Origin of the sequence: Marinobacter salinus, from assembly GCF_001854125.1 — a bacterium.
GTDB lineage: Bacteria > Pseudomonadota > Gammaproteobacteria > Pseudomonadales > Oleiphilaceae > Marinobacter > Marinobacter salinus.
In genome coordinates this window covers 170,184-226,267 of record NZ_CP017715.1, presented here as the reverse complement: position 1 = coordinate 226,267, position 56,084 = coordinate 170,184, and the positions used below count along the sequence as shown (strand labels likewise).

The following is a 56,084-nucleotide window of genomic DNA, read 5'->3' as shown; positions in this document are numbered from 1 at the left end:
GCAGGGTTACATCACAGGCTATACGGCCCTGGTCAATCAAACCAAACTGGGACTGAGCCATATTGCCTTTGCTCAGGTAACCCTGAATGACACCAGCAGCAATGCCCTCGAAGCCTTTAATAAAGCGGTGAAACAGATATCGGCAGTGGAGCAGTGCCACATGATTGCCGGCAACTTTGATTACCTGCTAAAAGTCAGAACGCGGAATATGGCCGAATACAGGCAGGTGTTGGGTGAGCAGATTTCCGCACTACCCCACGTACTTCAAACCAGCACATTCGTGGTCATGGAAAACGTCAAGGATGCGGGAATTTGACCATGGAGGACTGCAGGCCCAGCTCTTTGCGGTACAGGGCATTGCCTATTCCCAGTACAATTTTGTCCACTGAAAAATCGGCCGGAATCTCGGCCCTGGCACTGTTATCACCTTCAATCGCCAGCACCAGCTTCAGCAGGTCCAGCAACCGGATAACCAGATCCATCACGCTGAAGTCTTCTGGCGGATCAGCGTTTTCCCGAACAACCCAGGCCTTGGCCGCTTCAACGATATGAGCCGAATGGTTGCCCAGCGATGAAGTCGACAAAGTCCTGACTGACTCCAGACGCTGCTCCCGCTCCAGCCGTATGGCTTCCATACATAAATCCCGGGAATGCTCAGGTGAGGCTTCATCGCGCAGCATGCCTGCCAGCCTGAGGTCGACCGTGCCTTCGCGGCACTGGTCACGGTATTCAGCCTCGATGGCCCTTCGGGCATGAGGCAGGAACTTCTGTACTGCCTGCTCACGGGCCTGGACCAGATCATCGAGAGACGCCGCACTCACCATGGCGCTCATCACCTGAACGCAGTAGAGCAGGTGTTCCCAGATTTCCGGAGCGATTCTATCCGGGTTGCTCGGGAGCACCCGTTTGATGGAGACGAACTCAAAATAGAGGGTTGTGACCTCCCGTTCGGAAAAACCGGAAGTCCGGATAATATGAGGCAATCCCAGCTCTTCAATTTCACGAAGGAGCCTGGGCATCAACATGAGGATATAGTGCTGGGCTCCGCCAGACGGAACATCCATACGCCCTCCCTAACCCTTAACCAAAGCAACCCGGTGAGACGCCCATCAAACCGTCTTCACTATCAACATAGCAGTTTTCGGCGGAGAAGGTCCTGCTCAGGAACTCCCGGAAGCCGAGCGGGCCAACTGGGTCCGGGTCTTGAGGCGCCCTTCCCTCCGGATCTGGGCATTGTCATAACGGCGCTTCTGCTCGTCGGTTTCAGGCGTGATCGCCGGCACATCCACCGGTTTATCATTCTCGTCCAGAGCCACGAACGTGAAGAAGGCCGAAAGAATGTGCCGGGTATCACCGGTATAGCTGTTCTCCGCCTCCACTTTGGCGCCGATTTCCATGGACGAGCCCCAACTGCGGTTAAGGGAGAGGCTGAACAGAAGGGTATCGTTTCCCTTGGCAGGCGCCCGAAAGTGTATGGAATCCACTGCGGCGGTGACACAAACATGGGCCGAATGGCGTTCGGCAACCACGAGGGCCAGGCGATCGCACTTCGCCATGATCATGCCCCCGAAGACCGTATTGTGGGCATTCATGTCATTGGGAAAGACTTTGTATACGTGTTTCTCAATGGCGGACGAGGACACGGGTTTGGACAGCATTTCAGACATCGATCCTTTATCTCTCTGGCTTTACGCAAAGGTTACTACAGCAAGGGAACCTTGAAACGATCAATCCGGTTCCGCGGATGTGACAACGTTTCGGACCACGTCAGCACTGTGAAGAAACGCCGCCTGCTCTCTCTCATTCAGCCGCGGATGCAAAACCCGCTCGATACCATTGCTACCCACCACCGCCGGCAGGCTCAAACAGACGTCGCTCACACCTAAAAAGCCATCAACGCGAAGGCTGACCGGCAGCGTATGTTTGGCGTCAGTTGCAATACATTCGATGATCTCCGCCGCTGCCAGGGCTACCGCGTAATTGGTACAGCCTTTGTGCTTGAGCACCTCAAAACCGGCGCGCGAAGCCTGCTCAAATAACGCGTATCGACCGGGGGTAGGATCCAGGGGCTCTCCGCCCACATCGGCGCAACTCATCGCCGGAAACTGGCTGTCACCATGTTCACCAAGGATATAGGCACGGATGTCCTCGGTATGGATACGAAGCTCTTCCGCAAGCAACTGGCGAAACCTGGACGAATCCACCAGAGTGCCGGTGCCAATCACCTGGTTGGGACGAAAACCGCCAAATTCCAGTGCATAGTGCACCAGAACATCCACCGGATTGGACACCATCACAATCTTGCAGTCTGGTGAAAAGCGAGCAAGCTCGGGCATCAGCGCCTGCATTAATTCAACATTGCCCTGCGCCAGCTCCAGGCGACTGCTCATGTTCTTCGGCGTCGGAACCGAGGCACAAACAGCAATCACATCCGAGCCGGCCGTATCCGCCACCGTCCCTGCCGTCACTTGTGCGGGAGTGTTGACAAACAACTGGCCATGGCGCAAGTCAAGGACATCACCCATAACCGACTCTTTGCTGCGGCCGACCAGAACCAGCTCCTTCACGATGTTCTTCAATGTCAGAACGAAGGCAAGCGTTGAGCCTACATTGCCCATACCGATTACCGAAACTTTCATGCTGCCTCCCTGGTTCCTGAAAAAAGACGGCGCTGATCGGGTATGACTCTTTGAGCATCGGCAGCCGCCACAACACTTTACAACAAAGCAGTATTCGTACCAGCAACGGCGCATAAAACTTCAACTCGCGCCTCCTCGAAGTGGCAACAGGCAGCTCCAGGCAAAAGTCGCCGGTCGAACCACAGAATAGGTGTCGCCCAGGTTAACGCTCCATTAGGAACCTGTAAGCGACAGGTTCTTTGCCAACGAGTAGCCTGAATGAAGGTGACCAAATTCCTCTCACTAAAAACGGCTTATTGATGATTAACATGTTGGCGACAATTCCTCTCAGGGCCCTGTTCGCACGTCTGTTTTCCCTCGTATTCTTCGTGCTGGCTTTTACGCTGGTGGGAGCAACTGTCATGGATGTCGTCGGCCAGTTTCAGGCCGGTCAGCCACTCATGCAGGCACTGATCAAGGGAGTTAACGGCAGCATCATTGCCCTCGCGGTTTACGAGCTGGCCATGGTGATCCGCTCGGAATACAGCGGGCGGTCAGAATCCCACGATGTCATTACCATGATGAGGCGAACCCTGCCTCGATTCATCGGAACCGTTTGCGTTGCCATGTCCCTGGAAGGACTGATAATGATCATCAAATACAGCCAGCTCGAGCTCGCTGGAAACCTCTATTATCCGGTGGCGATTATCGTGAGCACAGCATTGCTGTTGGCAGCGCTGGGTGCGTTCCTCAAGATGGCACCAAAGGACCAGACCGGGTCTTATTAACCGGTCTGGCTCAGGGCAGCCGTTTCTCTGTCTTTGGCCTGGCGTGCCAGGTGAAGCATCACGACCCCAAGGGCCATCACCAACAGGGTCAGCCAGAGGCCATGGGAATAATTCCCCTCGACATCAGCCAGGTAACCGACGACAGCGGGCGCCAGCATCTGTGCGATACCATAACTGAAAGTAAGCCGGCTCATGGGCCGGGAGGGATTTTCGGGGAACACGCGCCCGACCATCGCCAGCATCATGCTGACAATACCAATGAAGCTGGCACCGTATATCACAGCGCTGAGCATGACGCTGGCCATGCTGGTGTTCAGGATCAACATCAGGATACTCACGGCGTTAAGCGTGTAGGCGAGATAAAGCGCTGTCCACTGCCCCCAACGGCGCGAGAACACATCCCAGAGCCAGCAGGCGGGTGTGGCGGAAAGGCCGGCAATAAGCCAGATCAGCCAGCCGTGACCGCTGAGCTCGGGCATGGACTCGGCAATCGCCACCAGGAAAGTAGCCGTAACCACATAACCAACGCCGGCACAGAAATAGGCCAGCTGCAGAATGATAATAAACCGGCTCCGTTCCTCACGGGCCGCTGCGTTTCCGGTTCGTGGGAGAGCACAGGCCCGATAATCCGGCATCCATAGCCAGGCTGGAACCAGAAGCACCAGCGCCACCAATCCATAGATCACCCACTGCTGATCCCAGGCGAAAGGATCCTTGATCAGCTCTGCAAGAACTGCAGTGAGAACAATCCCGAGACCGATACCCGAAAAGAACACGCCCAGTTCCGATTTCTGGTTATTCTTGATCAGCCAGCTCATCAAGAGCCCCGCACCCAGCAACATGCCGGCGGACGTGCTCAATCCGGAGACAAAGCGCAACACAAACCACAACCAGATGTCGGTGGTGTACCCCATGAGAACCGTAGAAACCACGGCAACCACCAGCCCCAACTGGTACAACTTCACTTTGAGGCCGAGATCACTGATCCGTGTGATGAGCAACGCACCGGTCAGATACCCGGCATAATTCACCGTCGCCAGCATGCCCACAACGGACTTGCTCAAACCAAGCGCATCGACCATCTCGGGTATCATCGGTGTATAGGAAAACCGGGCAATTCCCACCATGACCACAACGGCAATCACGCTGGCTGCCAACACTTTTATTGTTTCTATTGGTTTCAAGGGGTTTCCTTACTTCAGCTCATGCACGACCCAGGAACTTGCGCTCCTCAACATTAATTTTTATGCGATCACCAGTGGAAATATGCTCAGGCACCTGTACTACCAGTCCGGTGCTCAATTTGGCCGGTTTGGTTCTGGCGGTTGCTGAACCACCCTTGACGGACGGATCGGTTTCCTCAATCACAAGTTCAACAGTGGGCGGCAGATCCAGCGCTACGGGAGAATCCTTCAGCAGAATCACCATCACGCCCTGGGTGTCTTCACTGATAAACAATAACTCATCGGCAATGGATTCCCGGTTCAGGCTGTACTGGGTGTAGTCCTCAGTGTCCATGAACACATATTCATCGCCGTCGGCATAGGAGAAGGAGGCAGGACGGCGGGTAAGGTCCGCCAGATTCAACATATCCGAGTCTTTAAAGGTCTCATCAATCTTGTTACCGGTCACCACATCGTACATCCGCATTCGGTAGAGGCTACCTCCGGCACGGCCCTGCGGCACCGAGCGCTCAATGTCTTTCACGAAATAGACTCGGTCCTGATACTCAACGGCAGAATTCTTTTTGATTTCACTAGCTCTTGGCATGTCTTCAGATTCCAGACTGAAAGTGGACGACAAGGATGCTGATATACCACGATGACGTGCGACAAGCGATACCGAAATTCGGGACTGCAAAACATCACCGCCTTCCCGAACTCTACACCAGAACGTAACTATCCTGTAGGGGACTACTGAACTCACATCACCGTAACCGACATCAGAAACGCGCCCAGAGCGATGGCGAGAGAGCCGATTCCCCTTGCAACCCACTCTCCGCCGGGCATCAATTTTTCCAGCAACACCACCCCCGCTATCGCCGCGATTACACTGAGATCCATAATCCCGCCCACGAACAGCAAGGCCATCAACGCGGCACAACAGCCCACACAGTAGGCTCCGTGGCGAATACCCATCTCAAAAGCTCCCCGCAGCCCTGAGCGCCAATACCGGGTAATGAAGATCAGCGGGCCTTGACAGCGACGCAGGCAGGCCTGTTTCAGGGAGGAAAACTGATAGATGCCGGCGGCAATCAGGATAACGCCACTGAACAACTGGTTCTGGCTACGCATATAGGGGCTGAGCAGCGCCCACTGCTCCAAAAGCCACTGCAGTGCCGTCGCCACCAGGCTGAAGAGCATCCAGACCAGGAGGTATCCGCCAGCGAACAGTGCCGTACCCAGCATGGCACCGGTCAGATGATTCTTCCGAGCCACCTGCCGATACAGCATAATCATCGGGGCGGCGCTTGGCGTCATCATTGCCACCATCATGATGCCCCACATCACCAGCATCAGAACGAAATACCCAGGTGTCCAGTCCTTGAAGGTCATCATGCCCGGAGACATCGAGGCCATATCGGACGCCAAGCCGAAAAGATACAACCAGCTAAGGCCCACGATCGCCAGTAACCCGACCAGAGTTACCAGCGAATCGCGCACCCTCAAGCCAGAGAAAGAACCGTTTCTGCCCGCCACTTTCTCACCCGTCACCTACCGGTGAACACCGGCGGGTCCGATATCCAGGTGTGAGAGGTGACTATGGCTGGCATTGAGCTCCATCGGAATGTCTGCATGAGCGCTGGTGCGGCCAGTCGCCACCTCGGCTACCGCGTACTCGAAACCGTTCGGCAGATCGATGCGGGCCCGATGTTCAGAGCCATCCACCGGGCTAAGAATAGGTGCACCACTGGCCTCAATCAGATCCGCCACCCGAACTGACGCCTTCCGTGCCTCAACGTCACAGTCAATCTGGATCGGGCAGAACACCGGATCGTGCATCTTCGTCATCGTACTGGCAAACACATTGAAGAACGTGGCGCCCGGCTCGGATGTTTCGCCCGACAGGATGGCCATCAGGGCTTCCCGCTGTTGCGGACTGGCCCGCTCATCGACAAAGGCCTGTGCCGTGCCATTGCCTTCGTGAATGGCCCCCGGCCACTTCAGAGTCATGGCAAAGGACAGGTCATCCAGACGCGTATCCCCGAAGAACCCGTCTTCAATTTTTACTGCAGCAAATGCTTCACAGTCGCCGTGGGAAGGTCGTCCCATGAACTGGCATGGACATCCCAAGTCACAATTACAGTTTACAAATTCCAATCCTTTTATGCGCCAATCTATTTTTTCCATCTCAGCTACCCTCCTCTGGAAACGCAGCCTCTTCTGGAATAATAAACCACCCAGGCGCAGCCGATTAGATCGATAACGACCCAAAATCCGGCGATTATTCGTGTGGCGCTTAACGCGAGAGTCCCTGCTTGCCGGAGGTCGGCTTGATGTGCGCGGAAAAGCGCGCGGCTATCGCAGGAGAATGTTCCATGGGCACATACTCCAGGCAAAGGGACCGATTAAAGTCTAGCCAACCCGGCATCAAAAGAAAGGCGGGGCAGCCAGAAATCCATCAGAACTCTCAGCCCATCGAATTAGCCAAAGCTCGACCTTCTTGCGCTAGGCAACCAATTCCCGCACGTCAGCCAGAAACTGATCAACCCGCTCTGTCGTCGTCGCCCAGGAACACATCAGCCGGGCCGAACCACCGATGAAATTGTAGAACCGCCAGCCTTTGGACCGCAGCGCCGCCTGTATCGGCTCCGGCATTTCCACAAAGACACCGTTTACCTCTCTGGGGTAGCGAAGCGCTATGCCCGGCAGGCCAGCCAGGCCGCTGGCCAGTCGCTCGGCGCAGGCATTCGCGTGTCGCGCATTCTTGAGCCAGACGTCATCTTCCAGCAGCCCGCACCAAGGCGCCGAGATAAATCGCATCTTGGACGCCAGCTGACCCGCCTGCTTGCAGCGCCACTCAAAGTCTTCAGCCAGCCGCTTGTTGAAAAACACCACGGCTTCTCCCAAAGCCAGGCCATTCTTGGTGCCCGAAAAACACAGTACGTCGACCCCGGCTTTCCAGGTGATCTCGGACGGGTGAACATCCAGAGCCGCCACCGCGTTGGCAAACCGGGCTCCGTCCATGTGGATATTCAGGTTGTACTGATCGGCTGTGGCCCGGATCGCACGCAGCTCATCAGGCGTGTAGATGGTGCCCACCTCTGTTGCCTGAGTCAGGCTCAGCGCCTTGGGCTTCGGGTAGTGTATATCGGTGCGCTTGGTGACCAGATGCTCGATGCTTTCTGGCGTCAGCTTGCCGTCCGGCCCCTGCCCCAGCAAGAGCTTTGCTCCATTGGACGCATACTCCGGCCCACCACACTCATCCGTCTCAATGTGAGCCAGCTCGTGGCAAATCACGCTGTGAAACGACTGGCCGATGGACGCCAGAGCCAGCGAATTGGCCGCTGTGCCGTTAAAGACGAAATAGACATCGCAGTCGGTGTCAAACAGTGCCCGGATACCATCTGCCGCCCGCTGAGTCCAGCTGTCTTCGCCATAGGCGGCCTCGTCCACCCGGTTCGCCTCATCCATGGCTTTCCAGGCTTGCGGACAAACACCGCTGTAGTTATCGCTGGCAAACTGTTCTGACACGGACACGACAGTACTCCTTTATCGATTGCTATGGGGCGCAGTAAGCCCTCCAAGTTACATGATCCGGGCTGAATCACCAGAGGCTCCGGGGTGTGAAGACAAACATGAGAGACCTGTTTCCCTGTTATATACTCTCGCCCTCCTGAAATCACCGACAGAGAGAATGTAACACCCATGAGGCGCTTTAACATTGCAGGCAGACCAGGCCGTATCATTATGGCAGTGCTTGCGCTGGCCTGTCTGGCCGGTTCTTACCACCTCATGCAAACCGGGCTCGAGCAGCTTGCCCAGGCCCGCCAGATAGAGCGGATGCCAGAAACGCCCATCGCCGCGCTGACGAAGGGGCCATATATTGTTGCCGGCAAGGCAGGCGAGGATCTGGGCACACTCTCTACGCCTTACTCAAACACCAAAGCGGTGTATTATCGATACAAACTTGAGGAAGAATACCGGGACTCCGACGGCGACCGACACATCCGTACGCTCGACTCGGGCGAACGGGGCGGAAGCTTCCCACTCCGGGATAGCAGTGGCACTGTGACCATTGCACCAGGTCACGACCACTCAGCCATAGAGTGGAGTCTGGAGCGCACTTATTACTCTCAAACCGGCCAGAAAATCTATTCAGAGTGGGCTCTGAAGCCCGGAGATACCGTCAGGGTGATTGGGCGCTTCAATCGCGAAGACGGGGAGATGGTGTTTTCAGGCCTAGACGTTTTCAGCCTGCCGTCGTTGATTTCGGGCTTCACCCTTGATGTCGATGGCGGGGACCGCCTGTTTAGTGCGGCCATCCGGATTTCAATCGCCACCGGTCTGTTGGCACTGGGCCTGGCCCTGGCGCTGACCGCCACAAAAATACACCGTTTCTGGGTGTATGTACTGGTGATGAGCGTCGCCATCTCGGGAACCCTCTCCGTTCTGGGAGTGACTAAGCTCAATCAGGAATGGTCCGCCATCGCCACCCTTTACGAATCCCGCTATCAGCAACTGAACGATGGTAAGGATAACCCGCTCGCCCTCGCCGACCTTGCTGCCCTGAAACAGCTTATTCGCCAAAGCACCAGCGGCTGGCTTGACCGATGGATGTTCCGGCGCACGGTAGAAAACCGCTTGCCACTACCTGAGCTGGACGACAGCACCATAGCCCGGGTGGAGCAAATCGTTGAACGTCAGCCACAAGGCAAATTCCAGCATGCCTGGACCAGTTGGGGTCTATCAGCCGGAAGCTCGGCACTTGCCGTGATACTCGTTTTCTTCGCGATCCGCACCGTCAAATTCAAACGCCTGATCGAAGCCGTACCCACCAGCAGCACAACAGGCCTCAGTTTTGGCTTGTCTGAGCTGAAAGGCATGGTGGATTCAGATGACCTTCGGCCGCCCATCCATGACCCGCTCCTGAACGAGAAATGCGTGGCCTTTGATTACAAGGTGGAAGAGCGGCGGGGGTCCGGAAAAAACGAAAAGTGGCACACCATCGAGCATCGGAGCGAGCGAGTGCCCTTCTGGCTCGACGACAACCAGGGCCGGATACTGGTTCAGCCGGAGGGGGCCAGCATTGAATACCCGAAACACCACTCGGAAACCCGAGGCGACAGACGGTACAGCGTCAGACTCCTGGACACGCTGGTCAACGTGTATTGTATCGGATTTGCTGGCCTGGACCGCCAGCAGCCTGACCGCCTCACCATCCAAAAGGATGAAGAGGCACCCTTTCTCATCAGCACTCACGAGGAAGATGACATCGTGCTCGCGCGCGGTGCAGGCGGCTTTGTGGGCACTGCCGTCAGCCTCGGCCTCTTCCTGTTCGCGGCTACCGCAATGTTCGCGGCAGACGGCAACTTCAGCCCTGACAATCTGTTGCTTTCAGCACTGATAGTGCCGCTTGTACTCTGTATTTACATCGGCATCCTGCACTACAACGACATCGTATTCCTGAAGAACCGTGTCGACCGTGCCCGGGCCAACATTGACACCATCCTCCAGCAGCGCCACGACTTGTGGCCTAACCTGGAGAAAGTAGTCAAAGCCTCCCTGGCCCACGAGAACCAACTGCTCAAGGCTATTGCCCAGCTACGCAATGCCAATCCGGCCGGGATCCGTAACGCAGGGGAGCTCGACAAACTGATTGGATTTGAACAGAAGGTGACCAGAGCGATGCAGGCCCGGATCGAGAACTATCCGGACCTGAAAAACAGCAAAGTGATCGGTCAGTTCATGGCCATGATGGCTGAGACCGAGAATTACCTGTCGCTGCTTCGGAACAGCTACGCCGAGAGCGCGTTGATCTACAACACACGGATACAGTCGTTTCCGGACCTGATCCTTGCGAAGCTGTTCCGGTTCAGACCCGCACAGCAGTTTGCAGTCGGGGAGTGATCAGGCCATCAGCCCCAAGTTGGCCGCATCCTGTTCAATGCAGCGGTCCAGCAATGCCAGGTACTCGGCTTTGGCCTTGAGTTTGGTCTCCTTGTGCGCACGCATGTTCAGTTTCCGGAACTGTTGCGCCAGCTCGTTCGCCCGGGTCATCAGCTGTTCGGGAGCCACGACCTCGTCCAGGAAGCCCGCTTGCACGGCGCCTTCGGGGCTGTATATTTCAGCATTAATGACTGAGCGATAAAAATGAGCAGGCGCGAGACGGTGACGCGCTATTTCAATACCGGCATGGTGCATGGTCATGCCAATGGCGACCTCATTAAGACCAAGCTTGAAGCTGCCCTCAATGCCGATCCTGTGATCCACGGAAAGCATGATGAACGCACCCTTGGCTATCGCATGACCACTGCAGGCACCGATGACCGGGAACGGAAACGCAGACAGGCGGCGCGTCAGTTTTGAACCCACACTGACCAGAGCAGATGCCTCGCCCGGGCCTTTCTGCATCTCCTTGAGGTCATAACCTCCGGAAAAAATGCCCGGCTGTCCGGTCAGGATGACCACAGCTTCATCCTGCTCAGCTCGGTCCAGCGCAGAATTCAGCGCTTCAAATACCTCATGACTCAAGGCGTTCGCTTTTCCGTTGGCAATGGCAATCGTCGCGACGCCATCATTGAGTTGGTAATCTACAAGGTCTGTCACCCGCCTATCCTCTTGGTATGGTTAACTGTTGATCCGGTGAACTGTGCCAGCTTCTGGTCTCTGAGGCTACTCTCTACGACACATCCAGCGCGTGTCAGATTGCCTGCATACCTGATTTCCTCAAGACCTTGTTGAATGGTTCTGTAATCCGGACGAATCCAACTATCCTTAAACCAGAGATCGTTCAAAATCCTTTAGGGGACCTGCCCATGAAACCTGAGCTTCCGAAAATGCCAGCACTGAAGCTGGAGGTAGACCACCGCATACCAGCCTCGTGGGACTTTGATACAGGCGTAAGTCTCATACTCCTGGTACCGAAAGCCGACCAAAACGTACTATCCAGGTCCCCCTGGGCGGACTTCCTGAAGTTGCGTCTTGCCGATTTCCCGGAAGGCAAAAGTCCGGTGCTGCTTTCAGGCCCCAGAGGGACACGCGCCGCCATTGCCTTCGTGACAGACGACGTCAGCGGGTTCAAAGCTCTCAGCCAGGCACGTGAGTTGATCGCGCCACTGCTGGCAGAGCGCTCCAAAAAGATCAATGTGATTTCCATGCTTGATCAGTCACATGCTGCCTGCGTTATGGCCGAAGCGCTCGTGGCTGCGGCCTTCGCGGCCCTATTCCAGCCCCCCAAGATCTCTGACGAAACCCCGGACACCCACCCCCTCGCAGCCATGAACTTTATTGGCAATTTTGAAGCGGCTGACTTTCGCTTCGCCAAGGCGACTGCCGAGGGCAACAACCTGGCGCGCTGGCTCACACAGTTGCCGGGCAACTACCTGACACCCCGGATCTACCGTGATTACGCCGAAGCGCTGGCAAAGACCGAAGGCTGGCAAGCTGAATTCTATGACCGGGATCAACTGCAACAACTGGGCGCCGGCGCTTTTCTATCCGTGGTTGAGGCCAGCCCCACCCGGGATGCCGGAATACTCCGCCTTCGATACCGGCTGAAGGGCGCAGAAGAGCAGCCCTTTGCACTGGTCGGTAAAGGCATCTGTTTCGACACCGGCGGCAGTAATCTCAAGGTAGGCGGTGGCATGCTGGGCATGCATGGCGATATGCAGGGCAGCGCCGTCGCGCTAGGAACCCTGCTTGCCCTGACCCGCCTCAATTTTTCAAAGCCGGTAGACTGTTGGCTGGCGCTGGCCGAAAACCACATCGGTTCAAGGGCAGCGAAGTGTAACGACGTTGTGACCGCGCTGAACGGCACCACCATTGAACTGATCAACACGGACGCCGAGGGTCGAATGGTACTTGCCGACACCCTGGCTCTGGCATGCCGGCAAAAGCCACGGGCGATACTGGATTACGCCACCCTGACCGGTGCCGTCGTCTCGGCCCTGGGCCAACGTATGGCCGGCGCAATCACCAACCGCCGGTACTGGGTTGCCCCTCTCATCCACGCCGGGGAACAGTGTGGTGAGCGTGTGTGGCCGTTCCCTTACGAAGATGATTATGACGAAGACCTGAAATCGGAGGTCGCCGATACTCTCCAATGCCGGACAGCGGGGGCGGGCGACCATATATACGCAGCCCGCTTGCTCGGGAAATTCGTGGACAAGAACGTTGGCTGGGTTCATGTGGACATGGCGTCCTCCGGCACTCACAAGGGCGGGCTGGCGCACATACCCACAGACCTTCAGGGATTCGGAGTACGCTTCGGGGTCGAATGGTTCAATCGCATTGCTCAGGAGACACGGTAATCCCGGATTCCCGGGAATAGTGTAACCTTGCGGTCAATTAACGGTCATATTCCTGGAGCGCCTGTGTTCAGCGGCTCCAGGCTACATGTCCTTACGTTGCCAACAAAGTTATCCACAGTTTTTGTGGGCAACTTTTTGTCCACACCTCAGCGCCCCTGAGCACCCCGGCGCAGCCAGTCATGCACAAACGCCAGTTTTCGCTGAGCAGTTTGAGACAGAACAAAGGGATAAAGATCCGAGAGCCCCATGGAGCGATTGACGTGATTGACCCGTATTGCCAGGGAAGCCGCCACGTTAATCAACCGCGCCGTATCCGGTTCGGAATATGCGTCCCAGCGTGCACCGGGCAACTCCGGCGACGAAAGACCAGAGGCAATGGCGCTGTCCGTTATGTCTGTCAGATGAAGCAGGTGGGCTGCTGTCTCCGCCCAGTCTTCATGGGGGTGTGCCGAGGCGTAAGAAGTCAGATAATACTCTTTCCAGTATGCCGGTGGCCCGTTGTGGTAGTGGTTCTGGAGCGCGGCCGGATAATCTGCACGCTCGTCGCCAAATACTTCCCGGAATGACTCAAGGAAATCGTTACGCAAACTGAGCCGCCACCAGAGCATATGAGAAATCTCATGGCGCATATGGCCGACCATCGTCCGATAGGGCTCCTGCAGTGCCTGGCGCCGTGTTGCCCGCACCACCGGATCTGCTTCTGCAACGCTGATCGTAACCACACCGTTGGCATGCCCCATGGCCACCGGTGTCAGCCCTTCGGCAAGCATGTGGAATACTGGGCGAGTGCCCGGGTCTTCCGGCCGGAACCAGTGCCAGCGTCCCAGATTGTCGAGCACCCAGCGCTTTGCCGCCTCGGTTTCGGCCCAGTTGGGCATGGCATTGAAAATGTTCGGATCCGGAGCAAGCGCTGTCATCGCGCAGGAACGGCAGAAAGCGCCTTCCTTGGGCGCGATCCAGTTGCATCCGATGATCTCACGGTTTGCGCAGAACGGCCGCATGGGCAGGAAAGCCCGTGCCTGCGGATCGTAGGCGACGGGCATACCCTCTGCAGTGGTAAGGTTATCGAACCAGAGTGAACCGGAACCAACGGGGTTAGGAAAAACCAACATGGTGCTATTGCTCCAGGTGACCGGCACAGAACGTAAGATCGGGAAACATTCCCGGTGCCGTAGTTACCCACGGTACAGGCGTTGGGCAAGCTCATTCAATGGATTAAACAACTCAAGCCGGGAAAGGAGATAAATTTTGTCCCACCTTCAACTTGCGGTACTCCTGGGAATGACCGTGGCTCTCGGCCCCCTGGCGCTTGACGCCTATCTGCCCGCGTTTCCGAGCATCGCCGAAGGCCTGAACATCTCTCATAGTAATGTCGGATTAACCCTGAGCGCTTATGTCACAACTCTCGGTTTGGCCCAGTTGGTTGGTGGCCCCTTGTCTGACCGCTACGGGCGCAAACCGATTCTCTTCGCCGGCCTTCTGTTTTTTGCCAGTGGAGCGGTGATGGTGTCACTGGCGGATACATTGTCCGACATGGTTGTCTGGCGCATTGCCCAGGGCATTGGCGGAGCATTCTGCGCAGTGTCTGTGCCCGCGATTGTCCGGGATGAGGTAAGTGGACAGGATGCCGCCCGGCTGTTCGGATTAATTGGCCTGATCATGTTCATTGCACCAGCTGCCGCCCCGTCGCTGGGCGCCCTGATGCTTATGCTGGGGGAGTGGCAATGGATCTTCCTGATGCTGGCCGGATACGCAGTGCTTCTGATCCTGGCGCTCAATGTAATGCTTTTCCCCCGGCTGCAACCGCGGCCACCACAGACAACACCGGTCAAAACGCTGGTAACAAACTACCTGCTGGTACTCAGACATAAAACCACCATGCGCTTTGTGGGCATTCAGGTGCTCTGCTTCAGTACTATGCTCCTGTTCATTACCCACTCCTCGTTCATCTATCAGGAATGGTTTGGCCTCTCCAACAACGCTTTTGCCATCCTGTTCGCAGCCAACATTGCGTTCATGGCGGCCCTGAACCTGATCAACCGCCCACTGCTGAGCAGATTCTCCTCCGAGAGCCTCGTGCGCGCCCAGGTCATCGCCCAGTGCCTGGCCCTGGTAGCCCTGGTCACGACCGTTCAGTTACAGGGTCCTCTGTGGGTGGTTGCAGGCTGTATCATTATTGCCATCGGCTGCCAGGGCGGCATCGTGCCCAACAATATGGCCAACGCCATGGAGTTTTTCCCTCACCTCGGCGGCACAGCTGCGGCTCTGCTTGGCGCCTCGCAATTTACCATTGCCGGAGCCATAAGCGCCCTGTCCTCCCTCTCTGGCGACCAAACATTGCTTTCCATTACAACCGCCATGCTGGCTTGTTCGATCGGTGCCGTTCTTCTCGCACTGGGCGCACCTCGGGCGGTGGCCCTGGCAAAAAAATCCGGCATGTAACATTTCGGGCACAAGGATCGTCAAAACAGTTTTCGGGGACAGCTGAACCATCCCTCATACACAAAGCGTATGACTGTTAGCAAACACAACATAGGACGTGTTCAATCATGACATCGCCAACACCGGAGATTGCATCTCCCTCCCACCCGATCAAGAACCGGACCGGTCTTCTGAGAACACCCGACTTGAGCCAGGGCCTGGCACCGGAAAAGCGCGAAGAAATTGCCCTGTACTTTACCAACACCTTTGACACCTACACGCGCCTCTTCGACTGCCTCGCAGATGATGCAGGCTATTTCCAGAAGTCGATTCCACTGAGACATCCCCTCATTTTCTACCTCGGCCATACCGCAACTTTTTTCGTTAACAAACTATTGCTGGCCAAACTCCTGCACGAGCGGATCGATCCCCATATGGAGTCGGTTTTTGCTGTGGGAGTGGATGAAATGAGCTGGGACGACCTGAACGAGGACCATTACGACTGGCCCAACGTTTACGAGGTGAAGGCATATCGCGCGAAAGTGCGAGCCGGTACCTGGTGAGCAACCAGGAATACCTGGCATTTGTTGAGGCCGGCGGTTACCAACAGGACAGATTCTGGGGCGATGAGGGGCGCTCATGGCGCCAGTTTGCAAAGGCGAGACACCCAACGTTCTGGCGCTGGCACAATGGTTGGCATCTGCGCCTGATGACTGAAGAAATTGAAATGCCCTGGGACTGGCCCGTTGAAGTGAATTATCACGAGGCGAGAGCCTTCTGTGAATGGAAAAGTGAGCAAACCGGGGAACCGATTCGACTGCCGACAGAAGACGAGTGGTACCGGCTATGCTCGGCGGCGGGCGTAGAGGAGGTTAGTCATCATACCGCCAGTGCCAACCTCCATCTGGATCACGGCGCGTCATCGTGTCCTGTGACTCACTTCCGTCATGGCGAATGGTTTGACGTCGTAGGGAACGGCTGGCAGCTCGCTATGCATTCAGACGGCACTTTTTCCAGCATGCCGGGTTCCGATATATCTCGTCGGAGGCCGAGGTCAGCCAGCCCAATGCCTATTATGAGAGTGATCGGTTACTGGCCGAATACGCGGAATTTCACTTCGGTGACGCCTGGTACGGCGTTGAAAACTTTCGAGGAACTGGGATTGGATGAAATTGCCGACAAAGTGTCATTTCATCAGGGAGACGCCTGTAACCTCAAACCCCAATTCAGCGGTTACGATCTCGTGTTGGCAGCCAACCTGATTGATCGGCTATACCGGCCAAGACGTTTCCTGGACAGCATTCATGAACGGATCAACGACGGTGGGCTACTGATCATCGCGTCGCCTTACACATGGCTTGAGGAGCATACACCCAAGGAGGAATGGATCGGTGGATTCAAAAAAGACGGAGAAAACCACACCACGTTAGATGGTTTGAAAGACCACCTGTCCAGCCACTTCAGGTTAGTGGGACAGCCACGGAAAGTGCCATTCGTCATCCGCGAAACACAGCACAAATTCCAGCACACACTGTCAGAGGTGACGATCTGGGAGCGATTGCCTGGCTAATCAGCGCGGCAATCGCTCCCCGTTCAGCCGGCCTAGAAGCTCGACAGCTCATCCTGAAGATCGCGCTTCAATTCTTCCGGCGCGGTTATCCAGAGGGTACTGTCGGCACCTGGGAAAACACCGATTTCAAGCCCGTCATTGGTCAGTCCCGGCACCCACTTCTTGAAAAAGTCTGGCAGGGATATGCTTTTCGGGGACAGGTCATCCGCCCCCTGAGCGTACCCGGCGGCAAACTCCGCACTGGGCCATACTGGCAAGTGCGCCACGCCGTCCTCTTCCGAGACAATTTTCAGAAAACGGTTCTCGGCATTGACCAGTATCCAGATTTCGCGCTCCTCCAGCACCTCACTCAGAAAGTAGTCGTATCGCTCTTCTCCATTCATCTCGAGTATTTGCTTTAGCGGGTCACTGCTCATGATTGCTCCATCGGGCTGGTCGGTCTATTACCCGGCAGCCTAACACGTATTGCAGTCGACGCTAGCGCGCCTAAACAATAACCTGCTCCACCGGCCGCCGCAGTGATCGTGGCGTTTCCAGCCCACGTCCAATTCTTACGATAAGGTCCGGCCGTCCGTTTCCGACCCCCAGAAAACGGGCAAACTCAGCGCGCAGGGGCGCCACCTCTACCGGCTGATTAAGGAAGGCCGTCTTCAAGTCCAGAGCGGCTGCCTGCAACGCAAGCCGCTCATAGCAGCGGCCGGCTTCAATCCAATGGCGCTCGTCGTCAGTTTCAGAAACCAGCACGGCAATGGCAGACGAGCTTCGGATGTGCCGGAAGTCTTTCTGGTTCTGCTTCCTCGCGGAGAAACCGAACTTCATCGCCAGCAACCCAAGCCATCGGGGCACATCGGGATTACCCATGATCGGTCCATACAGCCCATCTCCTGCGCTGACGGCCTCTCTTGTGTTAAATCGAATCCAGGATTTAAGCTCCCTGGCCCATGCAGCATCGCCGAACTGTATGGTGTTCCCTTCGGCCACATAGCGGGCTATCCGCTCTTTATGGTCAGTGTCAGTGAACAGCCTGACGGAGACTCCATCGCCGTGCCCGGCCGTCTCCAGCTGCTGCATCTGCTCTGCAGTGAGTGGCGACCGATCGTATTCGACCCGGCTACACTGCCGTTTGGGAATGGCCTCGAACAAAGGTGACCGGAAGGGAATCGTTTCCTCGAAATCAATTTGCACACCCGAGGTCGACGGGTCATAGGTACAGTGGCCCTGCAGTCCGGCCGCTTGTGCCGCCAGCAGAAGGTTCTCGGTGGCGCAGCCCAGGCTGGCATACAAATGGTGGTCGTCGGGGTCGACCGCAGGGCAGCGCCGTGACAAGTCCGGCAAAATCCGGATCCGGTTTTTTTCCAGTTTAAACAGCCAGGGCTGAGTATTGTGGCTCGACGCCGCCAACGTCGCATAATGCACAAGCACTGAATAGTCATGTGCTGCGTTATCCAGTGGCAAATGACGCCAAGTTTCCATTGCATAGCTTGAGTAGTTCATCTCGCCCTCACGGACCACCTCAGATCAGCATTGTATTAAGCAGTATCCTAGCAATCAGCGAGCATTGGCAAACCTACTGACGCTACCGTCAGTAGGTTTGCACTACACATTTTAACCAGGAGCTTCTTGGCCGCTTACTAAACAGTGATCAACCCGTGACTCTTTCGTGATGAATACGCCGTCAGCGTTCAGCGATACTAAAATGGAAATAACAATCCTGAAAGGAGTCAGAGCAATGAAACGAATCCTTATTCCACTGGCACTGGTTGCCGCGCCAATTCTGACGCAGGCAGCCGAATTTGATGTTGAAATCCACAATCCGACGCGGGGGCTGTACTTCACCCCTCTGCTGGTTACGGCCCATCCGGCAGGAGTCACTCTGTTCGAAACCGGCAGCGCAGCCTCCAGCGAGCTGCAGGCGATGGCAGAGGGCGGCGATATCTCCGGGCTGGTTACACTGCTGAATACGGCTGGTGCAACCACGGTCCAGGATCCTGCCGCTGGCCTGCTGGCACCGGGAGCCAGCACGACCGCTTCACTCAACACCGACAACGCCACCGCCAACACTCAGCTGTCGATTGTAGCGATGCTACTGCCTACCAACGATGGCTTCCTGGCGATCAATAGCCTTGACGTGCCGACAGATCCCGGAACCTATACCTACAACCTCAACGCCTATGATGCCGGCACCGAAGCCAATGATGAGATTCGCGGCAGTGGTACTCCGGGCCAACCCGGTATGCCGGTACCTCCGCCACTGGACCCTGTTCTGGGTGACAACGGAACCGGTGCCGCCAGCACGGCCGAAGGTTACGTTCACATCCATCGGGGCAACCTGGGCGATACGGACCTCACCGGTGGCGACAGTGACATCGTGAGCACGCTTCACCGGTGGCTGAACCCGGTGGCCCGCATCACCGTTACGGTTAAATAGCCAGGAGGTGCGCCATGTTCTTTCGCAAAAAAATGCTCTTACTCCTGCCTCTGGCAGCCCTGTTGGCCGGTTGTGATTCTGACAACGGCACACTCCTGAGCAGCGCCCGGGAATATCGCTATCAGGTAACCATCACCAACCTCACGGCAGGGCAACCGCTCTCCCCAGCAGCGGTTGTTCTTCATAGCCCGAGCTGGCAGGCGTTTACGCTGGGTGACTCTGCGTCAGTCGCTCTGGAGAAACTGGCGGAGGGCGGCGACAACAGCGATTTCATCACGGCGGCAGATGCCGACAGTAACGTCCTCTCTGCGGCCTCCGGGCTGGGGGTCATAGTTCCCGGCGCCTCAGAGCAGATTACGGCTTCAGCCTCGGTTAGCTCCGGAGATGAGGTGCTGATGACGTGGGCGTCAATGCCGGTGAACACCAACGATGGCCTGGCTGCCATTGGCGGTGTTGATCTCAGCGATTTGGCGGTGGGCGAAAGCACGATGTTCCTGGCCATCAGTTACGATGCCGGCACCGAAGCCAACACCGAATCTGCCGACACGGTACCTGGCCCCGCTGCCAGCGGACTGGCAGAAGGTTTTAACGCTGTCAGGGATGATGTCCGGGATGCGGTTTACATCCATACCGGCGTCGTGACTCAGGACGATGGCCTCAGCACCTCCACGCTAGGCGGCCGTCAACGTTGGGACAACCCAATTGCCAGTGTTCGGGTTGAACGGCTGCAATAGGTTTTTAATAAAGTCAGCAACAGTAAGCGCCGCTCTCCGGAGCGGCGCGTCTGGCTCTCCTGCTTGTCTTTGGTATTAGCCTGGCTGATACCCCAGGTGGCGTGAGATTGCTTCACCCGCTTTTTTCAGTTCGCCGATCCACTCGTCTTTCCTCCGCTCGATAGGAGCAGAAATAGACAGCCCCGCGCTGACGTTCCCGGATTTTTCGAACAGCAGAACACCAATACACCCCACGCCAATCTCCGCTTCTTCGTTATCCAGCGCATAGCCCTGACGAACGCCGATAAAACAGGCCTCTTCAAGCTTCTCCAGCGAAGACAGCGTATTGCGGGTGTAGGCAGGCAGATTGGTTCGCCGGGCGTAACTTTCAATCTCTTCTTCCCCCGCAAGGCCCAGCATAAGCTTACCCACAGCGGTGACATGCAGTGGGGCGCGACTGCCTACAATCTGGTTGACATGCATCATGCGATTTGGCGTGACCTTTTCAAAATAAATCACCACATCACCTTCCCGAATCGTGAGGTTGATGGTTTCACCCAAACGGTCACATAGCTCCTGCATGTATGGGAGCGAAACAGCTCGCAGGTCGATATCCGAATGCAGACGGTTGCTCAGTTGCAACAACCTCTGACCTAAACGGTAATCGCCACTGGAGTCCCTTTCAACAAAACGATTACTGATCAGTGACTGGAGAATCCGGTAGGCCGTTGATGGCGCCAGCCCAGTCTCAGCACTCAATGCTTTCAGTTTGACTGGTTTGGAATAACGGCCGATTGCATCCATCAGCAACGCTGCCCGGTCAATGACCTGAATGCGGGGTTCAATCTTGGTATCAGTCATCAAGCTCTCCGGGTTAAAAGACCAGACCATGCTCAAGGTCGGGTTAATAATTCTACAAACTGGATCTATTATTTCACAATGTGGAAATTTTATTAATAACTAACAAACTTTTTTACTCCTTTAAAACCAATCGGTTAAAAAACGGCTAATTTTTTGTTTTGATATTCCACATTATGGAATTCTTTCATATTGAGTAATTAGAACTAAGGGGCCTATGGTTAAGACATGAAGCACGAGAGGCGGCCACGGCGACGGGGCTTCCCATAATGACAAAAACGAAGGGAGTGAAAACTCATGTTTGAGCAGAACCCTATCTTTATTCCCGGGCCCACCAATATCCCCGACCGACTGCGCCACGCAATGAATGTGCAAAGCAGCGACCACCGGTCACCGGACTTTGTTGAGACTCTCGCCCCGCTACTGCAGGACTGCAAGAAAGTTTTCGGGACCCAGTCGGGCGAAGTCGTTCTGTTTCCCTCCAGTGGCACCGGGGGCTGGGAAGCTGCCATCTGCAACACTCTGTCCCCCGGCGATAAGGTTTTGATCGCCCGCTACGGTATGTTTTCCCATCGCTGGATTGATATGTGCCAGCGGCATGGGCTGGACGTTCAGATCATTGAATGCTCATGGGGCAGCGGCGCGCCCGCGGATGAATTTCAGCGGGCCTTGAGCGCCGATACCCAGCACGAGATCAAAGCGGTATTGGTAACCCATAACGAAACCGCGACCGGCGTAAAAAGTGACATCGGCGCCGTTCGCGAAGCGATGGACAGCAGCGCTCATCCTGCCCTGTTGCTGGTTGACTGCGTTAGCTCACTGGCCTCCATGCCTTTCGAAATGGACGACTGGGGCGTAGATATCGCTGTTTCGGGTTCCCAGAAGGGTTTCATGCTGGTCACCGGCATGGCTATCCTCGGGGTCAGCCAGAAAGCACTGGCCGCGATGGAGAACGCCGAACTGTCGCGCACTTTCTTCGACTTCCGCGGGATGATGGCGGCCAACGCGCAGGGCGGATTCCCGTACACACCGCCGTTGCAATTGATTTACGGCCTGCGGGAAAGCCTGAAGATGCTGTTTGAAGAAGGGTTGGACAATGTTTACGCCCGTCACTTCCGGCTGGCAGAGGGTGTCCGCCAGGCGGTCAAGGCCTGGGGACTGGACCTGTGCGCCCAGTCTCCCGAACTCCATTCCCATACCGTTAGCGCCATATACGTGCCCAAAGGTTTTGACAGCAACAAACTGACCGACCACGCGTTCTCGAAGTACGGCGTCTCCTTCGGCATTGGCCTGGGCGAAATGTATGGCAAGGCATTCCGCATTGGCCACCTGGGCTCCCTGACCGACACCATGGTTCTGTCCGGACTGGCAACCATCGAGATGGCCATGGCGGATCTTGACTACCCCATCGAGCTGGGCGAAGGCGTTCGCGCCGCCCAGTCCTATTTCCGCAAAACGGCAGCATAACCGGTCGACGCTGACTGACGAGGTGAACCATGAGCGATGAAAAGAACCAAATACCCACGTTTGACGATGTTCTGGAGGCCCATGAGCGGATCAAACCTTACATACACAGGACGCCGGTACTGACATCCCGGTTCCTGAACGAGTTGACTGGAGCAGAACTGTTCTTCAAGTGTGAGAACTTTCAAAAGGCCGGGGCCTTCAAAGTGCGTGGCGCCTGCAATGCGGTGTTTGGCTTAGATGCCGAGAAAGCCGCAATCGGCGTCGCTACCCATTCCTCCGGCAACCATGCTCTGTCGCTTTCCTACGCGGCGGGCCAGCGCGGCATCCCGGTAACAGTGGTCATGCCTCACACTGCACCTCAGGCCAAGAAGGACGCAGTAGAAGGCTATGGCGGCAGAATCGTCGAGTGTGAACCCTCCACCACTTCCCGCGAAGCCGTCTTTGCCGAGGTCGTGGCCGAATCCGGCGCAGACTTTGTACACCCCTATAACGACCCGAGGGTTATCGCCGGCCAGGCCACCTGCTCCCTCGAACTTCTGGACCAGGTGCCAGGCCTGGATGCAGTTATCGCTCCCATCGGTGGCGGTGGCATGATCTCCGGAACCTGTCTAACCCTGTCAAACAAGGCTCCGGGCGTGAAGATATACGCAGCGGAACCACTGAATGCTGATGACGCAGCCCGCTCCCTCAAGGCAGGTCACATCATTGCCGATGATGCGCCGAACACTGTGGCGGACGGTTTAAAAGTACCCCTGAAAGAACTGACCTGGCATTTCGTGAGCAACTACGTCTCGGACATCTTCACCGCGACCGAGGAGGAAATCATCGAAGCCATGAAGCTGACGTGGAAGCGAATGAAGATTGTGATTGAGCCCAGCAGTGCGGTACCGCTGGCCGCCATCCTTAAGAATCCTGAGGTCTTCCGAGGAAAACGAGTCGGCGTGATCATCACCGGCGGCAATGTGGACCTGGACGCACTTCCCTGGAACTGAAACAACATTTGATTAGGAGACATATCATGACAGCCTTTATACGCCCCGAAGAACTGGAAGTTGGTTACGACATCCCCGCCGCTATCGGCATGGATGAAAGCGAAATTCAGACCCCTTGCCTGATCCTCGACCTGGACGCACTGGAACGCAACATCAAGAAAATGGGCGACTATGCCAAGGCGCATGGAATGCGACACCGGGTGCACGGCAAGATGCACAAGTCCGTTGATGTCGCCAGATTGCAGGAAAAACTGGGGGGCGCTATCGGCGTATGCTGCCAGAAGCCCTCTGAAGCTGAAGTTTTCGCCCGGGCCGGCATCAAGGACATACTGGTCTCGAACCAGGTACGCGGTTCGCTGAAAATCGACCGCCTCGCCCAGCTTCCCAAACATGGCGGACGGATCATCGTTTGCGTTGACGACATCGAAAACGTCGCAGACTTATCGGCGGCCGCCCAGAAGCATGGCACCGAACTGCACTGCTTTGTGGAAATTGACTGCGGTGCAGGGCGTTGCGGCGTCAACTCCACTTCTGAGGTTGTTACCATCGCGCAAGCCATTGATGCTGCCCCCAACCTCAGATTCACCGGAATCCAGGCCTATCAGGGCGCCATGCAGCACATGACATCCTACGACGAACGCAAGGCAAAACTCGATGCCGCCATTGCCATGGTGCAGGACGCGGTGGATGCCTTGAAAGCAGTAGGCCTGGAGCCGGAACTCGTCTCAGGGGGAGGTACCGGTTCGTACTATTTCGAGAGTAACTCTGGCGTTTACAACGAGCTGCAATGTGGTTCCTACGCCTTCATGGATGCCGATTATGGGCGCATCCTTGGCAAGGACGGCAAACGTATCGACCAGGGCGAATGGGAAAACGCCCTTTTTATCCTGACCAATGTCATGAGCCACACCAAAGCCGACAAGGCCATTTGCGATGCCGGCCTCAAGGCTCAGTCTGTCGACAGCGGTCTACCGTTTATCTACGGACGCGATGACGTGGAGTACATCAAGTGCTCAGACGAGCACGGCGTGATCAGTGATCCGCAGGGCGTTCTCAAGGTGAACGATAAGCTCAAGCTGGTGCCCGGGCACTGCGATCCGACCTGCAATGTCCACGACTGGTACGTTGGCGTTCGCAACGGCAAGGTCGAGGCGCTATGGCCCGTCAGCGCCCGCGGCAAAGTGTTCTGATCCATGCTTCTGAGCCCCCTGGCCCCTGGCCGGGTGGGCTGACTGATACTCCGAAGGAGAATAATGATGGAAACGTCATCCAAAGAACCATCCCAGCCACATCAGATTCTGATCGTGAACGAAGACGCCTGCCGGGAAGTCATTGGGCGCCATGAAGCCTTTCAGGCAGTCGAAGCCGTGTTCGCATCCATGGCCCGAGGAGGCGCCTATAATTTCCCCGTTGTGCGTGAAGCGATCGGCCATGCCGACGCGCTCTACGGCTTTAAATCCGGATTTGACCGCGAAGCACTGGTTCTGGGCGTAAAGTCGGGGGGGTACTGGCCAGGCAACGCCGCCAGAGGACTCACCAACCACCAGTCCACTGTCGTTCTTTTCGATCCTGACACCGGAAGACTCAAGGCGCTGGTGGGGGGCAACTACCTGACCGCCGTCCGCACCGCAGCATCCTCCGCCGTATCCATTGCCCACCTTGCCCGCAAGGATGCAAAAGTGCTGGGAATGGTCGGTGCCGGCTATCAGTCAACGTTCCAGCTGAAAGCAGCACTTGAACAACGAGCCTTTGAAAAAGTGGTGGCATGGAACGCCCATCCCGAGCACCTGACCCGGCTGGCCGCCATATGCGAAGAGAAAGGCATCCCCTTTGAAGGAGTGTCGCGACAGGAATTGGGAGCACAGTCGGACGTAATCATTACCATTACCTCCGCATTTGAACCGCTATTGGACGCTGACTGGATCAAGCCCGGCACTCACCTGGCGTGCATGGGTACCGATACCAAGGGCAAGCAGGAAGTTGATCACAAGCTTCTGGCACAGGCGACGGTTTTCACCGATGAGATTGCCCAGTCGATCAGTATCGGTGAGGCCCAGCACGCAGTGGCTGCACAAATCCTGTCTGAAGATCAGATCACGCCGATCGGAGAAGTGATCAACGGCACGAACCCTGGCCGCCAATCAGAGGCCGACATCACCCTGTTCGATGGCACCGGCGTCGGCCTGCAAGACCTGGCCGTGGCATCAGAGGCTGCGAGGCTGGCCGAAACAGGTGGGCTTGCCCAAAGGGTCACACTATAAATCAGGCCGTACCATTAGCTAGCAGATGCGGGGCAGCTGTTCACCAGAAAGCATGTCGACAACACGGGAGCCGCCAATGACGCTTTGCGCGGTGACCAACCCCGCGCTTCCCTCCAGAAACAGGCCGATATCGACGGCCGCTTCGCTCACACTGTGACGCCTGAGGATGTCGATTGCCCGATCAACATCCTCAGGCGCGACGACCGCCATAAAGCGGCCTTCATTAGCCACATGCAAAGGGTCCAGGCCCAACAGCTCGCAGACCGCAGAAATGTCTTCCCTCACCGGGATATCCGCTTCCTGTATCCGGGCCGCCAGGCCAGCGGTTTCAGCCACTTCCACCAGCGCACTGGCGAGGCCGCCACGGGTAAGATCCCGAAGGCAGCGTATGGCTATACCCTCATTGAGTAGCGCCATAACCGGCGGCGCAATTGACGCACAATCACTCTCAATCGCCGATTGCAGATCAAGTTTCTCCCGTGCAGCCATCACCGCAATACCATGCCGGCCGATATCGCCACTGAGCAATAGCCGGTCCCCTGGCCTAACCTGGCCGGGTTCAATCGGGTGATTTGCCACGACCCTCCCGACTCCGGCGGTATTGATATAAAGGCCGTCTGCCTTGCCACGCTCCACTACCTTAAGGTCGCCGGTGACTATCCGCACACCCGTCTCTCTGGCAGCGGCGGCCATGGAATCGACAACCCTCCGCAGGGTGGCCAATGGCAAGCCTTCCTCCAGGATAAAACCCGCGCTCAGATACTGCGGCTCTGCCCCGCACATCGCAATATCGTTCACCGTGCCGTGGACTGCCATTGCTCCGATATCAGAGCCCGGAAAAAATAGTGGCCTTACCACGAAGGAATCGGTCGTGAATGCCATGGCTCCGGGCATGTCCAGCACCGCGCCGTCATGCTGGCGCTCCAGCCATGGATTATCAAATGCTGGGCGAAAGAGGCTGTCGAGCAACCGTGCCGTCGCCCGTCCACCGCCACCGTGGGCCATTTTTACAAGCTCCCGGCCCTCGCTACTCAGTGGGCAGTGCTGCTCACTGTCCTCATTCATTCGACTGGCCTCCGGACTTGTCTGCGATAACGGTAATAGGCGGCACAGGCCCCCTCCTCGGAGACCATGGTAACCCCCAGGGGATGCTCGGGCGTGCAGCGGGTGCCGAACGCGGGACACTGGTCGGGTCTGGTTTCCCCTCGCAAAACAGCACCACTGGTGCATTCCCCCTGGCTTTCATCCTGGCTGATCACCGCACCGAAACGGGCTTCGGCGTCAAAGGTTTGGTACGCCGGCGATACCCCAAGGCCGCTGGCAGTGATCTCTCCCATCCCCCTCCAATGCCTGGGGACTATCTGGAAAACCGACTCCATTACCTGCTGGGCCAGTTGGTTACCCGGGCGGCGAACTGCCCGGCTATACTGGTTCTCTACAATGCTCTCGCCCCGCTCCAACTGGTGTATGCATCGATAGACCCCTTCCAGGATGTCCAGCGGCTCAAATCCGGTCACCACGATTGGCACGCGGTGCTGGCGTGCAATGGGCTCATACTCCGCATAACCGGTTATTGTGCAAACGTGGCCTGCTGCCAGAAACCCATGGATACGGTTACCGGGGCGGTCTAACAGGGCGCAAATCGCCGGTGGCACCAACACTTGCGAGACCAGTACCGAAAAATTCACAAGTCCTTCCCGATCTGCCTGGTAGACGGTCATGGCATTGGCTGGTGCCGTGGTTTCGAACCCCACTGCAAAGAAAACCACCTCGTTACCAGGGTGATCGCGAGCCACGGCGAGCGCCTCCAGGGGTGAGTAGACCACCCGGACGTCGGCACCCCCGGCACGAGCGGCCGCCAGGTCCGATTTCGTTCCGGGTACGCGCAGCATATCGCCAAACGTACAGAGAATGACGCCCGGTGTGCCCGCGATGTCCAGAGCCTTGTCGATGTAATCAATGGGGGTCACACAGACGGGGCAACCCGGCCCATGGATGAGGGAGATCTCTTTCGGTAGCAGCTGGTCAATCCCGAAGCGCATGATGGCGTTGGTCTGTCCGCCACACACTTCCATGAGTGTCCAAGGGCGAGTCGTGATGCGCGCAATGGCATTGGCATAACCCCGGGCGGCATCGGCTGTGCGGTATTCGTCTCGATATTTCATTGCTGCAGCGTTTCCAGATACTCGAAAACCCGTTCGGCTTCCCGCGGGTCCAACACCGTAATGGCAAACCCTACATGCACCAGGATGTAGTCCTCAGGCTTCACTTCCGGCACATACGCCAGATTAACGGACTTGATGACACCGCCGAAATCGACCCTGCCCTGACGAGTGAGTGGATCATCACCCTCAATGCTGATCACACGTCCTGGTACGGCCAGACACATAATGCCTCCCTGTTCTGATGTACCCGAGATGCCCAGGCCAGCTGCCCCAGAGCCAGGCCGCCATCATTGGGCGGCACCTGGCAGGGCCAGAAAACCTGAAAACCGGCTCTGTTCAGTGCTGTTACGGTAGTCCCCAGCAGGCAGGCATTCTGAAAACACCCGCCACCCAGAGCAATGCGGGATAGCTCCGCCCGTTTCGCCACTCTGACAATAACGTTGACCAGCGCCTGTTGAAAGGCAGCGGAAATTTCAGACACCGGTGCGCTCCGGGCAATGTCCGCCAGTATGCCCTGAATCACGGGCTCCCAATCTACCTGCCAGGGGCGATCTGCGCCCGGCACGGACAGGCCAAACTTGTAAGCCCTGGCTCCAGCCTCACAGCCCTGCATTGCTTCCAGTTCTGCTGCCGCCTGCCCTTCATAACTGGCCTTCTGGCGAATTCCGACCAAGGCGGCCACGGCGTCAAAAAGGCGACCGATACTTGAGGTTTCCGGAGCATTCAATCCCGACTTGAGCGCCTGTAAAAGGAGCTTCCTTTCAGCCCGGGAAAAATCGCTCACCGGCAGCAGCGACTCAAAGCCCATGACCGGCTCTCCCATCAACGCATACAGAATCCCGAGGGCCGAACGGCGGGGCTCCCGTGCAGCCGCTTCACCGCCGGGCAGAGGAAATCGCCTCAGGTGCGCCAGCCGCTTGTAACCTCGCGAGTCTACTCGCAGGAATTCCCCGCCCCACAGTGTCTGGTCCTCGCCCAGGCCACTGCCATCCCAGGCCACTCCCAGTATCGGCTCACGAATTCCATGCTCGGCCATGACGGCCGCGATATGGGCTACATGGTGCTGCACCGGACGCTGAACCGGTCCCATCTCCTGTGCCCGGCGCGTTGTGTAGTAGTCGGGGTGGTCGTCATGGGCCCAGCATTGCACCCGGGTAGCAAACAGTCCCTGCAGGCTATCCACAGTGTGTTCGAAACCTTCCCGGCCCAACACACTGTCCATATCTCCAAGGTGCTGACTCAACACCACTCCGGCATCGGTGCTCAGTGCTACCGTGGTTTTCAGGTGGCCGCCAGTGGCGCCCCACCCCGGGAGCATCGGGAAAGACAAGAACAGGTTCGGCGAGTAGCCACGCGCACGCCGAAGCAGTTGCGGGCGGCCAGCCACCACGTGAGCCACGGAGTCGTCCAATGGGCGTAAAATCGAACGGTCATGGACCAGAAAACCATCGGCGATATCGGCAAGCCGTGCCCGCGCGTCACTGTTATCGATCGCAATCGGCTCACCGCTCCTGTTACCGCTTGTGGCGACAACCGGGAATCCCAGATCCCGCAGCAACAGCTCATGCAGCGGGGTAGAGGGCAGCATCACCCCAAGCTCCGACCTGCCCGGGGCTATGTTGTCAGCCAGACCATGGTTGCGCGTGTGCAACAAAACAATCGGCCGCTCCGGGCCGGCAAGCAACTGGCGTTCCTGCTCCGTTACCGGGCAAGCCACTTGCAGGGACTCCATAGAACCGAACATAACGGCAAGCGGCTTGTCGGGCCGACCTTTTCGCTCACGCAGTCTTTGTACTCTCTGGAGCTTCCGGGCGTCGACCAGAAGCTGAAATCCGCCCACCCCCTTGAGGGCAATGATCTCGCCAGCGGCCAAGCGACTGACCGCCACAGCCAGTGCCGCGCCGCCTTCCGCCAAAGTGTCACCATCGCTTCTGCAAAAAGCCAGATGCGGGCCACAGTCCGGGCAGGCCGCAGCCTCGGCATGGAAACGCCGGCTGGCCGGGTCATGGTATTCCTCCAGACAACGACCACACATCTGAAAGTGTTTCATCGCGGTATTCGCCCGATCATAGGGCAACGCCTCGATCAGGCTGTAACGGGGGCCGCAATCCGTGCAATTGATAAAGGGATACCGGTAGCGTCGGTTATCGGGGTCATACAACTCCTGCAGACATTGCTGACACGTGGCCCAGTCCGCAGGCAACTGCGCGGAGGCCTCCCCGCGCTTTTGGCTCTCCCGAATGCTGAATTCCCGAAACGCCCCGGGGTGGGCAACGGGTTCTGTGTGAACATCGTCAATGCGGGCATTTGCCGGAGCATGTTGTATCAACGCGGAGACCAACTGTTTCAACACCAACGGATGACCTTCCGCCTCAATCTCCACTCCCTCGGGTGAGTTTCCAACCCACCCTGTGACCCCCAGATCCGTAGCCTGGCGATAGACAAAGGGGCGAAAACCCACGCCCTGAACAATGCCCCGAACACAGACCCGCCAACGAGTCAGGGGTGGTTCGGCGGTGCTATCCTGCGTCACTGTAACGCCTCGTCGTCCATCTCCAGTTCCAGGCTTTGCAACAGAACATCCTGGGCATTGGCATGATTGATATCGTCCGAGGACTCAATCTTCAGGCGTGCCCGCTCAGCGCAGGTACCTGCTGCTTCCTGTCGAAAGTGTTCGCTGAAGTGGTCCGGAGACATGTGGCAAAGCGCCCCCAACCAGACCGTGATGTCCACAACCCGGTCTGCTTTCTCCTCAGTACAAATCGCCTGAAGCTTCTGAACCAGGTTCTTGACCAGCGCCGTCTCATGCATTTCCATCCTCCTGTGCAATGGCATCGAGCAAGGCCTGGGTTACCTTGGGAATGGCCGCATCTACAGGCGCCGATAGCCCCTCACCCGCCTCGAAAGTGGCGGCCTCCACTGCAAAAACGCGGCACACCGGGGGCAGCACGCCCAGGGCCCGCGCCAACTCAACAGCCTCAGACAGCCCCAACGCATGAGACGAATACGCACCACCCAGTGATGGCAAGGGCTTCTCGCTGGCATCGAAAGCCCGAAGACTGCCAGGCTCCAGTCCCATTGCTGCGGCATCAACCAGATACACAGCCTCGGCTCCGTCCATACAATCCATCAGCCCCGCAACTTCACCATTGTGCTCAAAGGCACTGACCGATTCCGGCAACCGGCCCTGAAGTGCCTGCACCACCGCAGGCCCGACCGCATCATCTCCCCGATCCGTGTTACCAATGGCAATGATCCTGACGGACTTGAAGGAATTACTCATGGCGGACATCCAGCTTCAAAAAGTGCGTTGCGCAGGAGATGCAGGGGTCGTAGTTCCGAATGGTCTGTTCACAGCGCTCCCGAAGCACATCGGCCGGCAAATCCAACCAGCCGCCTACCATTTCCTTCAAGTCGGCTTCGATGCTGGGCTGATTCTGCGATGTGGGGGGCACGATTTGCGCCTCCTGGATCCGGCCTTCTGCATCCAGCCGATAGCGGTGGAATAGCAGCCCTCTTGGTGCCTCAGTGCACCCAAAGCCCTCCGAGGCCTTCGGCTCATGAGCCAGAAAAGGCTGTTCGGGTTCCTGGTAAGCGTCTATCAGCCGCAGAGCCTCGTCACAGGCGTACAGCACTTCAATGCTCCGCACCACAATGCTTTGAAAAGGGTTATTGCAGGTGGCGCCCAGGCCCGCGTCTTTAGCAGCCTCCCGTGCCATAGGGGAAAGCTGGTCAAAATTGAGGCTGTAGCGCGCCAGGGGTCCGACCAGATAGCAGTCGTGCTCTCGCAGGTGCGAATGCAACGCTGTCGAACGTTGGACGTGGGACTCCACGAAGTGCTGATTGTAGTCCTCAACAGCGATATCCAGACCGCGACTGGAAATAATTCGCCCAGCATTCATGGGGTACTCATCCGGATGGTGCAGCGCCACCAGATGGTAATCGCGATCGGCTTCCGGAATGTCCAGGCCGGCCGTCCAGCGCACCGTTGCCAGCGCATCGTCACGGGCCTGCTTCAAGGCTTCAGCCAGAGGCGCCAGTTCCTTTCGGGTCGGGGTCCGATAGAACCCACCCACGCGCACATTGATGGGATGGATTTCGCGGCCACCCACCAGCGCCATGATGGCGTTACCGGCTTTTTTCAGGGCCAGCCCCCGTTTGACAATGTCGGGATAATCCTTGGCCATATCCACCGCCCCGGCGTAACCCAGAAAATCCGGTGCATGCAGCATGTAGATGTGGAGCGCGTGGCTTTCAATCCATTCACCGCAATAGAGCAACCGTCGTAATGCTCGCAGTGGCCCGTCCACATCAATGCCCAGTGCGTTTTCCATCGCATTTACAGAACTCATCTGGTATGCGACCGGGCAGATACCGCAGATACGGGCGGTGACATCCGGCGCCTCTGAGTAATCCCGTCCGCGCAGCAACCCCTCGAAAAAGCGCGGTGGTTCGAAAATCCGCAATTCGGCATTACGGACCTGACCATCTCGAACCGTCACATTGAGCGCGCCCTCACCTTCCACCCGGGCCAGATAGTTCACTTTTATGGTCTTACGGCTCATGACGTTCACTCTCCTCCCGGAAAGGATCGGCCCATGCATTGAATGTCCGATAAAAGCGCAGGCGCTCGTCCTGATTCATTCCCAGTTGATCCAGTCGCTCACTCAGGGCCGACGCATTCGGATTTTCCTTGGGTCCATAACAGCCGTAACAGCCCCGATTGTAGGACGGGCACAAAGCATCGCAGCCAGCGTGAGTCACCGGCCCCAGGCAAGGCGTGCCATGAGCGACCGTTACGCAGACATTGCCCTTGAGTTTGCAGTCCAGGCATACGCTGTGCGCCGGTGTAACGGGGCGTCGCCCGCGCAGGAACGCTGAGATGACTTCCAGCAACTGGGACTTGCTGATCGGACAGCCACGCAACTCAAAGTCCACAGGCACGTGATCAGAGATAGGTGTCGAGGTGGACAGGGTCTCGATGTACTCGGGGTGCGCATAGACGGCAGAGAGAAAATCGTCGATGTCAGCGAAGTTCCGCAACGCCTGAATGCCCCCGGCAGTGGCACAGGCACCGATTGTCACCAGGGTGCGGGACCGCCGGCGCACCTCCTGGATGCGTTCGGCATCGTGGGCGGTGGTGATCGATCCTTCGACCAGAGAAAGGTCGTAGGTACCCCGAATACTGCTGCGGGTGGCTTCCGGGAAATAGGCAATCTCAACCGCTCCGGCAACGCGCAGTAACTCATCCTCGCAATCCAGCAAACTCAGCTGACAGCCATCGCACGAGGCAAACTTCCAGACTGCCAGCCTCGGTTTTTGGTCAGTGCGGGGCATATCAGAACTCCTTGAGACTCAGCAACCCACGGACCCGGTCAAACGACAGTACCGGACCATCCTTGCAGATAAACGTGGCCCCGAACTGGCAATGACCGCAGTGCCCCAGGGCACATTTCATGTTCCGCTCCATGGACAGAAAAATAGCGTCATCCTCTACGCCGGCACCGCGCAGTGCACTTGCGGTGAACCGCATCATGACTTCCGGCCCGCACACCATGGCAACGGTGTCTTCCGGATCGAACGCCAGCGTCGGCACCAAAGCGGGGACCACACCAACCTTGCCCTGCCAATCGCTACCGGCATGATCCACCGTTATATGGACTTCAAAGTCCGGAAGCTTGCTCCACTCTTCCAACTGATCGTGGAAAAGGATGTCTTCAGGGCTGCGTGTGCCATATAACAGCAACACACGACCATAACGCTCCCGGTTGTTTAACACGTGGTAGATAGCAGGCCGTAACGGTGCCAGCCCCAACCCGCCAGCAACAAGCAGGAGATCCGATCCCTCCGCGGCCGCCATTGGCCACCCGACACCAAATGGCCCGCGCAAACCCACCGTGGCCATCGGTTGCAGAGCCGCCAACTGCCTCGACACAGGCCCGACTGCCCGGATTGTATGAACCAGGCTCTCCGCCAGACTGGTGTCACCACTGATACTGATAGGAACCTCCCCCACTCCGAACATATACAGCATGTTGAACTGCCCCGGTATACAGGGTCGCCCTCCGGCCTTCCCTGGCTCAAGCTCCAGAGTCCAGGTGGTCTCCAGCTCCTGCTGTCGGCGCAGAACCCGGACCGGCTCAGGCAACCAGAAATCCGTTGAGGTCACCCTGCTGGCCCCTCCGGCGCGCCGTACACATCCAGAATCTGCATTTGCGTTGCGTGAAGCCGCCCCGCCAATATCGGGAGCAACCGGTTCAGGACTGCGTAACCCAAAGCCGGGTCCTGATCGCATTTGTTCCGCAAGCAATGGGCGTCCATCGCAATCGCCCGGGTCAGGCCTATCGCGCGGGCATCACAGGCCCAGTGATAGGGAGGCAAGATCCAGGATATTCCCACCACATCGCCATCATGCAGGGTTTGAAAGCGGACAGGCGCTTTCCCCGGCACCGCAAGTTCAAGCGCCACTTGGCCATGGCGAACCAGATACAGATAATCTGCGTCGTCGCCCTGATGAAAAAGGTATTCCCCAGCGTTGAACCGGACATTTCGCGCACAGCCACACATGAGGTCACAGAATTCGGTATCCAGCCCCTCGAAAAATGGGTGTTCGCATACGATTTGGGCGATGGATTTCATGTTTCTTCTCCTGGGAGGGTATCACCCTGAATGGCGCTCACTTCCTCGGTGATATCGATGCCTACAGGACACCAGCTGATGCACCGGCCACAACCCACGCAGCCCGACATGCCAAACTGATCCACCCAGGTAGCCAATTTGTGAGTCATCCACTGGCGATAGCGGGACCGGGTCGATTGGCGGAGACTCCCACCGTGAATATAGGAAAAGTCCGCGTTAAAACAGGAGTCCCAGCGTCGACTGCTCTCAGCTGTTACACCTTCGAGGTCAGAAGTATCTTCCATGGTGGTACAAAAGCATGTCGGGCAAACCATGGTGCAATTGGCACAGCTCAGACAGCGCTCGGCAACATCGTCCCAGCGGGGATGTTCCAGGTTATCCAGCAGAAGCGCGGGAATGGCCACCTGCGGCATCTTTCTCCCCATGTTGTTGCGGGTTCGCTCAACGACTGCCGTAGCTGCGGCGTGATGGGTCTCGGTAGCCTCTTCACGGGGCAACCCGGCAAGAATTTCTGCACCTTCCTCTGATCCAGCCCGAATGAGGAAAAGGTGATGATCGTCGGCCAGCAGCTCAGTGAGGACAAGATCATACCCACTGCCGACTTCAGGCCCGGTATTCATGGAGTCGCAAAAACAGGTACCGCCCGCTTCGGAGCAATTGAGTGCTACCAGAAAGGCGCGCTCGCGGCGGCTTTTATAATGGGGGTCGGGATACTGGTCTCCCATCAACACCCGGTCTTGAATGCCAATGGCTGCAAGCTCACAGGCCCGCACGCCCAGAAACGCGTAACGCGGTGGCTTATCTTCAGCGGCCACAAACCGGAGTTGGTCCTCATCAAGCGTTGCGTGCCACAGAGAGACCCGAGGCGGATGCAAAAAACGTTTCCAGCTATAGGGGCCAACTGCATAACCGAACAGGGCATCGTCGGCCCGGGGCTTCAAACGATAGTGCCCCCCGTCCTGTTCATCGGTCCAGCCGGCCGGGAGATCGTCGATACAGGAGAGCTGATCATAAACAATAGCCTCGTCACGGACTCTTGGCCCGACGACCTCGAAGCCTCGCTCGGTCAATGCATCAAGAAGGCATTGCAACCCGTCCAGTGTAATGACAGAAGCATCGCCAAAGTTTTCCATTCCGGGCCCTTTCAACCGTTACGGTGAACAAGCCGCCCACCGAATCATTCCCTCACCTAAGCTTTGGCAAGTCGAAGAATTCTGTCAATGTTGAGTAAAGTCTTAATAAAAGGTTTTTACGTCGCCCGCCGTTATTATCTCGCTGCTTCATGACCTGGATCATGATTTTCAGGCGGCCTGCCGCCAAAGTTATAAACGGGTCCAGTTGGTAACCGTTCCCCTGACTGATGCGGAGTAGTTTATGGCACGCAAAGAGCTTTTGTTTGATAACCCGGCCCGACAAAAGTTACTCGCTGGGGTAAACGAACTGGCCCGGGCGGTGGGAATTACACTTGGGCCAAAATCAAAATCCGTTCTGATTGAGAAATCCTACGGTCCGCCGCTGGTATGTAATGACGGCGTGACCATCGCCCGGGAAGCCAGCGTGGAAGATCGCGTTGAAAACCTCGGCATACAAATGCTCCGACAGGCTGCCGAAAAGACAGCCGATGCTGTTGGTGATGGCACCAGCACAGCGACCATACTGGCTAGTGCGCTTTACACAGACGGGGTTCGAAACGTGGTCGCAGGTGCCAGCGCAATCGACCTGAAAAAGGGGTTTGATCTTGGTCTGGCGCTGGTAACAGAACGCCTGCATGAGTTGTCCCAGCCCGTTCAAACCCGCAAGGAAAAGCAGCAGGTAGCCGCTATCTCCGCTCACAATGATGAGTCCATTGGAGCGCTGGTGGCTGAGGCGATGGAGCGTGTCGGCGATGAGGGCGTAATTACGGTTGAAGAATCGAAAACCACTGAAACGGTGCTGGACGTCGTAGAGGGTATGCGCTTTGAGCGAGGCTACCTTTCACCATATTTTGTGACTCATCCTGAAAAAATGGAGGTGGAGCTTGAGAAACCTTACATCCTTCTCAGCGACCGCCGTATCAATGCCCTCCAGGATATCGTGCCGCTACTTGAACAGGTAGCCAAGTCAGCCAGACCTCTCGCCATCATTGCCGAGGACGTCGAGGCCGAAGCTCTCGCGACCCTGGTGGTAAACCAGGTTCGAGGCATTCTGCACAGTGTTGCCGTCAAAGCACCGGGGTTCGGTGACCGGCGCAAGGCAATGCTGGGAGACCTCGCGACACTCACGGGCGCGACGGTCATTTCCGAGGAAGTCGGACTCAGTATCAAGGATGTCACGCTTGACCATCTCGGTAACGCCGAGCGGCTAATCGCTGACAAAGAAAACACCACGATTATCGGCGGCGCCGGAGCTCAACCGGAAATAAAGAACCGCATTGCCCAGATTCGCCTGGAGATGGATAAAACCACGAGTGATTATGACCGGGAAAACCTCCAGAAAAGGCTGGCAAAACTCACCGGAGGCATAGCAGTCATCCGGGTCGGAGCGCCCGCAGAGTCCGAGCTTAAAGCGAAAAAGGATGCCCTGGACGATGCCATCTCGGCCACCAAAGCGGCAGTCGCCGAAGGCATCGTTCCAGGTGGAGGCCTTGCCTTGCTTCGCTGTTCGGCTGTTCTGGAACGTCAGCTTAAGACGCTGGACGGGGACGAAAAAACCGGAATACAGATCCTTTTACGGGCCCTCGGATCCCCGGCTCGCACGATCGCCGAAAACTCTGGCGTTGACGGTGGCGTAATTGTCGCCCAGATGCTCAAAAGCAAGGGCAACAAAGGTTTCGACGCTGCCAGTAACACCTACACGGACCTGATGGGGGCAGGCATTGTTGACCCCACAAAAGTGGTGCGTATTGCCCTTGAGAACGCAGTATCCGTAGCCAGTATGCTGTTACTGAGCGAGGCAACGATGACTGAAGTCTCGGAAAAGCCAAGTGATTCGCCCCCAGTAACCGGCCTCTGACAACAGAACTGTTCAAATTAACCGGGGTCTTACTCGGCTCAAATCTGCTTGTTAACCGTTCCGGACAGAGCGCTTCGATTGCCATCCGTATCGAGAGTGCGCATGGCAAAATACCAGGTGCCCGCTGTCAACTCGTCCACCAACAACTCTTCAACGGACGCGTCGCCGATAGCAAGGGTATTGTCCAGTGCATCCGGGTCCGTACCATAAACCACCTCGAAGCCCGCAATCTCGCCCATAGTCAGGCTGTCGCCGTTAACCCGTGTCAGTGGTGCTGTCCAACTGAGCACAGCAGTATTTGCGGGCAAGGCCGGTTCCGGAACGGTATCTGTGACAGGAGCCTCTGTCGTGGCGTCTCCGGTGGTCGTCCCGGAAGTGTCGGAGCTATCAGCAACCGAAGTATCGTTGATTGTTGAGGTGGCTGGCGCCTCCGTCGTATCCGTCGTATCTGCGACACTGGTATCGGGTTCGCTGTAGACATCGGCAATGGTCTTGAATCGCTGCACGTTGCGATATTCCACGATCACCAGTTTCTGGCTGATGATGCTTGAATCTACCGTCAGCTGAAGCTCGGACGACTGCGCGGCGGCGGCGGCAACAATATCCGCCAATGACAGATTAATGCCGTCGCCCATGATGTCGATCTGGCCGGTGGCAGCAACCTGCGTGGTCATATTCTGGAGAACATCGGCAATACTTTGCCATTGGGCATTGTCATTTACCAATGCCAGGAAGGCCGCGTTGGCTATTGCCACCTGCAACGCGTCGGCAGAAACCTCACCCAACTGATCGAGCCGGGTAAGGTCCGGCGGCGAGAGTCTCAGGGCGCCAGCAGACAGGCCGAACCAGCCCTCAACGGTCTGATACGCAGTCGACAGCGCAGCCGGGGAAAGCCCCTCGCTGTTGCGCTCCGCCAGGGCCACCGCCAGATGAGTCAGCGGTGTCAGGTACACTGTCTCGGTAATCAGATCCCCGGCACCACGAAGCGCAAAGTCGCTGCCCAGGCCCAGGGTCTGACCGAAAGCAACTGTTTCACCATTCGCCTGGTCACAACCTGGCAACACGTCACAGACCATACGCGTGGACTGATCGGCCCGAAGTTCCACCAAAGCCCAACCGTCAGCTTTACCACGCAAACGCAACTCATAACTGCCGTCGTCAGCCGTTCGTACCGGCTTCGCAGCCAATCGGTCAGCGACATAAATTCCCGCTTTGTCTGACTCCAGACGATTAGCCGTTACCAGGCCCTGTCGAATCACACCCTTTATTGCGGCCCCCGCAACCTGAGCCATCGGCTCGCCTGAGTCCTGCAACGGCGCGCCGCTACTCCCAGTGACGCTGTTATCCTCGGAAAAATCCAGACCGCAGCCGGAAAGCAGTGCCGCCAGGGGTAAAATCAGCAGTCCTTGCTTAACCATTTTATTGCCGCGATTTGACATGTTTTTGCACCGTTTATTTGACATAGTACAAAAATGATACACCCCGGCTTTGTGATGTTTTGCGACTCGGCTCCGATTCACGCGCCCAAATTCGTCAGAAAAATGACACTTACAATTGACAACATCAAGACATCCAATGTAACTCCAAAAAATCCTTAAGACTGATCGCAACCTTATGTTTTTATTACTTAATTAAAATAACGCCTACTGCGGGCCATGTGAATTCAGCGCCGCTAATGATCCGGAAATTACAAATTTAAACAGCGCAGCTCCCGAAAGAGCACCGCCTTGACCCTGATCATCGGGCGAAGGGCCACCCCATGCTATAAACACAGCTGGCCGTTTACGCACCAAACATACTCCCAGGAAGGAGACCACCATGACCCGCCGTCAATCGCCCAAATTCGATACCTCCCGTCTTAAAACTCACATTGACGCCATGACCAAACAAGCCGTGGATGTAACTCCGGACGCCTCATCCAGGCACCTACATAACGGCCTTGATACGCCACTGCCACCCGCAGACCTGCATGGGAGCTACGTCAATCACCGTCCACTGCCCACCAGGGACATCGAGAAACGCCATGCCTACATCATTGGCAGCGGCATTGGAGGCCTTTCGGCAGCCTTCTTCCTTATCCGGGACGGCCACATGCCGGCAGGGAACATTACGATTCTTGAATCCCAGGAGGTCGAAGGCGGCGCGCTTGATGGCGCGGGCAATGCCGAGGATGGCTACATCGTCCGCGGTGGCCGCGAGATGGAGATGACCTACCAGAACTTCTGGGATGTGTTCTCGGAAATACCTGCTCTGGAATTACCCGAGCCTTTCACCGTGCTCGACGAGTACCGGATCGTAAATGACTCCGACAAGAACTGGTCAAAAGCTCGGCTTCTCGAAAAACAGGGCCAGATCCGGGACTTTTCAACAATGGGACTTAGCCGGCTACAGCAGTTGGAGCTGGTACGGCTTTTCCTGGCACGCAAGGAAGACCTGGACGACATCAAGGTGGAGGACTGGTTCAGCGAGGGCTTTCTGAACAGCAACTTCTACACCTTCTGGCGCACCATGTTTGCTTTCGAAAACTGGCATTCGGTGCTGGAAATGAAGCTGTATATGCACCGTTTCCTGCATCTTATGGACGGTCTGAACGACATGACCTCGCTCGTCTTTCCGAAATATAACCAGTACGACAGCTTTGTTCGCCCATTAATGGCGTGGCTGAAGAAACAGGGCGTCAAGGTCCAGTACGACACCATCGTGTATGACCTGGAGATGGATATCAGTGGCGACACCAAAACCACCACCGGAATCCAGTGCCACACCAGCAGTGGGGACAAAACCATCAAGGTTCACCAGCGCGATCTGGTGTTCGTAACCACAGGCTCGATCGTAGAGGACACCGCCTACGGTGATGACGATACGGCTCCCGAATTACGGGTAAACGAGGCGGACCCTAACGTTGGTTCAAGCTGGCAGCTTTGGAGAAACCTCGCAGGGAAGTCACCGGCGTTCGGGCGCCCTGACAAATTCTGCGGTAACGTACCCGCTTCAACATGGGAGTCGGCAACACTGACCTGCAGACCGTCGCCGCTGACGGAGAAGCTGAAAGAACTGTCAGTCAACGACCCTTATTCCGGAAAAACGGTCACTGGCGGCATCATCACCTTCACCGACTCGGCCTGGTTAATGAGCTTCACCGTCAACCGCCAGCCCCATTTTCCGGACCAGCCCGCTGATGTCATCGTGCCTTGGGTCTATGCCTTGATGATGGACAAGCCCGGCGACTATGTGAAAAAGCCTATGCCGGAATGTACTGGCAAGGAAATACTGATCGAGCTGTGTTACCACCTCGGACTCATCAACCAGGTGGACGAAGTCATCGCCGCCACCAAAGTCCGCACCGCCCTGATGCCCTACATCACAGCTCAGTTCATGCCCCGCGCCAGAGGTGATCGCCCCTGGGCGGTACCGGAGGGCTCCACCAACCTCGCCTGCCTGGGTCAATTTGTAGAAACCCACAACGACGTGGTATTCACCCTGGAAAGCTCAGTTCGCACGGCTCGCATCGGCGTATACAGCCTTCTTGGCATCAAGAAACAGGTGCCTGACATCTATCCTGGCCAATACGATATTCGCCGTTTGTTGCGGGCAACTCGTACGCTGAACAACGACGAGGCATTTCTGGGCGAAGGCATCCTTCGCAGGGTTCTGGGGGGAACTTATCTGGAAAATATCCTGCCGCTCGGCCCCGGTGAAAAGCCCGAGGACCTGCGCACGCACGGACTGTTTGAACAACAGCTGAGCACGCTGCGCAGCCTGATCGAAGACAGCCACACGCTGGACACGGCGAAAAGGTGGATTCAGGGGGCAATAGACAACCTGAGCAGGCGTCGCTGAGAGACGCTAAAAACTGACGACCTACGATGCGGGCCCCGGGGCCCGCTAACCCGCGCCGGGACAAAATGGTGAGCGATACGACTAGTGACAAATGCCTCAGTAAACGTTATCCATTCAACCACATGAGAGCATCTGCCTCATGCTCGAAGAACTTCAGCTCGCCCGCCATGAACCAGTTGGCAACCTTTGCGATGTTGTCCTGCCAGACCTTGTGACCAAAAACCGCGATTTTGTCTACTTGCAGGCCATGCTTTAAAGACAGATTGAAATCATCCCAGGCCGCCCGCACTTCCCAGCCCTCAAGTTCCGAGGCATCAAAGAGCACTTTAACTTTCCGTTTTTCCACTCCCTCCAGGGCACCATTAATCATCGGGCTAATCGTTTTGAAGTCATCGTGGGTCAGCTTTCCCTGTGCCTTGAAGGACAGAAAAACATCATCATCGACCCTGTTAATGCCGATGGACACGCCATGCTGTTTGATTGTCATTTCCAGACCCTCCTTGCTCAGTCCTTGCGCCCAAATCAGTGTACAGTTATCCATTGTAGACTTGGAACAGGCCGGGTGTGCCCATGGCTGTGAGTAATTCCGATTGGTGAGCATGTGAAGAAACTTTTCATAATTTGTGGCTTGGCCCTCGTGCTGGCGACCGTTTTCAGCGTGGCCGCCCGCCCTGTGCCTATTGAGCAGAAATTGATTCAGATTCAGGCCGACGATGTCTTGGGTGAATTTCCTGGCATTGGTGAACAACCGGTCGAGTTGCAGGCAATACTGCTGGACCTTGCCGACGACCCGTTGCTGATCCTGAAAGCGCAGGCCGCGTTTATCCGCTATCCCGACATGGCCCCTACCGTATTTTCGCTGTACGGCACGGAACCTGAATTTCAGGCTATTCTGAGGCAATATGGGGAGGCGATACTGCTACCAATCCATCATTTTCTGGCACGGCCTATCCGCTCCATTGAGCTGATGAATCAGGCAAGACAGCGCTACCAGGCAATAAAACAATATTTTGCCGGCACCCCCGATACCACAGACCAGGCCAAAGACCCGTACCGGTCGCTAACCCCGGAAGAGAGAGGCTGGTATGCGGTGAACTTTATCAAGAGTGAAGGTCATGATTTCCTCGGTCAGTTTATTGTGGATGCCGAGGGTGGAACCCAGTGGATCGTCACGGAACGCATGCTGGAGGGACTGAACCAGTTTTTCACCAGCGGCATCCGTAGCCTGGAAACCAGTTATCGCGCGGGTGAAGAACTTAGCGCCAGCGATCTCGGCTGGGCATCGGTCGATGTTCTGGTCTTCGCCAGTGCCGTAAAAGTACTCCGCATGGGACGCGCCGCAACGGTCACCACCAAAGGTGCGAGCCGCGGCACCCGTTCGGCGGCTTTGGCGGCACGTGTCAGTCAGGGTGGTCGTATGGTGCTGAGCAGCGCCCGCTACGCGAAGTGGCCCCTGGTTATTGGTGCCGGCTACCTCGTGATTGCCCATCCCAGCCTTATCAGTGACTTTTTCGCGGGTGTTGCGGATGTGTTGGGCTATCCCGCGCTGGCCGTTCAGTTTGCTGGATGGTTGCTGCTATTGATTCCGGCTCTTTACCTTGGCAGCTGGCTGCTTTGGCTCTTTGGACCGCTGCTCATGGGCGTACTGCGAGCAGCTCACTTCATACTGGACAGACTGAGTGGCAGAAGACACCGTGACTCCGGATATGGGGAGCTCTGAAGCCCAGTCGCTCAATGAACGACTAATCAATCAGCCCTGATCGTGGAACCAGGCAGCTCATCATCGTAATCGAAAGATCCCGGAATACGGCGTCAGATGCAACGATACCGGGGAACCTGTCAGCCATGGCACGCCGACAGGCAGGTTCCCGCGCTCCGCTGCTTTCAATGCACATAGAAAGTTCTTCACTGCCTTTGGATGTCCCGACTGCTTCTTCGCACAGCTCGGGAATCCGCGCAGTCACGTAGTCCAGGACAGCGCTACGTTCCACCGGATCCGAAGCCAGGCGGGTAAAGCGACTGGCGTCGATCGGCTCTGGCTGCTCACGGGTTTGTTCCCAGACCACGAAAATCAATGCGGCTGAAACCAGGACGACCGTAACTGTAGGAAACTTCATTAAAGGCATTCCGCTTTGGTGACGCAAGCCACGGAACATCACGACTCTGTACCATGGGGCTAAAAATTATTGCAGGTTCTGGAATGCCCCTTTAACGTGGCTCGCCAGGGCATCATTAAGGGGGTTGGAACCCCGGCGGACCAGTGCCAGCTGGTAGGAGCCTATCTCGGGCAGATCGTCACTTGCAACCTGTTTCAGGGGCGAGCGCACAAGGCTCTCGGGAAAGGGCGCAATGGCAAGGTCCGCCAGCATGGCGGCCTCCTGGCCGGAGCAGTGCTCACAGGTATATGCAATGCGGTAGGGTGTCCCGGCCCGGTCAAGTGCCCGCAACGTCATCCGACGCCAGGAACATCCCTCATGCGCCACCGCAACTGGCACAGGCGTCCGCTGGAACGCAGAGGATCCCTCGCGGCCCGCCCACACCAGAGGCTCCTCATGCACGACCTCACCACGGATTTTTTTAACCCCATCGGCTACCGTGACCAGGGCCATATCGAGCTCTCCCGCATCCAGTCGCTCCAGGTTCTGCTTGCTTGATCCGACAACAACATTCACCAGCACGGCCGGATAAGATCGGGCAAACTGGCCAAGAACTTCCGGCAAAATCCGGGTACCAACGTCGTCCGAGGTGCCAATACCCACCTTGCCTTCAAGTGTAGGCGCAACGAAATGCTGGACCGCTTCTTCATTGAGCCGCAACAACCGACGGCTGTAACCCAGCAGCACCTCACCCTCTGCAGTTAAACGGACCTGTCGCGGTTCACGAAGAAACAGGGTCTTCCCCAGGTTCTGCTCGAGCTGTTTGATCTGCATGCTTAATGCCGAGGGCGTTCGGTGAACCATCTTTGCCGCACCCGTGAACGTTCCGCACTCGGAAATCGCGACAAAGGTTCTTAATACGTCATTATCAAGCAGCGGAATTTTCACTTTAACGGACCTTCCCGAAGGATAATTGATCAACAATGACTTAAGTATATCTGAACGAAGAGTTAAATTCTTTTCGTTTGATTGAAGGCAAGAAGACCTCCATCCTAGTTCCATGGCGCACTGTTTGAGAGCTTTCCCTGACCCAAACGGATGCCTTGTAAATTCCGGAATTCCATAGAGAGGTGACGACACATGCTGGCTCATAGAGACAATCACCGCGCATCCAGGCTGATGCCCCTCTCCTCCTGGATGGAAAGCTATTCCCGCAGGCAGCAGTTCAGGCGTATCGCAACGACACTTCTGGGGGAGCGGGATGAGATTATCTGCGACCTGGGCTATTCACGGCAGGAACTTGTCAGTGCGCTCAAGCTGCCGTTGAGAAGCGATGCGCTGACCTATATAGAGCAACGTCGCTCAAAGCGAAGACTCGCAGATTAGACTCGTCGGGGCGGTAGAAGGCAAACTTCGCTTTCGCCCCGACACCACCTGCTGCCGATTGCCTGGCCCAGCTCGGAAAACCGAATCAGCTGAAACCTGCCAGCCAGTGCGTCCGCAATCTGGCGAATATGGGTGGGTGTTATTTCACAGCAGCCACCCACGACAGCCACCCCTTCTGCGCCCCATGTTTGTATTTGATCGGCATAAACGGCCGGGGAAACGGCCGCAACCGCCTCAGCCAGGGTTTCTCCGGACTTGAGCTTGCCATCTTCTTCCACACGAAACGTCACACCGAAAGCTTGCTGATGGATGGCGGACAGCTGGCTCAAAAGACCTTGGCAAGCGCCTATGCCGATGGGAATGGGTATCTACCCCTATCAGGGGCGGGCAGTGAGCGGCCCCGAAGTAGCAAGCGTATAATCCCCGCCTAACCATCAACTTTCAGGAACGATACATGCCAAATGATCCACACTTTTACGAACCGTCCAATGGCCACGGCCTGGCTCATGACCCGTTCAATGCCCTGGTGGCACCGCGACCCATTGGATGGATCTCCTCCAGGAGCCGGGAGGGGGTGCTCAACCTCGCGCCTTACAGCTTCTTCAATGCCTTCAACTATCATCCCCCGATCGTCGGATTCTCCAGCGTCGGATACAAGGACTCGGTCCGGAATGCCGAAGCAACCGGCGAGTTCTGCTGGAACCTGGTGACTCGCTCATTGAGCGAAGCGATGAACCAGACGTGTGCCATGGTAGGACCGGAAGTCGATGAGTTCGCCCTCGCGGGCCTGACCCCGGAACCCTCACGGGTTATTTCAGCGCCCCATGTGGCGGAGAGTCCGGTAACGTTGGAGTGTCGGGTTTCCCAGGTGCTTCAGCTTGCGGGTGCCGATGGGCATAACGTGGACACCTGGATGGTTTTCGGTGAAGTGGTTGGCGTTCATATCGCGCAACACCTGCTTCGGGATGGCGTTTACGACACCGCAGCGGCTGAGCCGGTACTTCGCGGTGGCGGACCGGCGGACTACTTTTCAGTGGGTGAATCCCAGAAATTTCAGATGCATCGGCCTGGATAAAATCAGCGGGCGGTTCGGCAACACGCTGACAGGCCTGCTCTCTGCGCACCAGGATGAAACATTCACAGCCTGCTGTTGCCTGTTTTTGAGGCGCGCAATTCGGTTCCCCCGGGGATAGCGCGCCAGCCCCCATCTCAAATGTGATACGCAAACGCTTGTCTGCAAAGCCATTCTCCGTTAGCCGTTGCGTTTTGGCATAGATTCCGCTTTGTACCATTTCATTGCGGAAACCCCGGCTCCGGGTTTTCTGTCTCTGTTTCCGGGACGACCCGGACGGCTGCCACAGCCGAATTCCTGTCTGGACGACCAGATGACCTTATGACAAGCGAGGTTATCGAGATGTCAGCACCAACCCCAGAGCCAACCGGATACGCAATCTACGACGTCGCTGAGACAGGCCGCTCACTGGCTCAAATCTATTTCGCCATGTGCCCCACATAAGCGACGGTGAAGGCCGTTTCCTGAAAGACTTTCAGGCCGGTCTCCGCAAACGGAATGGGCAATGGGTGTGCCGCCAGCGTAGATTTGATCACCGCCGGCGAGATGGTATCGACTTCCAGATTACCAATGGAAATCAGCTGAATGGTTGCCTCCAGCTTGAAACTGACGGCACCACCGGCAAACTTGCCTTTGGGCATGCGCTCTTTAATGACCACTTTTTGAACACCATACTCCGACATAAGCGCAGCAAAGGCAGCCTGAAAATCCAGCAGGTCATCCCGGGTATGGTTCTTTTTGAGGGCCAGCTTGCGCACCTTGCACTCAGGCAGGCTGAACTGCCCCTGGTCCAGGTTCAGCAAACAAATAACAGCATCACTGCCAGTCAGTTCAACACCGCAAATAATCATCTGAACTCCTCACTAACCGCTAGCCACAACACTTCTTGAATTTAAGGCCACTGCCGCAACTGCAGGGATCGTTACGTGACGGAGCTTTGGCTTGCTCAACAGTGGGTCCCTTGTTCAGCAGCACAGTCAGAGCCCCGATGGATTCGACCGCCGTTTCGCGGGTATCCACTGTTATCTCGGCGTACAGCTTTGCCTCTGCGACTTGTGCCTCGACCTCTTGCTTACGCGCTTCACTGGTAACAACCAGGGTTAGAGGGTGCTTCTTGGTACCACTTTTTTGCCTGGCATTGGTCTGGAAGCCGCCATAAGCCGTGTGATGCTGGCGCGCATCCTGTCGGCCTTTAAAGAAAAATTTATCTGACATACTGAAACCCTGATGATTAAGGAGGCAACTTCCGGCACTCACGGAAACACTGCCGGCCGTCGATGCGGACACCTTTTAGCATGCTTATGGGGTTGGTTATATAGCAAAGTGTAAAGTACTGATGACTGGCGGTAGCGTACTGTTTCAGATCAGAAACAGAATACGTCGGATAATTTTACACACTGCTTTTTTCCGTTCGACAAAAAACTCAACAATACACTGAAAATTAGAACAAAAAACCAGAATGGCACCCCACTTGCTATATCTCCCTTAGCTACCAAATTATGCAGTTGAGGAAGTACCCATGTCGTTGTTCAGCCGTATCACCGCTCTCAGTGCTCTTACCCTGTCTCTTGCCGTTGCCGCACCTGCCAGTGCCAACCTTATCGTAAATGGCAGTTTTGAGGACCCGGATGTCGCTTCAGGCGCCTGGAAATCGTTTGATGCCAGCGAAGTACCGGGCTGGGACGGAAGCCGTATCGAAATCTGGGACAACTACAACGGTGAAACAGCATACGAGGGTTCCCAGTTTGCCGAACTGAACTCCGATCCTGGAACCGGAACCGCATTTAGCATTTTCCAGGACATTGCCACCGTTATCGGACAGGCTTACGACATGAGTTTTGCATATCAGGCCCGCCGGAGCGACACTGAAGTCTTCGCGTTTTCAGTCATTCCGGAAGGAAGTGCCACCCTTTCCTGGCAGCTCTCCAATCACACGACAGACGGCTGGAAACTCTTTTCGAACTCATTCGTGGCCACGGCTATCAACACGCGCATCATGTTCACCTCAGTGGTTCCAGAGACTGGCACCATCGGGAATTTTCTGGACGATGTGAAAGTGACGGTTGCAGTACCTGAGCCGGGCACTATTGCGATGTTGAGCCTGGGGCTCTTTGGGCTGGGCATGTCTCGCCGTCGCAGGTAACGTTAGTAAGAAATGCATAGAAAAGGCCGCGTCTGCGGCCTTTTTTCGTTGAACGCCCTGGAATGTCTTCCGAATTACCCGAAATAATCCCGCATCCAATCAAAAAGCGTCTCTGTTGTTAACTCGGCCAGAGGCATCTGTTCAAATTCAGTGCCGACCTCATCCTCAATGGTTACGAATTGATAGAGCAGAACTCCCGGTTGTTCATCATGCAGGATAAGCGTAATGCGACGGCGGGTGCGTAGACAGTCCAGAGTCATCACATCGGCGGGAATGCCGGCATCGCGCATACCGCGCCGCACCTCCACCACCGGGTTGATGTGCTGATGTGCAGCCTGAATGCGTGCATGGGCATCGCTGGCCATATCGGAAAGTGGTTTCAGGGGATCTTCAGACATCCGGCCTCCTGCGTAAGTGGCTGACAAGCATACTAGCAGTTAACGCTATCTGGCGAATCCCAGTCAGCTCAACCCGGGGTGTAATAACCGGTAAACCGGTTTCGGTGCCTACGGACCACCATCGCCAATTCACCGAAAGCTTGACCAAGGTCAAAGTCGCAGCACTGGGCGTGAATTAAAGGTTTCAGGGTGTCAGCAATGGTTCTAACTTTATAAATGAAGTGAAGGTTATTTATTGACCAACGGTAATTCAGTCAGAGTGCTCTATAAAGAAGGAATTTTAAGATGAAGACACATTCTGCTTCTCTACCCCCTTTCCTATTCTCGCTCGCGGTCGGGGCAGCTATCACAGCGTCCGGGGCAAATGCTGCAACGCTTTCTGTGGACACAACCGCTGACGACTTGACCTCTGGCGACGGGCTGTGCTCGCTTCGCGAGGCCGTCATCGCCATCAACACGACAGGCAGCACCGCGGGCGATTGTGCAGCTGACGGTGTTTACGGCACCAGCGATACCATCAACTTGCCAGCAGGCACATACCGACTGACCATTGCTGGACTGGATGAGACGCCAGCGGACCCGGCCACCAACCCTCCCACCGTCGCGAACACGCCCGATGCCGCAATCGGTGATCTCGACCTGATTCAGAGTGTGACCATTACAGGAGACGGCTCGGACACAACCCGAATTGAATGGGACCCCACGGCAGCTGACGCTACTGCGGCTGACCGGATTTTTCACATCTACACCGATGACGCCAACACGGCTAACGTGGACGTGGCGATTGCAGGCGTCACACTAGCCAGTGGACAGACCTTCGAGGTGGATCTGGGCGTGGCAAACCCCACTCCCGATACCGGGCCTGATCCAACCAATTATTTCCTTCGCCGTGCCGGTGGTGCGCTTGCGCTTGGCGCAGGAGCGGCGGTAGTGGAAATCGATCCCAACCTGGAAGGGTCCGAAAATGCCAACTCGGGCGGAACAGGTGGTTCCACCGGCGGTGAAGAAGGAGGAACAGACTATTCCCTCTCCCTCTCAGACGTCGTGATTGATGGAAACAGCGCGCAGGGTGACGGCGGCGGTGCCTATATCGCGGCGGCCACCACAGCGACCAATATCGTGCTGAGCAACAACACCTCCGCAACCAATGGTGGCGGGCTCTATAACGAAGCCACCACGTCCATCACCGACTCAACCGTCAGTGGCAACGTGGCCGAAGGTGGCGGTGGTTTGTTTGCGACCGGTGCAACACCGGTTACCATGAATGGCGTTACCTTTAGCGGTAACGAAGCCATCGGCGGAGGTGCGATCAGCAGCCGCTCCGGAGTCACGATCAACATGCTGAATTCGACGATCAGTGGCAACCTGGGCACAGATGTGGGTGGAGGGCTTTACAGCAATGGCTCTGCGAATCTGAACTTCGTTACCATTGCCAGAAATATCGCCAACTCGGACAGTCCAACTGCAGGTGCCGGCATCAACACCGTCCCGGCGGGCGGCGTTACGATCACACTGAAAAACGTGCTGCTGGAGGGCAACCTGACGGGATCAGACCCTGACAATCGAATTCCAGCCAACTGCGGAAAAACCGGAAGCAACACCTCCGTGATCTCCCTCGGTCACAACCTGAGCAGTGACAACAGCTGCGTTACAACCGTGGTATGGCTGGACGATACCACGGACATCAACAATGTCGACCCGAAGATTGACATCCTGGCTGACAACGGCGGTTTCACACAGACCCATGCGTTGCTTGAGGGTAGCCCTGCGTTGGCGGCCGGTGTTGCTACAGCCGGCGTAACCACTGACCAGCGCGGCATCACCCGTGACGACACCCCCGATATCGGCGCCTTTGAGGTACCCACGCCACCGACTATCTCAGGCTCGGGTAGCAGCGGAGGCTGCACCGCTAACCCCAAGGCGCCTTTTGATCCCTTACTGCCGGGCATTGTGGTTTTGGCGATTGGCGGACTGGTAGTGCGTCGCCGATACAGTGTTACCAAATCCCGCTAACCTCCCCGTTTGGGGCCTCAGAGGGCTGGCTACCCGTGATCGAGATTGGATAACGGGTAGCCAGCTATCCCGCAGAGGTCAGAAACCCCAATAATCCGCCGATCGCGCCTGATAGATCGCATCACACCAGTCAGTCACTATGTGCTAGTGTGTTTTCACGTTGCTTCCAAAGTGACCATCAGGTGGCGCATGAGACAAGGGATCTGCTCGACTATGCCGCAACCCAGAACTCAAGCAGGACAATGCCATGATGTATTTCGCCCACGAGATGAGCCGCGCCGCGCTGATGCCCCTACGCATGATGACCGGCGCCCAGAGCACCCTGCTGCGACACCCTCTGAATCCCCTGTCCCGCATACCCGGAGCACGCAGCGTTGCCTCGGCCTATGGGGTGTTTGGAGACCTCACCCGCCGGTACTCGAAGCCGGCCTTCAACCTGCACACCACCCTCTGTGACGGCGAGCGAGTTGACGTCCAGGAAGTCATTGTCAAACGCAATCCGTTTGCGCAGCTCAAACACTTTCAACGCAGTGTGGCTCGGCCCGACGACCCCAAATTGCTGATCGTCGCACCGCTTTCCGGGCATTTTGCCTCGCTACTGCGTGGCACCGTGGAGGCCATGCTGCCGGATCATGACGTGTACATCACCGACTGGCGCGATGCCTGCCAGGTTCCTCTGTCGGCGGGCGATTTCGGCCTCGATGATTACATTGACTACGTCATTGACTTTATTGACCACCTGGGTCCCGATACTCACGTACTGGCGGTGTGCCAGCCAGTGGTGCCCGTGCTCGCGGCCACTGCCATCATGGCCGAGGATGGCCATCCTTCTGCACCCCGCTCGCTGGCGCTGATGAGCGGTCCTGTAGACGGTCGAGTCGATCCTACCGCGCCCTGCAAACTGGCCACGGAGCACAATCTTGCCTGGTTCAAGCGCAACCTGGTTCACCCGGTACCCGCGCCCTACCCTGGTGCCATGCGCAAGGTCTACCCCGGATTCCTGCAACTCACCGGGTTTGTGAACATGAACCTCGACCGCCACATTGATGCCTATCGTGGGCTGTTCAATTCGCTCCGCGATGACGAGGTCGACAAGGTCAGCCGCCACCGTGAATTCTATGACGAGTACCTGGCGGTGATGGATCTGCCGGCAACCTATTACCTCGATACCATCCAACGGGTCTTCCAGGAGTTTCACCTGGCCCGCGGCTGCTTCCGCCACCGGGGGCGTCTGGTGAATCCGGCTGCTATCCACGACACCGCGCTGATGACCATCGAAGGCGAACAAGACGATATTTCCAGTCCCGGACAGACCCGGGCCGCCCACAACCTTTGTGTCAATGTACCGGACTCCCGGCGCCTGCATCATCTTCAGCCGGATGCCGGGCATTATGGGGTGTTCAATGGCAGCCGCTGGCGTGAGGTCATTGCACCGAAATTACGGGGCTTCATTCGCGCGGCATGACCTGTGGCTTTACGCTCATTTCTTGTGGGGTCGTAGGCGCTCTGCTAGCTTGAGATTAGAGTAATTGGGAGATCGCCAATTACTCTAATCTCAAGCTGAATAACAAAAAGATCCCAAGGAGAGTGTCATGCAAGACCTCGAAGGCAAGGTCGCCATCGTCACCGGCGCCTCTCGCGGCATCGGCCGGCATATCGCACTTCAGTTAGCCCAGCGCGGCGCCGACGTCGCCATCAACTACCGATCGCGTCAGCCCGAAGCGGATGAAGTCGTCAAAGAGATTGAGGCGACCGGCGCACGGGCCCTGGCCATCCAGGCCGACCTTTCCCAGATGCCAGAGGCCCGGAGCCTGATACGTCAGGTCCATGACCAGTGGGGGCGCATCGATATTCTGGTGAACAATGCCGGCATTACCCGCGACAAGTCCATGAAGAAGCTCACCGACGACGACTGGAATGATGTCCTCGACACCAATCTGGGAAGCGTCTACGCGACCTGCTCGGAGGTCCTGAAGAACATGATGGACCAGAAGTATGGCCGCATCATCAACATCACCTCTTTCGTCGGCCAGGCCGGAAACTTCGGCCAGGCCAACTATGCAGCCAGCAAGGGCGGAATCATTGCGTTCACCAAGACCCTGGCGCTGGAAATGGCCAAGTACAATATTACCGTTAATGCCATCGCCCCGGGCTTTACGGAGACCGAAATGCTCGCCCAGGTGCCCGAGAACATCCGCGAACAGATCATTGCGCGGGTACCGATGGGCCGTTTTGGCCAGCCCGAGGAAATTGCGCGAGCAGTGGTGTTCCTGGCAGCAGAAGGGGACTACATCACCGGCCAGCAGATCAATGTGAACGGCGGCGTATACATGTAGTGCCGCCGGTTGGAGAGCGTGACCATGGCAGACAAACCGATTAAGACCACAGCCCAGCCGGAATTCGAGCCTGATGTGGTACGTCGTTCACTGGTGAGAGCGGGGGTGCATGGTGGCCACCTGCTGAAACGCTCAATCCTGCGCCGATTGCGCGGCGCCCCTCCCAACCCGGTCAGCGTCAAGAGCATGACCAAACCCTTTGTCGCCCTGACCGGCCGGCTCGCTACCCAGCCCGACACCCTGATGTTCGCCCAGATGCGTCTGGTGAAGGACGCCACGCAGTTCTGGTCCGGCTTGCTGGCCAGCAGCGTAACTAAAAAGCCGTTAGCCGTGGCGGAGCCAGAGCCTGGTGATGGGCGGTTTCGCGACCAGGCCTGGAACGAGGTCATGGCGTTCAATGTCATCAAGCAGGGCTACCTGCTGTCGAATCGCTGGATCATGGACACCCTCGATGATGTCCGCGGCCTGGACGACCACACCCGGCGCAAGCTGAGATTCTTTACCGGCCAGATGACCGACGCTCTGGCCCCCAGCAACTTCATCCTGAGCAATCCAGAGGTGTTGCGCGCAACAATCCGGACGCGCGGCCGGAACCTGCTGCGCGGCCTGGCCAATCTGTTGCGCGATCTGGACGAAGGCGCAGGCCCGATGCCCTTTCGCATGTCCGACCCGGACGCTTTTGCCGTTGGAGATAACCTTGCTAACACACCAGGCGACGTTATATTCCAGAACCAGCTGATGCAGCTTATCCAGTACCGACCAACCACCGACACCGTGCACCGTCGGCCGTTGCTCGTGATCCCGCCATGGATCAACAAGTACTACATCCTCGATCTGGGTGAGAAAAAATCGTTCATTCGCTACTGGGTAGAACAGGGCCACACGGTATTCGTGGTCTCCTGGGTGAATCCCGGGCCGGAACTGGCCCACAAGAGCTTCGAAGACTACATGCTTGAAGGCCCGATCGCCGCCATGGACGCCATTGAGCAAGCCACCGGTGAGCGCGAACTGAATACGGTCGGCTACTGCATTGGCGGCACCCTGCTCGGCTGCACCCTGGCCTGGCTGGCTGCACGCGGGGACGACAGGGTCAAGAGCGCCACCTTCCTCAACAGCCTGATGGACTTCTCCGAGGTTGGCGATCTGGAAGTGTTCATTGACGAGGATGCCGTAGGCAAGCTCGAGAAAGCCATGAACGAGCAGGGCTACCTGGAGGGCGCCTCCATGGCGACGGCCTTCAACATGCTTCGGGCCAACAGCCTGATATGGTCCTTCTTCGTCAACAACTACCTGCTGGGACGCGATACCGCTCCCTTCGACCTCTTGTACTGGAACTCGGACGCCACCCGAATGCCGGCGGCCATGCACAGCTTCTACCTGCGCAACATGTACCTTAATAACCGGCTGCGTGAGCCCGGGGGGATCGAACTGGCGGGCATTCCAATCGACCTGGGCAAAGTTAAGGTGCCGAGTTACTTCGCCTCGGCTATTGAGGACCACATCGCCCCCTGGATTTCCTGTTATCGGGGTTCGCGCTACCTCGGTGGCCCGGTGCGTTTTGCACTTGGAGGCTCCGGACATATCGCTGGCATCATCAACCCGCCGGAGCGGAAAAAGTATGGCTACCGCCTCAACGATGAGAGCAATCTGGATCCGGACGCCTGGCTGCAGGGAGCCAGACAGTTCGAAGGTTCCTGGTGGCCAGACTGGGCTGCCTGGGCTGAACAGTTTGGTGGTGGTGAAGTGAAGGCCCGTTCTGCCGAGGAAGGAAACCTGCCGGTCATCGAACCAGCGCCCGGGGCCTACGTGCGAAACCAGCCTGCGCCACCGGCTCCACTTGTGCAGAAGCGCCGGCAACCTGCGCGAAAAAAAACTGCGTCGAGCAAAGCGGCAACGGCCCGCACGAAAGTGGCTCAGTGAGGCCCCGGCCTCACTATAAACCAGCTGACCAGAACCAGCGTGCCGAAAACGGAGTAGGCCAGGATAAACACCCAGTCCGGTGCACTGTAGTACAGAATGGACTGTAACCAATGCTGAATGAAGGAACCTTCGTAGCCCGCGTCACCCGCCTTTTCTCTAAGCGCCATTTCCCACGCCGTCAGCGGGCATAGCACGCCCAGCCAGGATTGCAGAACAACGATAGCGATAACAATCAGGTGGCTGAGGCGGAACCAGAAATTGCGTACCCACTGCCATTCGCGGAAATGACCAGCGAAAATCGCCACAAGCCCCAGAATAACGAAGGCCACCAGCATCGTATGCAGGATCAGGAGCAGGTCCGCCAGTACCAGAAGCCACTGGGTGCTCATTACCAATCTCCAATAACTGCTGCGTCTTCAGTTTTCGTCTATTGTAGAAGCACGTCAATCACTGCCAGCGAGGGAACGATCAATGAGCCATACCCTGCCTCCAGCCAGACTCGGATTCCTCTACCCGGGCCATGCAGCCGAGGATGATTATCCCCTGATGGGTTCCATGGTAGAGCCACCGGCCGAGGTCACCCTCATCCACACCGAATTCGTGGAAGACGCCCATACCGTTGAGGCTCTCAGTGAAATGGGAAGCATCCGCCGCCTTTCGAAAGGCGCGGAAGCCCTCGCTGGCTCAGAAATTGAATCGGTAATGTGGACCTCCACCAGCGCGAGCTTCGTGCTTGGCCTGGACGGCATACGCCAACAGATCGACACCCTTGAGAAACTTCTCAGTGTACCCGCGTCCACAACGGCCATGGCGTTTGCCCGAGCGGTGAAAGCCATTGGTGCAAAGCGGGTGGCTATTGCTGCCACCTATCCGGAAGACGTCGCACAGCGATTCCGGGAGTTCCTCAACCATTTCGAAATTGAGGTAGTGCATCTTGCCAGCCGCGGAATCGTGACCGCAGCTGAGGTAGGCACCCTGAACAAGGACGAGATCATCGACTTTGCACTGGCCAATACGCGCAAGCATGCCGACGCACTGCTCATTCCTGATACGGCCCTCCACTCTGCCGCCTGGCTAGGCGACCTGGAGGAAGCGACCGGGAAGCCTGTGCTGACGGCCAATCAAGTGAGTTTCTGGGAAGCCCTGCGCCTGTGTGGAAAACTGACGCCGCAGTCAGGGCTCGGGCAGCTGTTTGAACAAGTGCTCTAAAGCCCTGAAGCTCTCACTCATACACCCGAATCTCAAGCCCCGACAACGGTAACCGGCCCGACCGCATGCCTGACGATTTTTTCGCTCACGCTACCAAGTGTGAGGCTGCGAACCATTGAATGACCACGGCGACCCAGCACCAGATGAGTGCCTGGATGACCCTGCATGTATTCCAGGATTTCGTGTGCCGGATCACCGTGGAGAAGCACCTCTTCTGCAACCGGAACCTCTTTGTCCATGGCTTCTTTCGCAGCGTCGAATACCTCCCGGCCATACTTTTGCTTTTCC

The 56,084-nt window shown here is 56.9% G+C and carries 58 protein-coding genes (2 of these 58 cut by a window edge); 24 read left to right on the top strand and 34 right to left on the bottom strand.

The genetic code is table 11. From position 1 onward, the window contains the following. Positions 1-316, top strand: partial view of an Lrp/AsnC ligand binding domain-containing protein gene (locus tag BKP64_RS01115; protein ID WP_070964853.1) — the 3' portion only. Its footprint begins 137 nt before the window's first position; only the last 316 of its 453 coding nucleotides appear in the window; its start codon lies off the left edge, out of view; it ends in the stop codon at positions 314-316. Here BKP64_RS01115 and BKP64_RS01110 read toward each other — a convergent pair. From BKP64_RS01110 to BKP64_RS01100, 3 genes are all read right to left on the bottom strand, one after another. Further along, entirely contained in the window at positions 297-1,064 is a 768-nt protein-coding gene (locus BKP64_RS01110; protein ID WP_070964851.1) for a hypothetical protein, read from the bottom strand. The two genes, BKP64_RS01115 and BKP64_RS01110, sit on opposite strands and share 20 nt — an antisense overlap. Positions 1,065-1,160: 96 nt before the next feature. Continuing rightward, the gene (locus BKP64_RS01105) at positions 1,161-1,667 is read right to left on the bottom strand and encodes an acyl-CoA thioesterase (protein ID WP_070964848.1); all 507 of its coding nucleotides are present in this window, start codon (positions 1,665-1,667) and stop codon (positions 1,161-1,163) included. 60 nt (positions 1,668-1,727) lie between these two features. Beyond that, positions 1,728-2,639 (bottom strand): malate dehydrogenase, encoded by a 912-nt coding sequence (locus BKP64_RS01100; RefSeq protein WP_070964845.1) that lies wholly within the window; start codon positions 2,637-2,639, stop codon positions 1,728-1,730. A gap of 299 nt (positions 2,640-2,938) precedes the next feature. On the opposite strand from BKP64_RS01100, the gene BKP64_RS01095 reads away from it, so the two are divergent. Beyond that, entirely contained in the window at positions 2,939-3,406 is a 468-nt protein-coding gene (locus BKP64_RS01095; RefSeq protein WP_070964843.1) for a hypothetical protein, read from the top strand. Here BKP64_RS01095 and BKP64_RS01090 read toward each other — a convergent pair. The 5 genes from BKP64_RS01090 to BKP64_RS01070 all read right to left on the bottom strand — a co-directional run bounded on the left by BKP64_RS01090 (position 3,403) and on the right by BKP64_RS01070 (position 8,106). After that, positions 3,403-4,590: a YbfB/YjiJ family MFS transporter gene (locus tag BKP64_RS01090; protein WP_070964840.1), complete on the bottom strand. Its 1,188-nt coding sequence runs from the start codon at positions 4,588-4,590 to the stop codon at positions 3,403-3,405. The two genes, BKP64_RS01095 and BKP64_RS01090, sit on opposite strands and share 4 nt — an antisense overlap. Positions 4,591-4,609: 19 nt before the next feature. After that, positions 4,610-5,176 carry an elongation factor P-like protein EfpL gene (gene efpL, locus BKP64_RS01085; protein ID WP_070964833.1) on the bottom strand — a complete coding sequence of 189 codons (567 nt, stop codon included), beginning with the start codon at positions 5,174-5,176 and terminating at the stop codon, positions 4,610-4,612. Between the two features lie 152 nt (positions 5,177-5,328). Further along, positions 5,329-6,105, bottom strand: coding sequence for a DUF2182 domain-containing protein (locus tag BKP64_RS01080; protein ID WP_070973497.1), 777 nt, complete (start codon positions 6,103-6,105; stop codon positions 5,329-5,331). A 15-nt stretch (positions 6,106-6,120) separates the two neighbouring features. Further along, positions 6,121-6,756 carry a DUF1326 domain-containing protein gene (locus BKP64_RS01075; RefSeq protein ID WP_070964827.1) on the bottom strand — a complete coding sequence of 212 codons (636 nt, stop codon included), beginning with the start codon at positions 6,754-6,756 and terminating at the stop codon, positions 6,121-6,123. Between the two features lie 318 nt (positions 6,757-7,074). Beyond that, complete coding sequence (locus BKP64_RS01070; RefSeq protein WP_070964825.1) at positions 7,075-8,106, bottom strand: threonine aldolase family protein; 1,032 nt, start codon at positions 8,104-8,106, stop codon at positions 7,075-7,077. A gap of 168 nt (positions 8,107-8,274) precedes the next feature. Here BKP64_RS01070 and BKP64_RS01065 point away from each other — a divergent pair, with 168 nt between their 5' ends. Next, positions 8,275-10,476 (top strand): LemA family protein, encoded by a 2,202-nt coding sequence (locus BKP64_RS01065; protein ID WP_070964822.1) that lies wholly within the window; start codon positions 8,275-8,277, stop codon positions 10,474-10,476. Here BKP64_RS01065 and BKP64_RS01060 read toward each other — a convergent pair whose 3' ends face one another. Continuing rightward, entirely contained in the window at positions 10,477-11,175 is a 699-nt protein-coding gene (locus tag BKP64_RS01060; RefSeq protein WP_070964819.1) for a crotonase/enoyl-CoA hydratase family protein, read from the bottom strand. It lies immediately after the preceding gene. A 209-nt stretch (positions 11,176-11,384) separates the two neighbouring features. On the opposite strand from BKP64_RS01060, the gene BKP64_RS01055 reads away from it, so the two are divergent. Continuing rightward, complete coding sequence (locus BKP64_RS01055) at positions 11,385-12,878, top strand: M17 family metallopeptidase (protein ID WP_083329120.1); 1,494 nt, start codon at positions 11,385-11,387, stop codon at positions 12,876-12,878. A gap of 146 nt (positions 12,879-13,024) precedes the next feature. Here BKP64_RS01055 and BKP64_RS01050 read toward each other — a convergent pair whose 3' ends face one another. Further along, positions 13,025-13,990, bottom strand: coding sequence for a zinc-binding metallopeptidase family protein (locus BKP64_RS01050; RefSeq protein WP_070964816.1), 966 nt, complete (start codon positions 13,988-13,990; stop codon positions 13,025-13,027). Positions 13,991-14,126: 136 nt separating this feature from the next. On the opposite strand from BKP64_RS01050, the gene BKP64_RS01045 reads away from it, so the two are divergent. The 3 genes from BKP64_RS01045 to BKP64_RS01040 all read left to right on the top strand — a co-directional run bounded on the left by BKP64_RS01045 (position 14,127) and on the right by BKP64_RS01040 (position 16,869). Continuing rightward, a complete protein-coding gene (locus tag BKP64_RS01045; protein WP_070964814.1) occupies positions 14,127-15,320 on the top strand; it encodes a multidrug effflux MFS transporter in 1,194 nt (397 codons plus the stop codon). 107 nt (positions 15,321-15,427) lie between these two features. Next, on the top strand, positions 15,428-15,862 hold the full coding sequence (locus BKP64_RS19440) for a hypothetical protein (RefSeq protein WP_227515473.1): 435 nt from the start codon (positions 15,428-15,430) through the stop codon (positions 15,860-15,862). Beyond that, on the top strand, positions 15,859-16,869 hold the full coding sequence (locus tag BKP64_RS01040; RefSeq protein WP_227515472.1) for a putative 4-mercaptohistidine N1-methyltransferase: 1,011 nt from the start codon (positions 15,859-15,861) through the stop codon (positions 16,867-16,869). The genes BKP64_RS19440 and BKP64_RS01040 overlap by 4 nt, the downstream gene beginning before the upstream one ends. A 32-nt stretch (positions 16,870-16,901) precedes the next feature. Here BKP64_RS01040 and BKP64_RS01035 read toward each other — a convergent pair whose 3' ends face one another. Together BKP64_RS01035 and BKP64_RS01030 are read right to left on the bottom strand one after the other, a co-directional pair. Beyond that, entirely contained in the window at positions 16,902-17,285 is a 384-nt protein-coding gene (locus tag BKP64_RS01035; RefSeq protein WP_070964811.1) for a DUF2750 domain-containing protein, read from the bottom strand. A gap of 70 nt (positions 17,286-17,355) precedes the next feature. Continuing rightward, entirely contained in the window at positions 17,356-18,363 is a 1,008-nt protein-coding gene (locus BKP64_RS01030; RefSeq protein ID WP_070964808.1) for an Acg family FMN-binding oxidoreductase, read from the bottom strand. A 235-nt stretch (positions 18,364-18,598) separates the two neighbouring features. Here BKP64_RS01030 and BKP64_RS01025 point away from each other — a divergent pair, with 235 nt between their 5' ends. After that, on the top strand, positions 18,599-19,297 hold the full coding sequence (locus tag BKP64_RS01025; protein ID WP_070964805.1) for a spondin domain-containing protein: 699 nt from the start codon (positions 18,599-18,601) through the stop codon (positions 19,295-19,297). A gap of 14 nt (positions 19,298-19,311) precedes the next feature. Beyond that, positions 19,312-20,031, top strand: a complete 720-nt coding sequence (locus BKP64_RS01020) for a spondin domain-containing protein (protein ID WP_070964802.1) — start codon at positions 19,312-19,314, stop codon at positions 20,029-20,031. Between the two features lie 75 nt (positions 20,032-20,106). Here the strand turns inward: BKP64_RS01020 and BKP64_RS01015 are convergent, their stop codons facing one another. Continuing rightward, complete coding sequence (locus BKP64_RS01015; protein WP_070964799.1) at positions 20,107-20,871, bottom strand: IclR family transcriptional regulator; 765 nt, start codon at positions 20,869-20,871, stop codon at positions 20,107-20,109. Between the two features lie 294 nt (positions 20,872-21,165). On the opposite strand from BKP64_RS01015, the gene bhcA reads away from it, so the two are divergent. The 4 genes from bhcA to bhcD all read left to right on the top strand — a co-directional run bounded on the left by bhcA (position 21,166) and on the right by bhcD (position 25,588). Then, a complete protein-coding gene (gene bhcA, locus BKP64_RS01010; RefSeq protein WP_070964797.1) occupies positions 21,166-22,335 on the top strand; it encodes an L-aspartate--glyoxylate aminotransferase BhcA in 1,170 nt (389 codons plus the stop codon). Between the two features lie 29 nt (positions 22,336-22,364). Further along, a complete protein-coding gene (bhcB, locus tag BKP64_RS01005; protein WP_070964794.1) occupies positions 22,365-23,327 on the top strand; it encodes a beta-hydroxyaspartate dehydratase BhcB in 963 nt (320 codons plus the stop codon). Between the two features lie 26 nt (positions 23,328-23,353). Continuing rightward, positions 23,354-24,517 carry a 3-hydroxy-D-aspartate aldolase BhcC gene (gene bhcC / locus BKP64_RS01000; RefSeq protein WP_070964791.1) on the top strand — a complete coding sequence of 388 codons (1,164 nt, stop codon included), beginning with the start codon at positions 23,354-23,356 and terminating at the stop codon, positions 24,515-24,517. A gap of 66 nt (positions 24,518-24,583) precedes the next feature. Continuing rightward, positions 24,584-25,588: an iminosuccinate reductase BhcD gene (gene bhcD, locus BKP64_RS00995; RefSeq protein ID WP_099092544.1), complete on the top strand. Its 1,005-nt coding sequence runs from the start codon at positions 24,584-24,586 to the stop codon at positions 25,586-25,588. An 18-nt stretch (positions 25,589-25,606) separates the two neighbouring features. On the opposite strand, the gene hypE is transcribed toward bhcD, so the two are convergent. The 11 genes from hypE to BKP64_RS00940 are packed head-to-tail and all read right to left on the bottom strand — an operon-like array spanning position 25,607 to position 35,525. Continuing rightward, complete coding sequence (gene hypE / locus BKP64_RS00990) at positions 25,607-26,653, bottom strand: hydrogenase expression/formation protein HypE (RefSeq protein WP_070964786.1); 1,047 nt, start codon at positions 26,651-26,653, stop codon at positions 25,607-25,609. Beyond that, entirely contained in the window at positions 26,650-27,753 is a 1,104-nt protein-coding gene (gene hypD, locus BKP64_RS00985) for a hydrogenase formation protein HypD (protein ID WP_070964782.1), read from the bottom strand. Before hypD ends, hypE begins: the two co-directional genes overlap by 4 nt. Then, the gene (locus BKP64_RS00980; RefSeq protein WP_070964780.1) at positions 27,750-27,977 is read right to left on the bottom strand and encodes a HypC/HybG/HupF family hydrogenase formation chaperone; all 228 of its coding nucleotides are present in this window, start codon (positions 27,975-27,977) and stop codon (positions 27,750-27,752) included. The genes hypD and BKP64_RS00980 overlap by 4 nt, the downstream gene beginning before the upstream one ends. After that, entirely contained in the window at positions 27,950-30,286 is a 2,337-nt protein-coding gene (gene hypF, locus BKP64_RS00975; RefSeq protein ID WP_070964777.1) for a carbamoyltransferase HypF, read from the bottom strand. The genes BKP64_RS00980 and hypF overlap by 28 nt, the downstream gene beginning before the upstream one ends. Next, positions 30,283-30,564 carry a hydrogenase/urease maturation nickel metallochaperone HypA gene (locus BKP64_RS00970; protein ID WP_070964774.1) on the bottom strand — a complete coding sequence of 94 codons (282 nt, stop codon included), beginning with the start codon at positions 30,562-30,564 and terminating at the stop codon, positions 30,283-30,285. Before BKP64_RS00970 ends, hypF begins: the two co-directional genes overlap by 4 nt. Further along, positions 30,557-31,036: a hydrogenase maturation protease gene (locus BKP64_RS00965; RefSeq protein WP_083329119.1), complete on the bottom strand. Its 480-nt coding sequence runs from the start codon at positions 31,034-31,036 to the stop codon at positions 30,557-30,559. Before BKP64_RS00965 ends, BKP64_RS00970 begins: the two co-directional genes overlap by 8 nt. Further along, positions 31,029-32,318: a Ni/Fe hydrogenase subunit alpha gene (locus BKP64_RS00960; RefSeq protein WP_070964769.1), complete on the bottom strand. Its 1,290-nt coding sequence runs from the start codon at positions 32,316-32,318 to the stop codon at positions 31,029-31,031. The genes BKP64_RS00965 and BKP64_RS00960 overlap by 8 nt, the downstream gene beginning before the upstream one ends. After that, positions 32,308-33,090 (bottom strand): NADH-quinone oxidoreductase subunit B family protein, encoded by a 783-nt coding sequence (locus tag BKP64_RS00955; RefSeq protein ID WP_070964767.1) that lies wholly within the window; start codon positions 33,088-33,090, stop codon positions 32,308-32,310. Before BKP64_RS00955 ends, BKP64_RS00960 begins: the two co-directional genes overlap by 11 nt. 1 nt (position 33,091) lies before the next feature. Further along, complete coding sequence (locus BKP64_RS00950; protein WP_070964764.1) at positions 33,092-33,922, bottom strand: FAD/NAD(P)-binding protein; 831 nt, start codon at positions 33,920-33,922, stop codon at positions 33,092-33,094. After that, positions 33,919-34,392, bottom strand: a complete 474-nt coding sequence (locus BKP64_RS00945; RefSeq protein ID WP_070964761.1) for a cyclic nucleotide-binding domain-containing protein — start codon at positions 34,390-34,392, stop codon at positions 33,919-33,921. The genes BKP64_RS00950 and BKP64_RS00945 overlap by 4 nt, the downstream gene beginning before the upstream one ends. Further along, complete coding sequence (locus BKP64_RS00940) at positions 34,389-35,525, bottom strand: 4Fe-4S dicluster domain-containing protein (RefSeq protein WP_070964757.1); 1,137 nt, start codon at positions 35,523-35,525, stop codon at positions 34,389-34,391. Before BKP64_RS00940 ends, BKP64_RS00945 begins: the two co-directional genes overlap by 4 nt. 241 nt (positions 35,526-35,766) lie before the next feature. Between BKP64_RS00940 and groL the strand changes: the two genes are divergently transcribed. Continuing rightward, complete coding sequence (groL, locus tag BKP64_RS00935; RefSeq protein WP_070964754.1) at positions 35,767-37,383, top strand: chaperonin GroEL; 1,617 nt, start codon at positions 35,767-35,769, stop codon at positions 37,381-37,383. A gap of 38 nt (positions 37,384-37,421) precedes the next feature. Here groL and BKP64_RS00930 read toward each other — a convergent pair whose 3' ends face one another. Further along, a complete protein-coding gene (locus tag BKP64_RS00930) occupies positions 37,422-38,822 on the bottom strand; it encodes a hypothetical protein (RefSeq protein ID WP_083329118.1) in 1,401 nt (466 codons plus the stop codon). 379 nt (positions 38,823-39,201) lie between these two features. Here BKP64_RS00930 and BKP64_RS00925 point away from each other — a divergent pair, with 379 nt between their 5' ends. Further along, positions 39,202-41,223: an oleate hydratase gene (locus BKP64_RS00925; protein WP_070964752.1), complete on the top strand. Its 2,022-nt coding sequence runs from the start codon at positions 39,202-39,204 to the stop codon at positions 41,221-41,223. Between the two features lie 106 nt (positions 41,224-41,329). Here BKP64_RS00925 and BKP64_RS00920 read toward each other — a convergent pair whose 3' ends face one another. Continuing rightward, positions 41,330-41,710 (bottom strand): SpoIIAA family protein, encoded by a 381-nt coding sequence (locus BKP64_RS00920; RefSeq protein ID WP_070964749.1) that lies wholly within the window; start codon positions 41,708-41,710, stop codon positions 41,330-41,332. 114 nt (positions 41,711-41,824) lie between these two features. Here BKP64_RS00920 and BKP64_RS00915 point away from each other — a divergent pair, with 114 nt between their 5' ends. Next, the gene (locus tag BKP64_RS00915) at positions 41,825-42,943 is read left to right on the top strand and encodes a hypothetical protein (RefSeq protein ID WP_070964747.1); all 1,119 of its coding nucleotides are present in this window, start codon (positions 41,825-41,827) and stop codon (positions 42,941-42,943) included. 22 nt (positions 42,944-42,965) lie between these two features. Here the strand turns inward: BKP64_RS00915 and BKP64_RS00910 are convergent, their stop codons facing one another. Together BKP64_RS00910 and BKP64_RS00905 are read right to left on the bottom strand one after the other, a co-directional pair. Continuing rightward, complete coding sequence (locus BKP64_RS00910) at positions 42,966-43,340, bottom strand: hypothetical protein (RefSeq protein ID WP_099092543.1); 375 nt, start codon at positions 43,338-43,340, stop codon at positions 42,966-42,968. A gap of 66 nt (positions 43,341-43,406) precedes the next feature. Further along, positions 43,407-44,267, bottom strand: a complete 861-nt coding sequence (locus BKP64_RS00905) for a LysR substrate-binding domain-containing protein (protein WP_070964742.1) — start codon at positions 44,265-44,267, stop codon at positions 43,407-43,409. A gap of 192 nt (positions 44,268-44,459) precedes the next feature. Between BKP64_RS00905 and BKP64_RS00900 the strand changes: the two genes are divergently transcribed. Further along, positions 44,460-44,705: a hypothetical protein gene (locus BKP64_RS00900; protein ID WP_227515471.1), complete on the top strand. Its 246-nt coding sequence runs from the start codon at positions 44,460-44,462 to the stop codon at positions 44,703-44,705. On the opposite strand, the gene BKP64_RS00895 is transcribed toward BKP64_RS00900, so the two are convergent. Continuing rightward, entirely contained in the window at positions 44,702-45,034 is a 333-nt protein-coding gene (locus tag BKP64_RS00895) for a homocysteine S-methyltransferase family protein (RefSeq protein ID WP_070964739.1), read from the bottom strand. The two genes, BKP64_RS00900 and BKP64_RS00895, sit on opposite strands and share 4 nt — an antisense overlap. A 125-nt stretch (positions 45,035-45,159) precedes the next feature. Between BKP64_RS00895 and BKP64_RS00890 the strand changes: the two genes are divergently transcribed. Beyond that, complete coding sequence (locus BKP64_RS00890; RefSeq protein WP_070964736.1) at positions 45,160-45,780, top strand: flavin reductase family protein; 621 nt, start codon at positions 45,160-45,162, stop codon at positions 45,778-45,780. A gap of 416 nt (positions 45,781-46,196) precedes the next feature. Here BKP64_RS00890 and BKP64_RS00885 read toward each other — a convergent pair whose 3' ends face one another. Beyond that, positions 46,197-46,628, bottom strand: coding sequence for a DUF3010 family protein (locus BKP64_RS00885; RefSeq protein ID WP_070964734.1), 432 nt, complete (start codon positions 46,626-46,628; stop codon positions 46,197-46,199). Positions 46,629-46,647: 19 nt separating this feature from the next. After that, positions 46,648-46,992 (bottom strand): PBPRA1643 family SWIM/SEC-C metal-binding motif protein, encoded by a 345-nt coding sequence (locus tag BKP64_RS00880; protein WP_070964731.1) that lies wholly within the window; start codon positions 46,990-46,992, stop codon positions 46,648-46,650. Between the two features lie 304 nt (positions 46,993-47,296). Between BKP64_RS00880 and BKP64_RS00875 the strand changes: the two genes are divergently transcribed. Beyond that, entirely contained in the window at positions 47,297-47,920 is a 624-nt protein-coding gene (locus BKP64_RS00875) for a DUF642 domain-containing protein (RefSeq protein ID WP_070964728.1), read from the top strand. A gap of 74 nt (positions 47,921-47,994) precedes the next feature. Here BKP64_RS00875 and BKP64_RS00870 read toward each other — a convergent pair whose 3' ends face one another. Continuing rightward, a complete protein-coding gene (locus tag BKP64_RS00870; protein WP_070964726.1) occupies positions 47,995-48,318 on the bottom strand; it encodes a hypothetical protein in 324 nt (107 codons plus the stop codon). A gap of 285 nt (positions 48,319-48,603) precedes the next feature. On the opposite strand from BKP64_RS00870, the gene BKP64_RS00865 reads away from it, so the two are divergent. From BKP64_RS00865 to BKP64_RS00850, 4 genes are all read left to right on the top strand, one after another. Continuing rightward, positions 48,604-50,331 carry a choice-of-anchor Q domain-containing protein gene (locus BKP64_RS00865; RefSeq protein WP_070964723.1) on the top strand — a complete coding sequence of 576 codons (1,728 nt, stop codon included), beginning with the start codon at positions 48,604-48,606 and terminating at the stop codon, positions 50,329-50,331. A gap of 247 nt (positions 50,332-50,578) precedes the next feature. After that, on the top strand, positions 50,579-51,796 hold the full coding sequence (locus BKP64_RS00860) for a polyhydroxyalkanoate depolymerase (protein WP_070964722.1): 1,218 nt from the start codon (positions 50,579-50,581) through the stop codon (positions 51,794-51,796). Between the two features lie 127 nt (positions 51,797-51,923). Further along, positions 51,924-52,667: a 3-oxoacyl-[acyl-carrier-protein] reductase gene (fabG, locus tag BKP64_RS00855; protein ID WP_070964719.1), complete on the top strand. Its 744-nt coding sequence runs from the start codon at positions 51,924-51,926 to the stop codon at positions 52,665-52,667. Positions 52,668-52,691: 24 nt separating this feature from the next. Then, the gene (locus BKP64_RS00850) at positions 52,692-54,587 is read left to right on the top strand and encodes a PHA/PHB synthase family protein (RefSeq protein ID WP_070964716.1); all 1,896 of its coding nucleotides are present in this window, start codon (positions 52,692-52,694) and stop codon (positions 54,585-54,587) included. Here the strand turns inward: BKP64_RS00850 and BKP64_RS00845 are convergent. Then, positions 54,581-54,976: a DUF2784 domain-containing protein gene (locus BKP64_RS00845; RefSeq protein ID WP_070964714.1), complete on the bottom strand. Its 396-nt coding sequence runs from the start codon at positions 54,974-54,976 to the stop codon at positions 54,581-54,583. The genes BKP64_RS00850 and BKP64_RS00845 overlap by 7 nt on opposite strands. An 82-nt stretch (positions 54,977-55,058) precedes the next feature. On the opposite strand from BKP64_RS00845, the gene BKP64_RS00840 reads away from it, so the two are divergent. Then, positions 55,059-55,796 carry a maleate cis-trans isomerase family protein gene (locus tag BKP64_RS00840; RefSeq protein ID WP_070964711.1) on the top strand — a complete coding sequence of 246 codons (738 nt, stop codon included), beginning with the start codon at positions 55,059-55,061 and terminating at the stop codon, positions 55,794-55,796. A 32-nt stretch (positions 55,797-55,828) separates the two neighbouring features. Here BKP64_RS00840 and BKP64_RS00835 read toward each other — a convergent pair whose 3' ends face one another. After that, positions 55,829-56,084 carry the 3' portion of a universal stress protein gene (locus tag BKP64_RS00835; protein WP_070964708.1) on the bottom strand. 185 nt of this gene lie beyond the right edge of the window, so only the last 256 of its 441 coding nucleotides appear in the window; its start codon lies off the right edge, out of view — the gene reads right to left on this strand; the stop codon is at positions 55,829-55,831.

What these genes read in the sequence shown, in the direction of transcription:
- BKP64_RS01110 (WP_070964851.1), bottom strand. Translation starts at nt 1,064, where the DNA reads ATGGATGTTCCGTCTGGCGGAGCCCAGCACTATATCCTCATGTTGATG.
- BKP64_RS01105 (WP_070964848.1), bottom strand. Translation starts at nt 1,667, where the DNA reads ATGTCTGAAATGCTGTCCAAACCCGTGTCCTCGTCCGCCATTGAGAAA.
- BKP64_RS01100 (WP_070964845.1), bottom strand. Translation starts at nt 2,639, where the DNA reads ATGAAAGTTTCGGTAATCGGTATGGGCAATGTAGGCTCAACGCTTGCC.
- BKP64_RS01095 (WP_070964843.1), top strand. Translation starts at nt 2,939, where the DNA reads ATGATTAACATGTTGGCGACAATTCCTCTCAGGGCCCTGTTCGCACGT.
- efpL (WP_070964833.1), bottom strand. Translation starts at nt 5,176, where the DNA reads ATGCCAAGAGCTAGTGAAATCAAAAAGAATTCTGCCGTTGAGTATCAG.
- BKP64_RS01075 (WP_070964827.1), bottom strand. Translation starts at nt 6,756, where the DNA reads ATGGAAAAAATAGATTGGCGCATAAAAGGATTGGAATTTGTAAACTGT.
- BKP64_RS01065 (WP_070964822.1), top strand. Translation starts at nt 8,275, where the DNA reads ATGAGGCGCTTTAACATTGCAGGCAGACCAGGCCGTATCATTATGGCA.
- BKP64_RS01055 (WP_083329120.1), top strand. Translation starts at nt 11,385, where the DNA reads ATGAAACCTGAGCTTCCGAAAATGCCAGCACTGAAGCTGGAGGTAGAC.
- BKP64_RS01050 (WP_070964816.1), bottom strand. Translation starts at nt 13,990, where the DNA reads ATGTTGGTTTTTCCTAACCCCGTTGGTTCCGGTTCACTCTGGTTCGAT.
- BKP64_RS19440 (WP_227515473.1), top strand. Translation starts at nt 15,428, where the DNA reads ATGACATCGCCAACACCGGAGATTGCATCTCCCTCCCACCCGATCAAG.
- BKP64_RS01035 (WP_070964811.1), bottom strand. Translation starts at nt 17,285, where the DNA reads ATGAGCAGTGACCCGCTAAAGCAAATACTCGAGATGAATGGAGAAGAG.
- BKP64_RS01030 (WP_070964808.1), bottom strand. Translation starts at nt 18,363, where the DNA reads ATGAACTACTCAAGCTATGCAATGGAAACTTGGCGTCATTTGCCACTG.
- BKP64_RS01025 (WP_070964805.1), top strand. Translation starts at nt 18,599, where the DNA reads ATGAAACGAATCCTTATTCCACTGGCACTGGTTGCCGCGCCAATTCTG.
- BKP64_RS01020 (WP_070964802.1), top strand. Translation starts at nt 19,312, where the DNA reads ATGTTCTTTCGCAAAAAAATGCTCTTACTCCTGCCTCTGGCAGCCCTG.
- BKP64_RS01015 (WP_070964799.1), bottom strand. Translation starts at nt 20,871, where the DNA reads ATGACTGATACCAAGATTGAACCCCGCATTCAGGTCATTGACCGGGCA.
- bhcA (WP_070964797.1), top strand. Translation starts at nt 21,166, where the DNA reads ATGTTTGAGCAGAACCCTATCTTTATTCCCGGGCCCACCAATATCCCC.
- bhcB (WP_070964794.1), top strand. Translation starts at nt 22,365, where the DNA reads ATGAGCGATGAAAAGAACCAAATACCCACGTTTGACGATGTTCTGGAG.
- bhcC (WP_070964791.1), top strand. Translation starts at nt 23,354, where the DNA reads ATGACAGCCTTTATACGCCCCGAAGAACTGGAAGTTGGTTACGACATC.
- bhcD (WP_099092544.1), top strand. Translation starts at nt 24,584, where the DNA reads ATGGAAACGTCATCCAAAGAACCATCCCAGCCACATCAGATTCTGATC.
- hypE (WP_070964786.1), bottom strand. Translation starts at nt 26,653, where the DNA reads ATGAATGAGGACAGTGAGCAGCACTGCCCACTGAGTAGCGAGGGCCGG.
- hypD (WP_070964782.1), bottom strand. Translation starts at nt 27,753, where the DNA reads ATGAAATATCGAGACGAATACCGCACAGCCGATGCCGCCCGGGGTTAT.
- BKP64_RS00980 (WP_070964780.1), bottom strand. Translation starts at nt 27,977, where the DNA reads ATGTGTCTGGCCGTACCAGGACGTGTGATCAGCATTGAGGGTGATGAT.
- BKP64_RS00970 (WP_070964774.1), bottom strand. Translation starts at nt 30,564, where the DNA reads ATGCATGAGACGGCGCTGGTCAAGAACCTGGTTCAGAAGCTTCAGGCG.
- BKP64_RS00965 (WP_083329119.1), bottom strand. Translation starts at nt 31,036, where the DNA reads ATGAGTAATTCCTTCAAGTCCGTCAGGATCATTGCCATTGGTAACACG.
- BKP64_RS00960 (WP_070964769.1), bottom strand. Translation starts at nt 32,318, where the DNA reads ATGAGCCGTAAGACCATAAAAGTGAACTATCTGGCCCGGGTGGAAGGT.
- BKP64_RS00955 (WP_070964767.1), bottom strand. Translation starts at nt 33,090, where the DNA reads ATGCCCCGCACTGACCAAAAACCGAGGCTGGCAGTCTGGAAGTTTGCC.
- BKP64_RS00945 (WP_070964761.1), bottom strand. Translation starts at nt 34,392, where the DNA reads ATGAAATCCATCGCCCAAATCGTATGCGAACACCCATTTTTCGAGGGG.
- BKP64_RS00940 (WP_070964757.1), bottom strand. Translation starts at nt 35,525, where the DNA reads ATGGAAAACTTTGGCGATGCTTCTGTCATTACACTGGACGGGTTGCAA.
- groL (WP_070964754.1), top strand. Translation starts at nt 35,767, where the DNA reads ATGGCACGCAAAGAGCTTTTGTTTGATAACCCGGCCCGACAAAAGTTA.
- BKP64_RS00930 (WP_083329118.1), bottom strand. Translation starts at nt 38,822, where the DNA reads ATGTCAAATCGCGGCAATAAAATGGTTAAGCAAGGACTGCTGATTTTA.
- BKP64_RS00925 (WP_070964752.1), top strand. Translation starts at nt 39,202, where the DNA reads ATGACCCGCCGTCAATCGCCCAAATTCGATACCTCCCGTCTTAAAACT.
- BKP64_RS00920 (WP_070964749.1), bottom strand. Translation starts at nt 41,710, where the DNA reads ATGACAATCAAACAGCATGGCGTGTCCATCGGCATTAACAGGGTCGAT.
- BKP64_RS00910 (WP_099092543.1), bottom strand. Translation starts at nt 43,340, where the DNA reads ATGAAGTTTCCTACAGTTACGGTCGTCCTGGTTTCAGCCGCATTGATT.
- BKP64_RS00900 (WP_227515471.1), top strand. Translation starts at nt 44,460, where the DNA reads ATGCTGGCTCATAGAGACAATCACCGCGCATCCAGGCTGATGCCCCTC.
- BKP64_RS00890 (WP_070964736.1), top strand. Translation starts at nt 45,160, where the DNA reads ATGCCAAATGATCCACACTTTTACGAACCGTCCAATGGCCACGGCCTG.
- BKP64_RS00885 (WP_070964734.1), bottom strand. Translation starts at nt 46,628, where the DNA reads ATGATTATTTGCGGTGTTGAACTGACTGGCAGTGATGCTGTTATTTGT.
- BKP64_RS00880 (WP_070964731.1), bottom strand. Translation starts at nt 46,992, where the DNA reads ATGTCAGATAAATTTTTCTTTAAAGGCCGACAGGATGCGCGCCAGCAT.
- BKP64_RS00875 (WP_070964728.1), top strand. Translation starts at nt 47,297, where the DNA reads ATGTCGTTGTTCAGCCGTATCACCGCTCTCAGTGCTCTTACCCTGTCT.
- BKP64_RS00870 (WP_070964726.1), bottom strand. Translation starts at nt 48,318, where the DNA reads ATGTCTGAAGATCCCCTGAAACCACTTTCCGATATGGCCAGCGATGCC.
- BKP64_RS00865 (WP_070964723.1), top strand. Translation starts at nt 48,604, where the DNA reads ATGAAGACACATTCTGCTTCTCTACCCCCTTTCCTATTCTCGCTCGCG.
- BKP64_RS00860 (WP_070964722.1), top strand. Translation starts at nt 50,579, where the DNA reads ATGATGTATTTCGCCCACGAGATGAGCCGCGCCGCGCTGATGCCCCTA.
- fabG (WP_070964719.1), top strand. Translation starts at nt 51,924, where the DNA reads ATGCAAGACCTCGAAGGCAAGGTCGCCATCGTCACCGGCGCCTCTCGC.
- BKP64_RS00850 (WP_070964716.1), top strand. Translation starts at nt 52,692, where the DNA reads ATGGCAGACAAACCGATTAAGACCACAGCCCAGCCGGAATTCGAGCCT.
- BKP64_RS00845 (WP_070964714.1), bottom strand. Translation starts at nt 54,976, where the DNA reads ATGAGCACCCAGTGGCTTCTGGTACTGGCGGACCTGCTCCTGATCCTG.
- BKP64_RS00840 (WP_070964711.1), top strand. Translation starts at nt 55,059, where the DNA reads ATGAGCCATACCCTGCCTCCAGCCAGACTCGGATTCCTCTACCCGGGC.